The sequence below is a fragment of the Marinomonas vaga genome (assembly GCF_055388305.1).
In genome coordinates this window covers 2882228-2939898 of sequence record NZ_AP043903.1, presented here as the reverse complement: position 1 = coordinate 2939898, position 57671 = coordinate 2882228, and the positions used below count along the sequence as shown (strand labels likewise).

Sequence of the window (57671 nt, the reverse complement as noted above, 5' to 3'; positions counted from 1 at the left end):
GGTGGTTAGCTTCCCACCAAACACGTTCAATAAAGGCACACCTTGGGTTTCATCTAGATCAAACACATAATCACGCGTCACCGCTGAAGGGTTCCCCTGACCATCATCAAACAATGGACGCACCCCAGAGAAAGTGGTGATAACGTCCTGACGACGAAGGGTTTCTTTAAAGTATCGATTCACTGCGGCTAACAAGTACTCGATTTCACTCTCATCCGCTTTAACGTCTTCAACTTTACCGTCATAAGGAATGTCCGTCGTACCAATCAAGGCTTTGTCATCTTCATAAGGGTTAATGAAGATGACTCGTTTGTCATAGTTTTGAACCAAGTACGCCTGCTGGCCCTGCCAAAACTTAGGCACGATTATGTGAGAACCTTTCACCAACTGAATATTGCGAGAGCTTTTAGATGTGGCCACATCATCCACAATTCTACGCACCCAAGGTCCTGCAGCATTTACCAACAACTTAGCCTTAAAGGTACGAACTTCTTTAGTCAGCTCATTTTCAGTGGTCACATCCCAATAACCTTCAGGGTTACGTTTGGCCGATACACAACGGGTGCGAGTCAACACTTCTGCGCCCTTTTGGGACGCCGCTAAGGCGTTCAACACCACTAAACGAGAGTCATCTACCCAACAATCTGAGTATTCAAACCCTTTTGTGTATTGATCTTTAATGGGCGCACCCTCTGGATCACGATGCAGATCTAAAGCACGAGTACCGGGCAAACGCTTACGCCCTCCGAGGTGGTCGTAAAGAAACAAACCTAGACGAACCAACCAAGCAGGACGATCTGCCTTACTGTGGGGTAACACAAAACGCATGGGCCAAATAATGTGACTGGCGGAATTCAATAGCACTTCACGCTCAATCAACGCCTCTCGAACCAAGCGAAACTCGTAGTATTCTAAATAACGCAAACCACCGTGGACCAACTTGCCTGAGCGGGAAGATGTGCCCTGGGCAAGGTCATCTTTTTCACATAAGGCCACTGACAATCCGCGACCGGCCGCATCCCGTGCGATGCCCGCACCATTGATACCACCACCGATGACAAACAGATCTAACATTTGTTCATTACTCATACCGAACCTCTTACTTAATCGCCGCAGATCGTGCTGGCGATCTGTCTGTGTATTCTCTTGATTGCGCTCTATGCATTACATCGTCTTGATGTGTTCCATGGTTGCCCAGGTAGACGGGAAGGACTGGCGCTGTCTGTAAAACGCTTCAAACAAGCGTTCATATTTTTCAGCTAAAGCCAGATCCGGTGCTTCCGATGTGCCCAATAGGGGCGACACCCACTCTTTAATGCAATCATCCATAGTGGGATATAACCCAATGGCTACCGCAGCCATCATGGCTGCCCCTGCCGCGCCTGCTTCTTCCCTAGCGGACACACGTACTTTGGCATTCACTAAGGCCCCTAAAATTTGACGCAGGGTGGCAGAACGAACAGCGCCACCGCTTAACCGTAACTCTGCAGCCGTGCCGCCCATGGCCTCATAACAATCACGCATAGCCATCCCTAGGCCTTCTACAACAGCGCGAACCAAATCTGGAAAACGATGACGGTAGGTCAAACCCGTAAAACTTGCCCGAGCTTGACCGTTCACAAACGGCCCCCGCTCCCCCGCATCGGAAATGTATGGGTGATACAGCAGCTGACCGGCTTCTGCTTGCTTAAGCCAGCTTTCTACCCGGTCCACCAATCCATGGCTGGTGCATTCACAGTCAAAATCCTTTAATAAATCCGCTGCCACATTTAGCAACCAATCAAGGTTTAACGCAGATGCCATATTGGTTTGTACTTGCGTCACACGTCCCTCAACTGGCAAAGCAATGACGTATCCAGTGCCCGCCTCATTTAAATACACCTCTTGATCGGACACAGAACGCATGTGCACCCCCGTAGACCCAATGACAGAGCATGCGACATTGTCCTCACCGGTATGAACTCCCGCCCCAAGGGCTGTCATCACCATATCCACATAAGCCAGAGACACCGGAATGCCTGGAGCCAAACCCGTTAGCTCAGCCGCTTCAGAGGTCAAAGGAAAGGTTTGCTTGGATCCATCAATAATGGGAGGGAGCAACGACTTAAACTGGCTAAGTCCTAGACTTTCAATCACCAGATCACTGTATTCACGGGTACGAAAATCACCAAAAGTAAATGATGCTTCTGAAGGGTCAGTTGCACGCTGTCCAGTTAAATTGAAAAACAACCAGTCTTTACAATGAAACGCCGTACTGGCTTGCTGCAATAACTCTGGGCAGTGCTGGGCCATGTGAGCCATTTGCGCACCCTGTTGGCAGGTATTCAAACCTGTGCCTGTCTTTTCAAATCGCTGGCGCTCAGTCACTGACTTATTAAGGTGCTCAACAGTGGTAGCTGCTCGACCATCTAACCAAAGCCAAGCATCGCAGACGGGCTTGCCTTCCTCATCGATCAACCAGGTACCGTCCCCCTGCCCCGTGACAGATAAGGCGATTACTCGCTCTTTAAAGTGGGTAACTTTTTCGCTTAGCCCTTGTAGCGCACTGACGCAGTCTGCCCAAGTTTGAGATAAGGATTGTGTCGCGGAGCCATCAAGGCCCGTTTGATAGGAATTGCGTACTGAAGATGTGGCGACTTGCTCACCACTGGTAGTAAAAGCCACAGCTTTAACCACAGAGGTGCCTGCATCGATACCAATGATTAATTGTGAGTTCACTTATTATCCTCCCTATGGCGGAGGCAAGTGAAGCGGGGCAACTTTATTATTAGAAGCATGATTGATACCCGTTTCTTGTAACAACGAACCAGAGTTCGATGTGAAATATTTTTCTTGTTTTGATAATTATTTCTTCATTTTTATTATCTGTCAACTCAAACTCTGGCTTTCTTTTGAACAAAGCGTCTGCCTAAAGCAATCGTAAAGAATCTAATTAACCAACGATCTCAAATTACTAAAACTCTATTAAATTCATTAGAATCAATACATTAATATGTTCTTACGGTTCTCAAAACCGCTACTCATTACCCTTTTTTAGCGCTGTAATAATGCCACTCCCCTAAGAAGCAGAAATCAAAAGACAGATATTTTTTATAAAACATGTAATAAATTTCATTGACAGTGATTTATTTTTATCCCATTGTAAGTACAAAGATCACACAGACCTCTAAAAACAAATTGATGATCTTGGCTCGATCAAAGACTTATGTTCCCCACAGGACACAAGTTTTAGAGGCAAAACAGCCGGAGTAAAATAAAAATGATAAACACCACTGTGCAACCCAGCTATCGTCTAGCGCTATTGCGTTTGACGCAGGTTGAATCGACTCAAATGTTTACCCTAATTGGTGGAGGTTGCCATGCAAACTCAACTTTCTAACCAGTTAGCGGCCAAAAAACGTAAGCAGCTCCTTGTTGCAGGCATTTTTACTGCGGCAGTGATAGGTGCAATGGCCATCGATACGAAAGTCATCATCAATGGCTCCATTGAAGACCTGCGCCAACAAGCGTTTTCCCCTGACAACTATGCCAAAATTCATTACCCAGACATTAAGCAGTATGTAGAGAACAACGCAGTCGACGCAACTGTCCTCCTTGATGCTTTGCGGGAAGACAAAAAAGCAGCAGGCCAAAAATACGGCGTCGGTGGCGGCATTGGTCCCGTTATCCCTGTTTCCTTAGAAGGCACAGTGACCGAGGGCCGCTCAGGCATCTTCAAAATCAGCATTCCAAGCTTCCCTGACAATCAAACAGTACGAGTTCAAACTGGCCCAGCCCTTAATGGCACGGATCTGCGTGATGCTACTGGGGAAATAAAATTTGGTGAGTTCAAAAACCAAATTGAATATCAAGATGTGGGAGCGGCCATCAACCGAACCATGAAAGCAGAGATCCTTGAAGGTCTTGACCGTGACAACTTGGTGAACAAAACCGTGACGGTCACAGGCGTATTTCGCTTAATCAATGCCAAAAACTGGCTTATTACGCCAGTAGGGATGGATGTGAAATGAGCCTAGCCTACAACAACCTTCCAACAGTGGATGAAGTGGTTCTGGAAGCACGCAATATTGCCAAGTCTTTTGGGAACACCCACGCCCTCAAAGGGGTGAACTTCGATATTCACCGGGGGCAAGTGACAACCCTATTTGGTGAAAACGGTGCTGGTAAGTCTACCCTGATGAAAATTTTATCTGGAGTGATTACCCCCACATCCGGTGAAATCGTTTTAGATGGTCAATCCATCCTGTTTAACAATGCCAATGAAGCCCGCGCTAAAGGGATCTCCATTATTCACCAAGAGTTAAGTCTCGCCCCTAACATGAATGTGCGAGACAACATCTTTATGGGTCGGGAGATCATCAAGGGCGGCCAAGTGGACTTCGCAGAAGAAGAGCGCCAAGCCCGTGAGTTAATGGCTGAACTTGAAGAAGACATCGACCCATTAACACCCCTTGAAGAATTGCGCTTAGGTCAGCAACAGATCATTGAAATTGCCCGAGCCATTTCTCAGAAGTCGCGCATCCTCATCATGGATGAACCCACTTCTGCCCTCAGTGCAGCGGAAGTAGAAGTGCTGTTTAAAGTGATCCGCGACCTGACCGCGAAGGGTGTCTCGATTGTCTATATCTCTCACCATTTAGAGGAAGCGCTGACGATTACAGACCATGCCGTGGTTTTGCGAGACGGCACCATGACCGCCTATGCGCCACGTAAAGACATCGACCTTGAGTGGATCGTACGCAACATGGTGGGTGAAAACTTTGATTTGGGCTCCCCTCCAACTGGCTATGAGTTTGGCAGTACAGCTTTGCATGTCAAAAACTTGGTCATCAAGGACACAGGGGGCGGTGATTTTAACGTGGTCGATAACCTATCCATTGATGTGAAAGCCGGTGAAATCGTCTGTGTTTACGGTTTGATGGGAGCTGGCCGCTCAGAATTTATGGAATGTGCTGCGGGCCGCTTAAAAGCCCAAGAAGGACACATTTTATTAGGCGGTGAAGACATTAATAAACTCTCCATCGCAGAGCGTATCCAAGCTGGCTTGGCATTAGTCCCCGAAGATCGTCAAAAAGATGGCCTGGTTCAAACCATGAGCGTGGGACAGAACCTTTCTTTAGCAAGTATCGGCGAATTTACCCGCAAGCTACTGACCTCTAAAGCAGACGAAGACAGCTTAGTTGGCGAATCCATTAAAGCGGTCACAGTAAAAACTTCCGGCGCTGAAGCGGCCATTGGTTCCCTCTCTGGGGGCAACCAACAAAAAGTCGTGATCGGCAAAATGCTTGCAACCGACCCAAAAGTTTTACTTCTGGATGAGCCTAGCCGCGGCATCGACATCGGCGCCAAAGCGGAAGTTTTCAAGCTCTTAGCAGAACGCGCCAAACAAGGTCTTGCTGTGGTCTATTCCACCTCCGAAGTAGCGGAATGCTTGAGTATCGCCCACCGCATTATCGTAATGCACAAGGGCAAAATCTCTGCAGAGTTTGATCACACGGTTTCAAAAGAACAAATTATGGCCGCCTCTGGCGAATCGGTTACCCATTAAGACAATAAGAAAAACTGGAGTTACACCATGTCTGCAACGGCTCAAAAACAAACAGTGCAAGGCGTAAGCGCTGAACCGAAGAAACTTGATATCGGTCGCTTATTACTTGAAGGACGCGCATTCTTTGCTTTGATTGCGATCATTATCTTTTTCTCTTTTATGTCGCCGTACTATTTTACGGTTAACAACTTCCTGATCATGTCATCTCACGTGGCCATTTTTGGGCTGCTGGCTTTAGGCATGTTGCTGGTCATTCTCAATGGCGGCATCGACCTTTCCGTAGGCTCTACCCTGGGATTGTGTGGCGTCTTTGCTGGTTTTTTAATGCAAGGGGTCAACATTGAATTCCTGGGGATGACTTTTTACCCATCCCTTTGGGTGGTAGTGGTTTTGACCTGCTTATTGGGTGCTGCTGTCGGCACCGTTAACGGTGTGCTGGTGGCCCACTTCAAGGTTCCAGCATTCGTGGCAACCTTAGGCACCATGTATGTTGCCCGTGGTATCGCCCTACTCATGACCAATGGCCTCACGTACAACCAATTAGACGGCAAACCTGAGCTTGGCAACACAGGCTTTGAGTGGCTGGGCTTTAACCGTTTAGCAGGCATTCCTATCAGTGTCATCGTATTGGTTGTGGTTGCCGTATTGTGTGGTTTGATGATCAGCCGTACCGCTTTTGGTCGTTGGTTATATGCTTCTGGTGGTAACGAAACCGCTGCGGACCTTTCTGGTGTACCCATCAAACGTGTAAAAGTGACGGTTTACCTTCTGTCTGGCGTTTGCGCTGCCCTAGCTGGCTTGGTTTTGTCTTCACAATTGACCTCTGCTGGTCCAACTGCTGGTACCACCTACGAACTGACCGCCATCGCTGCGGTAGTGATTGGGGGAGCCGCTCTGACCGGTGGTCGTGGTACGGTCCGCGGCACCATCTTGGGCGCCTTGGTGATTGGCTACCTATCCGACGGTCTTGTCATTATTGGGGTTTCGGCTTACTGGCAGACAGTATTTACCGGCACCGTAATCGTTTTAGCAGTTTTGCTTAATAGCCTGCAATACGGCTCCTCTGGCAAGAGTCGCTAAATGAACCTTGCAGTGGTGATGGGTAAAACATCACCACTGCAAACAACTCGCCGACCTTCGGCAAACTCATAAAATAATAAATCGGAGTAATACAATGTTTAAAACTACTAAGCGTTTGTTAGTTGCCTCTACTGCAAGTTTGACTCTTATGGCAAGCAGTGCATGGGCTGATGGCTTGATTTCGATTATCGTAAACGATCCATCAAACCCTTACTGGTACACTGAAGGTCAGGTAGCGAAGCAAACTGCCGAGGACATGGGTTATGACGCTAATGTGGCTGCTCACAAAGGCGACACCAACACCGAAAGTAAATTAATCGACACAGCGATCACCAACCAAGCCAAAGCCATCATCCTTGACCCAGCTAACGCAGATGGCTCAATTGGTGCGGTGCGTAAGGCTATTGCTGCGGACATTCCAGTGATCATCATCAACGCAGAGCTAAACCAAAGCGGTTTAGCAAAAGCGCAGCTTGTTTCTAACAACGCTCAAGGTGCAGCACTGGGTGCAATGCAGTGGGTTGATGCGGTTGGCGATTCTGGTAACTACGTTGAATTGTTTGGCGCCCCAAGTGATAACAACGCTGCCACCCGTTCTAACGGTTTTGAAACAGTGCTAACTCAATACCCAGATCTAAACAAAGTGGCTCAAGAAGTGGCGAACTGGGACCGTACTCAAGGCTACAACAAAATGCAGTCTATCCTGCAAGCAAACCCAAACATCAAAGGCGTGATCTCTGGTAACGATGAGATGGCACTGGGTGCGATTGCAGCTCTTAAAGAGGCAGGCAAGCTTGATCAAGTTAAAGTAGGCGGCTTTGACGGTTCTCCAGATGCTGCAAACGCTATTCTAGACGGCGAAATGGAATACACAGTCCTTCAGCCAGTAGCAATCTTTGCTGCCGAAGCCATCCGTCAAGCGGATAACTTCATCAAAAATGGCACTACTGGTGTCGACACAGAGAAACAGTTGTTTGACTGCTACCTAATCACTAAAGACAACATTGCAAACTACACGTCTGCATTCACATTGTCTGAGTACTAAGCACTTAAACGCTCTTATCAAGGGCACTCTCCAAAGCACGATTTAGGGCTACTCTTGTAGCCCTTCTTTTTCGCCTTAGCGATCATTCTTTCTAATCACTGTGTCTCCCCTCAGACACAGGGCCGATCCGGCCATTCAATTTTTGACACAAACGTTCAGCACACAGTTTGCTGTAGGACACTATTGATGAGCACAATACAACGCAGAACCCTCGCTAACGCCGTACGCGCATTAAGTATGGACGCCGTACAACAAGCCAACTCTGGTCACCCAGGTGCCCCAATGGGCATGGCAGACATCGCCGAAGTCCTGTGGCGAGACTACCTACAACACAACCCTGCGAATCCCCATTGGCCTAATCGTGACCGTTTTATTCTGTCTAACGGTCATGGCTCTATGCTGCTGTACAGTCTGCTGCATTTATCTGGCTATCCACTGACCACGGACGATCTTAAACAATTCCGCCAACTCCATTCTAAAACCCCCGGCCACCCAGAATACGGTTACACCGAAGGAGTTGAAACGACTACGGGACCTTTGGGACAAGGTCTAGCCAACGCAGTGGGCATGGCATTAGCCGAGAAAACCCTAGCGGCACAATTCAACCGTCCAGGATTTGATGTGGTTAACCATTTCACCTATGCCTTTGTGGGGGATGGCTGTCTTATGGAAGGCATATCCCATGAAGTATGCTCTCTGGCAGGGACTCAAGAGTTAGGCAAACTTATCGTATTTTACGATGACAATGGGATCTCCATTGATGGTGAAATCGATGGCTGGTTCACCGACGATACCCCTACTCGATTCCGCTCTTATAACTGGCAAGTAATCAGTGATGTGGACGGCCATGATGCGAAAGCTATTATTGCTGCTATCGAAGAGGCCCGCCGAGACACCTCTCGACCGACCCTGATCTGCTGTAAAACCACCATTGGTTTTGGCTCGCCTAACAAGGCCGGCAGCCATGATTGCCACGGTGCTCCTTTAGGTCAGGATGAGATTCAAGCGACTAAACAAGCGCTAGGTTGGAGCCATGGTCCCTTTGACGTTCCTAACGATGTTTCCCATGCTTGGAATGCCATTGATAAAGGACAAACATTAGAAGCCCTTTGGAAACAATTGTTAGAAGGTTATCAGGCTAAATATCCAGAATTGGCAGAGCAATTCTTGCGTCGTATTGAAGGCTCATTGCCAGAAAACTGGGACCAGATAAAGAAAGACATCCTCGAACAACAAGCCAGTGTGACGGATGCAGTGGCGACCCGTAAATGCTCGCAAAACACCCTGCACTTGTTGGGGGAAAAAATCCCTGAACTGTTAGGAGGCTCTGCGGATTTAGCTCCTTCTAACCTGACCATGTGGAAAGGATCTGAGGCCATTTGCCCTGCCCATCCTAATGGTAACTACCTGCATTATGGCGTCCGAGAATTCGGCATGACTGCCATTATGAATGGTGTGGCCCTCTATGGTGGTTTTATTCCCTATGGGGGAACCTTCCTAATGTTTATGGAATACGCTCGCAATGCGGTGCGCATGTCCGCCCTAATGAATCAAAGAGTCATTCATGTTTACACCCATGACTCTATTGGCTTAGGGGAAGACGGTCCGACCCATCAACCGGTGGAACAAATCACAGCGCTACGTGTGACTCCAAACCTACAAACCTGGCGTCCCTGTGATCAATTTGAAACCACTGTCGCATGGTTAGCCGCCCTTGAACGCAACGAAGGTCCCAGTGCATTCATCTTGTCCCGTCAAAACTTACCCCAGCAGACCCGTGATAGCTTACAGCAACAAAATGCGGTCAAAGGTGGCTACATACTTAAGGCCTGTAGCGGTAAACCTGATGTCATTCTGATCGCTACCGGATCAGAGGTCGCCTTGGCCATGGACAGCGCTAAGACCTTAGAGCAGGAAGGTTATGCCGTTCAAGTCGTCTCCATGCCCTGTGCCGAGCGATTCGCTCAACAGCCAATCTCCTACCGTGACAAGGTATTACCCAAAGAGACCCGTGCACGAGTGGCGATAGAGTGTGGGCACAGTGATTACTGGTACAAATATGTGGGTATCGACGGTGCCGTCATAGGCATAGATCGCTTTGGTGAATCCGCACCAGCCAATGAATTGATGACCTTATTTGGTTTCACTCAGGAGAAGGTCGTTGAGACCGCTAAAAATGTGATCCAAGCACAGGCCTAATTTCTTGATATAGACTTCCAATTCTAGGTAACTACCACTAAAGCGCCTCTTACCAAGCGGTAAGAGGCGCTTTTTTTTTTGCGTAAACATCTCACTTAGCGGAAGTGTCACTAGGTCAATTGGAAGAATCGACATCTGTTATTCTGAAGCAAGTGTTTCCTTGAGTTTGCCATCATCAGACACACTTGTGCTCTTATTGCTTGAATATATGAAGTACAACGCAATACCAAGACAGAGAATTGCCATAAACCGATAGGTTGAAAATGGAATGGGAGTATTCCCCAACCAACCAAAACTATCGATTAACATGCTCATTGTTAACTGCCCAAAAATCACTGCAACCGTTGCGACTGCAGTACCAATACGTTGTACCGCCAGCACCATTATGACGATATAAGGCACACCACACATAGCCCCTAACAATTGCCATTTGGGTACATCCAGCAATGTAACAGGATGCTTTGGCTCAAAATAAAAGATCAATAATGCAGTGATTAATGCACCGACCGAGAATGTAAGAAATGCGGTTTTAAAAACCCCAACTTTATTGCCAAGCTGGCCATTAATGACAGCCTGAATACTTAGCATAGCGCCACCGAAAACCGCTAAAACAATCATTAAAAAAGTCATAATACACCTTAACCTTGAGCAACCATCGCGAGCGCGATAATGATAAAAATGAGTGCAATAATGCGGTTTTTGTCGATTTTTCTCTGGGCGCTACCAAATAGGCCGAAGTGGTCAATAATTAAACTTTTAGAGATTTGCCCAGCTAGAATGCCAATCATCGTCAATGTGACACCTATTACAGGAGCAACGATGGTCAGGATAACCACATAAACGACTCCGAGCACCCCACCGGTTAACTGCCAAGATGGCTGTGAGAAAAATGAAGGACTATTTCGTGGGCTAAAAAACAGCATCAACAAAAACGTTAATACCGAACCGACACCGAAAATACTGAATGTTGCCCATAAATCACCCACTTGCGTTCCTAAGGGACCGAGTAAACCTGCCTCTATGGAAAGCCCCATTCCGCCAGCGATTACGATCATAATTAACAATAATTGCATATAAAAACCGACTCCATTTTTTAAGATGGTGAAGGTTAACCTGTCCGATTATTGAGAAAAATGCCATTATTATACGAACACCTTTGCACTAATTGCATATATGAGTAATTTCGAATCTATAAACCTTAAAAGCTTACTGATATTCATCAGTGTGTATGAGCTAAAAAACTTTTCATTGGTGGCGAGACGGGAAGGCATTTCTGCTTCTCAAGTATCCCGCGTCATTCACAATCTCGAAGACGCATTGGGGCAACAGTTATTTTATCGTAACACCCGTGCAATCATTCCCACTGAAAGCGGGAACCTGTTCATTAAGCACGCCCGCGCAATGACCTCAAATTTCCATGATGCCCGTCAAGAGCTGAGTGAACGTCTACTGGAACCCTCTGGAATTGCCCGAATTAACGCACCGGTCTTTTTTGGACAAAAGCATATTGCTCCCGGCCTATCGAGCCTAAGTGAACGATATCCAGATTTAGAAATAGAACTCACCCTGACAGATGACTTCATTGATCCCATGAAAGATGCTTCCGATATCATATTTCGCATTGGTACGCTCACAGATTCTTCTTATCGGGCTCGTATTATAGGGGAACAGACCTATCACCTTGCCGCATCACCAAACTACATCGAAAACTATGGAATGCCCGAAACACCTGAAGACATAAGCCAGCATAAATGTCTTGTCTACAGTGGTTCATCAGGCCCTAATCGATGGCACTTTCGGCCGCCTGGAAGCGCATGGGTTCACTACCCTATATCGCCTGTTTTAAGCTCGAATAGTGCCGAGTCTCTTCTGACTGCAGCGTTAAATCACATGGGAATTGTATTATTTCCAGACTGGCTAATGGCTGATAGATTACTGAGTGGTGAATTAGTAAAACTGTTACCAAATATTGATTCATCCATTCACACGGAAACACAGACCATTGCAGCCATTTACCCGAATGCACGTCGCCCATCGCTGAATGCAAGAGCCATAATTGATCATTATATTGAAGTGTTTGGATCGCCCTTATACTGGCAACGGTGAGAGAGCTCAATTTCTAGAAATACTCACTCTCATTTTTCATCACTCTTAAATAAATAGTTGACTTATAGCTGTTCCATATATAGAACGTTCTATATATGGAACAACTTTTAGTGCTCATGATGGAAAACCCAAACCTAAACAGTCTTGGACAAAACCTGCAAACCTTACGTTTAGCGCAGGGCTTATCCCTATCCCAACTCGCCAGTAACGCTGGGATTGCAAAATCCAACCTATGCCGTATCGAGCAGGGAGAAGGCAACCCCACCATTGAAACGATTTGGCGTTTAGCGGTGCAGCTAAAAGTCCCGTTTGGGGATCTCATTGCTGGCAGCCATGAATTTTTAGGGGAAGACGGTATTCAAGTGAAATTGGTGGATCAAGGCGCCGATGACCCAAGAGTCGACGTGTATTGGATGTCTTGTGCCTCCAACACCACTAAAGACTCTGAAGCCCATACCCATGGCACGACAGAACGCCTCACCCTTATTAGTGGTGAATTATGGGTGGGACCTACCAACGCCATGACCCGTTTAACCGCTGGGGACACCTTCACCCTGCATGGGGATCAACCCCACTGCTACCAGACTAAAGACCAAGGGGCCACCTTAATGCTGGTGATCACTTATCCAAAACAACAGGACGCACCATGACTACCGCAACCCAATCATTTGTTGAGAATCCTTGGCGACAAGGTGCAAAGGATGCCCTCCCTTTACTCGGCGGCTATATTCCCGTGGCGATTTCCTTTGGTTTGTTTTCGGTTCAATCTGGCTTTGGCATTCTTGAAACCATATTGGTCTCTGTTTTGATCTATGCCGGAGCGTCTCAATTTTTATTTGTGGCTATGGTCGTGTCCGGTGCGCCATTTTGGCTAGTGATTGTCATGACTCTGCTCATCAACTCCCGCCATCTAGTGTATGGGCCCAATATTGCACCCTACCTGCAAAAAGACATCCGTTGGTTGCCCATGATGCATTTGCTGACCGATCAGATCTTTGCATTGGCCCTTACACGGCTACCCGCTATGACACCGAGTGCTCGATTAAGCTGGTATTTTAGTGCCGGTATGATTGCTTGGGTGAGCTGGATTTCTGGAACAGCTCTGGGGGCAATCGCCGGTGACGAGCTGATGCAACGTTGGCCGTTAATCGGTGAAGTGCTGCCTTTTGCGTTACCTGCGCTGTTTTTGGTGATGGTATTACCACGCTGCTCTGACCGCCGCTGGACTGTCACCATGGTGGTAGCAACAGCAAGCGCCATGCTGCTTAAACTGTTTGGCTTTCCCAATATTGCCATTCCGGCCGCTGCCGTGTGTGGTGCCTTGGCCTATTATGCAATCCAACAGTCCCCAGCCAAAAAAGGAGCGGCTTCATGAGTGGTGAAACTTGGCTGATTTTAATAAGCATTGCCTTGGGCACGTTTTTGATCCGCGCACTGCCTTATATGTGGATGGCAAAAAAACTCACCAAGCAAGAAGCTCAAGGAGGCGTGGCAGCCACACCTATCTGGCTCACTATTCTAGGGCCAACGATGATTGCTGCCATGTTTGGCACCTCCTTAATCCCCATCGAACCCTCCCCTTTATCTTGGCTCGCTACGCTGATCGGCTGTGGAGCAACCTACCTAATGTGGCGTCGCACCCGCTCCATGGGCTATCCCATCGTGGTGGGAGTGTTAGTGTTTGGTGGGCTTATTGTGACCTTTGGCTAGATCAGATCCGATCTAACAACTACAACCAGCCCCAATAAAAAAGCCAGAGCGGATTCGTCCACTCTGGCTTTTCTTATCGTCACAAGACTATTACAAAAGCGCCACGAGCTCACTTGGCTCTTGACGGTAAGTGTAATCCGCATCCACAAAGGCATACTCAATAGTACCATCTTGAGAAATGATAAAGGTTGCAGGAATAGGCAGCTCAAACTGACCTTTGCCATTGTGTTTTTCCACGTCTATGCCAAAGCTGGTATAGATCGGACGTAAGGACTCGTCCAACTCAAACACTAAACCTAATTGTTTCGCATATTCGCTGTTTAAATCAGAAAGAACCTCAAACCTCAGCTCATTTTTCTCGCTTGTAGAAAGGGACTGGTCAGGTAACTCAGGGGAAATAGCCACTAAGGTTGCACCACGCTTTTCGATCTTATCTAGCTCAGCTTGAAATGCTCTCAGTTCCATATTGCAGTATGGACACCAGCCGCCACGGTAAAATGTCAGCACCACTTTCCCATTTTGTAACAAGCTTTCTAGGGAACGTTTCTCACCGTTTTGATTAGGCAGTAAAAAAGGCTTCAATGTCTCGCCAACTTTAGGGGCTTGCTCTTCTATTTTGAGATCTTTCAAACGTTGAGTGGCAGACTTCATGGTTTGATGAATGTCACCTGGTAGATTTTTGGCAGCACCTTCCCGACGTTCCGTCAATTGCTCTGATAAAGACATCATCTGTCTCCTATATATTTTGAATGTTCATTCAAAATATAACTAAATCACTCCCCTATCAAGAGTTTTTGAATAATCATTCAAAATAATTTATGATCAATCCATCATTCATTAACAGGTAGTCGAGATGGCTAAAAAAGGGTTTGATCGAGAAACAGTGCTGGATAACGCCATCTTACTGTTTTGGCAGCAAGGCTTTACCGCATCAAGCATGCTCCAAATTGTGCAGGCCACCGGATTGAAACCGGGAAGCCTATACCATGAATTTGATAATAAAGAGGGGCTCTTCCTCGCCTCCTTAACACGTTACTCTGAACGAACAATGGGCTCTATTCGCGAAACCATTGAGCAAAGTGACTCGGTAACCAAAGGGATTCGCCAAATCTTAGCAAGGTTGATTGAAGACACCTTAGACAAACAGTACTGCGGATGTTTTTTAATCAAAACACAACTGGAACTTGCAGCCCAGAATAATGAACTATACCAACTTGCTTCAAAAAAATTAGCCGATACAGAAGACCTATATGGTCAGTATCTTGGCTCGCAGTTCGATCCTGTGATTGCCAAACAATACGCCAAGCAACTCATGATGGTGATCTTCGGCATCAGAGTATATGGTTACCAAGGCAGAGACAAAAACGAACTGACACTTTCCGTCCAACAGCTCTTACCTTGGTTATACCCAAATCACTGATTAGCCTTGTGCAGCATGGCCCCGTCGAAGCAAAAGAATAAACACTGGCACGCCAATCATTGCCGTCATCAGTCCAGCAGGTATTTGAATGGGATCCACCAGTGTGCGCCCCAATAAATCCGCCAAGGCCACGATAACCGCCCCAACGGACGCACAAATCAGTAATTGCAAGCCACTCCCAGAATGACAAAGGCGTCGAGTAATATGGGGAGCAATCAGGCCAATAAAACCAAGGGGGCCCACTACTGCTGTTGCCACAGCGGCAAGTCCTACGGCTAAGCAAATCAACCCCGTACGTAAGCGTATTAATGAAACTCCTAAGCCGACCGCCGTGGCTTCCCCCATTGCCAACGTGGGCATGGCGCGACTGACGGTCATAACGATGGGTAACATCACCGCAAACCAAACCGCTAACAAACCCACATCACTCCAATCTACACCATTGATACTGCCACTGAGCCAGGCCAAAGCCGACATAGCCTGATCAATTTTACCGTAGGTCATTAAGGCAGACGTAATGGCATTAATAAAAGCGGCCACGCCAATCCCCATGAGGATAAAACGGATTGAGCCTTTTCCCTGACGACTCCCACTCAACCATTGAATCACTCCTGCAATGACTAATGCCCCTAAAAGAGCCAGCCAAGCACGCCAAGCTTCAACGCCTTCAGGCCACAGAACAGTCGCCAAGACCACCGCAACCCCCGCCCCTTGAGATATTCCGACCAAAGATGGATCGGCCAAAGGATTGCGGGTGGCGCTTTGAAGTGCTGCACCAGAGAGGGCCAACATGGCTCCCACCAACATCGCCGCCAATACCCTAGGAAAACGGAATGACCAAACGATCGTATTTACGGATTCACTGGAAGCACCTCCGAAAAGCGCTTGCGACAGCTGCTCAAAGGACAAAGGGTAGCTTCCAAGGGACAAACTGAGCATGATCAGTAAAGCACATAACACCCAAAGTAATAGTAAAACCCCTAACGCCCGGATCCCTAAACGAATAGAAAGACGCTCATCTAATGCTCGAATAACCAACCTTTTCGGCTGAAAAGTATCAATAAACCACATTAACGCGCCCTTTTACGAACTAGATAAATAAACAATGGAGCCCCAATCATAGCGGTAATGATACCGGTCGAGATTTCCTCAGGACGGATCAAGACTCGCGCAACCATATCCACTCCCAGAAGATAAATAGCCCCCACAAAAGCGGAATACGGCACCACCCAGCGATAGTCTGACCCTACGAATAAGCGCACCACATGGGGCACTACCAAGCCAACAAATCCTAAAGGGCCCGCCAGAGACACAGAGCAAGCCGTCAGCACAACCACACAAATAAGCACCTGCCCTTTCAACCATGCGGTATTCGCCCCCACGCCTTTCGCCATGGCATCACCCATGGCCAGCACTGTCACTTTACGGGAGATTCCCAACGCAAAAAGCAACATCAACACAATGGCTGGCACCGTTATAGCAACATCTTCCAAACGACGCCCTGCAAGAGAGCCTGCCAACCAAACCCGCAGCTGTTCGAATGTGTCTTGGCTCAGCAAATGCACCATGGAAATCAAGGTCCCTAAAAAGGCCGTGATGGCCGCACCTGTCAGGGTTAACGCCAAAGGTGTGGCACCTCCAGGAACAGATTGAGCAATGATCCATACACCAGAGGCCGTTAAGAAAGCACCTAGGGCCGCAACCCCCGGTAGTAAATCCGCTGGCACAGCGGGATACAGGGCTACCACCATCACTACAGCGAAGGATGCTCCCGCCATGAGTCCTAAAATACCTGGCTCAGCTAACGGGTTTCGAGTGACGCCCTGCATCAGGGCCCCCGCGACACTCAGGCTGGCCCCGACTAAAATCGCCACAAATGCCCGAGGTAAACGAATATTCTGAATGATCAGGTGATTAAAGTTACCCGCGTCATAGTGAAACAAAGCACTGTACACCTCTCGTACAGGCAGTGAGGTGGCTCCCACTGCCACATGCCAGATCAATGCAAGACCTAACAGCCCCGCCATGATCAATAACCCAAGACTGTGACGCCCCCAAAACTTGTATTTAAAAAACTGTTTGGGTGGAGCCACTGGTTTTGATTCAGCACTCATTATGATCACCCACTGTATTCCCCGAGCAAACCGGCCTTACCCCATAATCTGGGACGCAAATTAACTGCTTGGATTCAGGCTCCTCAAATACGTTGGCATCTAAATCAAATACCTTCTTCAAATTTGACCGAGTAAAAACGTCCCTTGGCTTGCCCTGCTCACAAATAACGCCTTGGCGCATCATCACCAGATAATCCCCATAGGCAGCGGCCAGATTCAACTCATGCAACACAACCACCAAGGTACGCTGATGTTCATGGGCAAGCTGTACCAGCAGATTCATCAGATCAACCTGTACCTTTAAATCTAAGTAGGTTGTGGGTTCGTCTAACAATACAAGGTCTGTTTCTTGGGCCAACACCATGGCAATCCAGCATCGCTGACGCTGCCCACCTGACAAATCATCCACCAGGCGGTCTTCGAATTCCCTCACTTGCGTAATATCCATGGCTCGATTCACTGCGGTCTCATCGTCAGCCGACCATTGTCTGAACAAACTCTGATGGGAAAATCGACCTTGGGAAACCAGCTCCTTCACGGTCAAACCTTCCGGTGCAATAGGCCCCTGAGGCAGCACTGCGAGCTTTTTCGCCACGTCACGGGTTTGGTATTGGTGAATGTCTTTACCTTCTAGTAATACTTGCCCCCCCTGAGGCTGAAGAATGCGTGACAAGGTTTTTAACAAAGTGGATTTGCCACTGCCATTAGGTCCAATGAGCACAGTGACCTGATTGGGGGGCACCTTAAAATCCACGCCTTTTAATATTGGGGTTTCTCCGTAGCCGACGGTTAAATCAGCCCCAACCAGCCGAGAATTTTTGGGGTCTTGCTTATTCATTTACATCTACCAACACTATTTCTAAAAGTAGGAACCCCAGATCATGGCGTTGCCATAACAGGGGTATTTGGGTCGCCATCAATGGCTTGTTCAATCAGTGGCACCAAGGTGTCGATAGCAACAGGCAAACTCAGCAGACTGCCATATGAAATAGCGCCATTTAGGTTGGATGAGGTAGAGAGAAAGATCTCCCGGCCTTCTTTGTAAGCCCGTAAATGGGGGCGTAACACGAGGGATTCGATCTTTTCTTTCGCACCTTCTCCGGTGTACCAAAACAGCACATCTGCATCCAACAGAGGAAGTTGCTCTTCTGAGATGGTGGTATAAAAGCTTCCTTTCTCGCTAAGGGCTTGAATGCTTGGGTCCACTTGTAATCCCAGCTCTGTTTTCAACCGGACAGTTACGTCTTCATGGGAGTAAACTCCGACACTGCCATTCCAGTAAGTGGCCATGGCGAGAGTTTTATTGGGCCAATCTGGGTGCCCCTGCTTCACGTTCTGTATCTTTGTTTTAATTGAAGCAATCAGGTCCGCAGCTTCTTGCTCCTTATTCACGACCTTGGCAACAATCTGAGCACGCTCTTCCCAGGTCAACATATACATACCAACTCCTTTTGGAGCAGCCACCACGGGGGCTATCTTGCTCAATTGTTGGTAATCTTCTTTTGAGATCCCAGAGCGTATGGCGATGATCACATCAGGGTTGGTTTTAGCGATTTGTTCGTAATTTAGCTCTCCTCTGATCACCTCAGGAGTGCTATTGAGATAGGGCTGTGCCCAAGGCCAGACGCCCTTCTCATTGTCTCCAAACCAATAACGCACGGTTAAAGGCTGATAGCCAAGGGCGAGCAAGTTATCACCACCTCCCCAGTCCACAGTTGCCACCCGTGTTGGCTGTTCTGGAATCACGCTGGTACCGAATTTATGCTCTAGTGTCAGAGGGTACTCAGTTGCCATACTCCACATGGAGCACAGCAGCCCCAAAGCAGCCAAGAGATATCGAGGGATGTGTAAGGTCTTGATGGCTTTAAATGTCATTATCATGTTTCACTCTCAATCGTCCCAATCGCAACAAAGGCGAGCACACTCAAAAGGGGAAAATGAGTGTCTCGCCTACTATTACTCACACTTTATCTAAACAGGGTCGACAACCGGCCCACCCCATAGCCGCATTAATAGGTCCAAGTCACCGTCCCTAACACAGAACGGCCAGGGCCGTAGTAAGATTGTCCCCATTGTGGGCTTTCACGGTACTTCTCATCCCCAATGTTTTTAATGTTAAGAGCGACATTCCAGTTCGGATTGATATCGTATTGACCAAAGACATCCACCAGCGCATAACTGCCTTGTACTTCTTTTCCGTTGTAGTAGATTTCGTTTTGCCAGTTCACCCCTGTTCCTAGGCGCAAACCCTCCACTTGAGGCAATTGATAAGCCACAGCCAAACTAAACTGCTTCGTAGGGATATAAGTCCGGGCCTTTTCGCCGTCCTCGTCTTCGATACGTACCGTGGTGAAACCAGCACTCACATTTAAGCCATCTACTAGCTCACCAGATAACTCCACCTCATAGCCTTTACTCTTATAAGTAACGCCTTCGTAGATATTCAAACCACTGGTTGTATCGCGGGAAACGTATTCGCCAAAGTTGTCTTGTTGGGAGCCAAAATGGGCTAAGGTTAGTATCGCTCGGCCATCATACAACTCCTGCTTCACACCGAACTCATAGCTATCACCTTCTACCGGTCCTAGAGGATTTAGGTTTTCATCGACCCAAGTTTGCGCCTTGAATACCTTGCTGTAGCTACCGTATAACAAGGTTCCAACCATGGCCTCGTAGGTCACCCCAACGTAGGGGACTACTTCGCTAGCGGAGGCATCTTGGTTACTACCATAGCTGATCCCTGATTGGTCTATGTCGATTGCGCGAGCACCAAGCAATACGGCAAGGTCGTCATTCATTTTTAAGCGAGTGGACAGGTAGTAGGAATCTTGAGTCTGTTCGATGTCAGTAGATTGTGTGCTGGCGTCATAAGTATCAAAGTCAGGACGCGCTACACTGCCATCAGCCCAATCAGAACCAATCGGATCGTAACGCCAAGCAGAGGCGTAAACAGTTCGCCCAGTGAGCTCTATGTCGGCCATGTTTACACCCGCAACTAACTCATGATCTTGCCCCCAAGCAGAGAAAGTGCCCGATACAAATAAGTCGACTATCTGTTCTGTTTCCTTGGCTTCATAATAACTTGCATCGGCAGTCAGTCCTGTTCCCGTTTCACGATCAGGGCTCCCAGTCGTATAGAAGGATTCCCATTCTTTTTCACGCACATCACGGGTGTAGATCGCTTTTGCCATCCAGTTAGAATTGAGATCGTGCTCCAGCTCTAAGAAGGTTCGAGTTTGAGTCACATCTTGATAGGCCCAATCTGGCGCAGTACTGGTTGATCGGCTGTAACTGGTTAATGAACCATCACTGTAAAACAAGGGCAAGGCACCGGAGGTATTACCATCCGCATGACTGTCATTAATACTATGGCCAATGGCATAGCGGGTGGACTCTGTGATGTCGCCACTTAAAATCCCATAAAAGACTTCACGTTCTTCGGAATAGCGATCTAGGTAGGAGTCTCCTTCTTCTTTCGCGACAACAATACGGCCTTTCACCTTGTCACCCACAATAGAGCCAGACACATCCCCTTCAATACGATGCTGATTCCAGCTACCGGCAGAAGCTTTGACAGATGCCTGAGTCTCTTCAGTAGGACGCTTACGTACGTAGTTAATTGTGGCAGAAGGGTTAGCCAAGCTGGTAATCAAACCAGTAGCGCCTTTAACTACCTCGACTTGTTCATAGATGGCGGTGTCTTCTTGCCCTTGAGTCAAACCGTACGAGAAAGGCACCCCGACGCCATCGTATTGGAAGTTCACGATATCGAAACCGCGGGCCGTGTAATAAGTACGATTCGTTTCAACGTTTTCGACGGTCACCCCAGGAGCATATTGAAGCAAAGCCGCTACATCAGTTATTGCCAAATCATCCATCTGATCTTCACTGATCACAGACACAGTTTGCGGCGTTTCATACACTGACAAGTTTAATTTGGTGGCTGATTTGGTCTCTTCCGGCTCCCCATACACATACAGTGGACCCAAGGTTGTTAGTTCAACATTGTTGGTCTCTTCGGCATTTTCGGCTTCTTGTTCCGCTGCCTTAGCATTTACCGCGACACTCACTGTAATCGCAACAAGTGATGGCACCAACATCCCATTTTTGGGAAATCTCATATTCTGCTCCTAGCTCAATTAGACATTATTTTTAGAACTTGATCTCAATTTCACAGGGCAGTTTTTATTATAAATGATAATCATACTCAAATAATAATGTTTACTATTTCTTTATATTTGCATTTCTTACACATTGTTAAAAATTGACTCAGGCTCAACGAGTAGACATAAGCCAATGATAAAAAAGAAAATTATTTTTCATTCAGAAAAATAAAATGTAAGAAATCCGGGGAATTGAGCAAAAAAGAAGACAGTTTTCTATAAGTGTTTTTTATGATTGATACAAAACAAATACGAATGATAACGTTTATCATTATTGTTTGTCAGATTGCTAAACACGAGGGATCTAGCACCATGGAAACTATCAATCGCACTGCCCCACTCGACTACCTTTGCATCGGATTAGGACCTTTCAATCTAAGCTTTGCCTGCATGGCAGCCCCCATAGAAGGATTAAACGGGAGAGTCCTTGAGCAATCGTCTGAATTTAATTGGCATCCAAATATGCTGATTGATGGCACAACTCTGCAAAACCCCTTTTTAGCCGACTTAGTATCCATGGCGGATCCAACCAGTCCCTTTAGTTACTTAAATTACTGTAAGCAGCAAGGCCGGCTTTATCAGTTTTACATTCGTGAAAAATATTATCTTAGTAGAGCGGAATACAACCGTTATTGTCGCTGGGCAGTAGATCAACTAGACACCATCAAGTTTTGTCATACAGTGACCGATATTTCATACCTAAGTCACTATGAATGCTATGTGGTACGTGGCTGTCAAACACTCGCCGACGACAGCGTTCAGCCGTTTCAATACTTTACTAAAAAGCTCATTATTGGCGTCGGTAGTCTGCCTCAGTTCCCTGCTTCGGTAGCCCATCAAGTACAGCAGCTTAAAGCCAACACCCCTCAACGATTACTCCATACCAGCGACTATTTACGCCATAAAGAAGCCCTAAAAGAATGCCAAGAGATTACCGTAATAGGCAGTGGCCAAAGCGGGGCCGAGGTATTTTATGACCTGCTAAGTGATAGCGCAGAACACCAATATCGCCTCAATTGGGTGACTCGATCACCACGCTATTTCCAGATGGAAACCGCCAAACTTACCCTAGAGCTGATCACCCCTGACTACGCGGAATACTTTTATGACTTATCCCCTAGAGTGAAAAACCAAGTCCTAAAAGACCATAAAAGTCTGTACCAAGGGATCAATGCGTCTCTCATTGACCAAATCTACGATGCTTTAGATGATAACCATCATAGTCAAGCTTGTGAGGTTAGGTTACTGCCTAACTTGGAGTTATTAGACATTGCTATGGCGCCGTCTAATGAAACCTTCCGACTACGCTTTAAACATCATCAAGATCAGGCGGAATACTCTCATCAAACCCATGCCGTAGTATTTGCTTCGGGCTATGGCCCCAAACTGCCTAGTTTCATCCATGGCATAAAAGATCGAATTCAATGGGATGACAATGGTGATTATCAACCCAATCGCAATTGGTCTGTTGATCTATGTGGCAATGAAATCTTTGTCCAAAATGCAGGGTTACAAGGACATGGTATTACCAACCCTGATATCGGTATGGCCTGCTATCGAAATGGACGTATTCTCCATGCCATTACAGGAGTTGATTACTACCCAGCGGAAGCCAACACCAGCTTCCAAACCCACCAACCTAACAATGACAGTAGCTTCAAAAAGATCACCGTAAGCACCAACACAGATAGCACACTCCATACGACAGCCCACCTAACTGACACAATGGAGACCGCATGAGCTTGCGTAGCGCGATCTTAGTCATGTCCGCATTGGGTGTGATCAGTGATTCCATTTTAATTGCCTTCTACCCGCAATTTTTCGAGCTTAGATACGGCAGTACCAGTCCCATATTGGTAGGCAGTTACATTGCGTCCATCTCTATTGCCGTCATGTGTACCCTGCCCTTTTGGGCAAGACTGGCATTGAAAGTCGAAACCATGCATTTGTTGCTTTGGACGCAACTGGCTGCAGGGCTTTTAGGCGTTATCAGTGCCTTTGCACCGACTGTTGCTAGCTATTGGGCCATCACCATGGTGATGTTTATGACCAAAGCCAGCTATCTGCTGATGTTTCCGTATCTGATGCGACTAGAAAAGCACGAGGACCATGGTCATGTAATTGGTTTACTGTCTGTCATTATCCATATCGCCGGTATTATGGCGGCCACATTTGGCGGCTGGAGTTTACAACATTTTGGCTCAACCACGTCTATTCTGGTCATGGCCGCTGGGGACTTTTGTCAGATGGCCATCTGTTACTACCTGATTCAATCAAACAAGGTCATACACACAAATCAATCCGACATCCCCATCGAAAAAGACCTTCCCTCTAGGGATCAATCGAATGGAGAAACAGCGGCTACTTTATCTAGCCCTCAACAGGCAACCAGCCGTCGGATCATGGCATTAGCCAAACTCTGTCTGATCATGTTGGTGTTCGATTTCAGTGCTTACTTGATCCGTCCTTTCTTCTCTGTCTATTGGGAAGATGTGAGCGGCTTACCGGACCGAGCCATCACAGGGGCAGTATTCGCCATTCCCGCGTTGGCAGCCCTGTTAGGGCTTTGGGCTAACAAGCTTGCTGACCGAGGGAAGCTGCCCAAAATGAACCACACTTTGTTAAATCTAATGCTAGGTGTGGTTGGCCTAGCCATGCAATCCACCGACTCCATCGCCAGTATTCTGATAGGACGCTTCTTATTTGGTTGGGGGCTGTTCCAGATCATCGTCAAACTGGAAGTGACCTTATTCAAGATCAGCTCTCCAGAGTATTACGCCCGAGACTTTAGCGTGACTAACTTTTGCCAAAACCTGGGGGTTTTATTGTCCTCTTTCGGGGCGGGTTACGTGGTCAGCATTCTGGGCATTCAACAAACTTTTGTGATAGCAGCCATCGGCTTCGTTGTCACGGCCATCGCCTGCAAAGCCCTGTTAAACATGGATCAAGCCACACCACCAAAGGAGCCCGTATCTGATGCAATCTCTTAATTCACGGCCAAACTCCACCACTGTAGACCCGCAAGACCTTAAGTTTGTGCCCCTGGACTTGGATCGCCATATCGAACTGATACAACCATGGTTTCAGTTGCCTTATGCCAATTATTGGGGAATGCAAGGCATGTCCGTTGAGGAAACCCGGGCGACCTATAAAGCCCACATAGAAAGCGGCCACTTTCGGGTATTTATTGGTTTTTATAAAGACCAACCGAGTCTAGTACTAGAAACCTATGACCCGAATCTAGACGAAATCAAAGACTTATATTCCGTTATGCCTGGGGATATTGGAATGCACTTCTTTGTTGCTCCAGCCACTCAACCTATCCATGGATATACCCTGGCATGGATGCAACAAGCCATGCATTGGATTTTTGAAGAGCTTGGTGCCAGCCGTGTGGTGGTGGAGCCGAGCATCCACAACGAGAAAATCCACCGCCTCAACCTAGATGTTGGGTTCACCTATGCCAATGGTATTCAAATGGCGTCCAAAGTTGCCATGTTGGCATTCTGCTCCCCTCGGGATTTTTATCACTCACTAAAGGAGACCCCTAACCTTCCCCCTAAGAATGACAGATTTCACTCCCATCCTCGTTACGAAAACGCTCTGAAAATGATAAATGGACTGAAGGAAACAATCGCTATGTCACACCCACAATCACGCAATATGGACCTATCTTTAGGCGATGAAGCTCGCAACGTAGCAGGGCATCTAACCCCCATCATTTGGCAAAAGGTCAACCGACACCTCGTCTGCAAAGCCATTTCAGAATTTAGCCACGAACAACTCTTTGTACCCGCGCTCATTAAGGGATCAAACTCGGATAACTGGGCCACGTACCAACTCACCTCCGACTTGGGCCAGCGCCACTATGTGTTTAAGGCCAAAAAGATGGCATTGCGACATTGGCGAATTGATCCCCAAAGCATCACTTGTCTGGAGAAAGACAGTCACACTGATGTAGATGCCCTACGCTTTATCATTGATTTTAAGGCCACGTTAGCCATTCCAGAAGACAAGCTACCAATCTACCTTGATGAAATCAGTAGCACCTTATACGGTGCCGCCTATAAAGAAAGTAACAGCCATTTTGATAGTCGATCACTGGCAAATGCTGACTACCAAACCATTGAAGCTGCCATGACAGAGGGTCACCCTTGCTTTGTCGCCAACAACGGGCGCTTAGGGTTTGACGCTTTCGATTACCGCCAATATGCCCCTGAAACCGGTCAGGCATTTAACGTTACTTGGATTGCAGTCAATAAGAGCAAAGCCGTCTATAGCTGTATCCCTGGACTGGAATACGAGGACTTAATTAAACAGGAACTTAGTGCCGCAAAGTTAGAGCAGTTTGAATCCATTCTGACAGATCGAGGTTTGAGCACCGAAGACTATATTTTAATGCCGGTTCACCCTTGGCAGTGGTTTAATAAGATCAATATTGTCTTTGCGGCCGAAATTGCCAAACAAGACATCGTCCCCCTAGGCGAAAGCGACGACCTATATAAAGCACAACAATCCATCAGAACCTATTTTAATGTCACCGACAGCCACAAAAACTACGTTAAAACCTCCCTTTCCATATTGAACATGGGGTTCATGCGAGGTTTGTCCCCTTACTACATGGAAGGGACACCCAAGATAAATGCCTATCTCAATGAGATCATTAGTCAGGACCCTATTTTAAAACAATTCGGCTTTAGCATTCTTCAAGAAGTTGCCGCTGTGGGATACCGCAACCCTTACTTTGAAGCCGCCTGTAAGAAAGATAATCCTTGCAAAAAAATGCTCTCAGCCTTGTGGCGTGAAAGTCCAATCAAGCAACTAAAAGACGGTGAGAGCCTCATGAGCATGACCGCACTGCTCCATAAGGACACTGATAACCAATCCCTTTTAGTAGAATTAATTAAACGTTCTGGACTGACCCCGACAGCATGGCTGTCCCAATACCTTAAGGCGTTTTTTCAACCGCTACTGCATTGCTTTTACGCTTATGACTTGACCTTTATGCCCCATGGGGAAAACCTCATTTTGGTCCTTAAAGACCATGTTCCAAGTCGCGCTATTATGAAAGACATCGCAGAAGAAAGTGCCATCTTGAATACCGAGGTCTCACTGCCTGCTGACATCGCACGCTTAGCAGTAGAGGTCCCTGAGGAGTATAAAATTCTGGGGATCTTCATTGACGTATTTGACGGTTATTTCCGACATATGAGCCATATTCTAGAGGAATCCGGTACGTTAACTGGGGACGATTTCTGGGGGCTGGTGGCGGACTCTGCCATTGCCTATCAAGCGCAACATCCCGAATTACAGGACAAATTTGAATCCAGAAACCTGTTTGCCCCAGACTTCTTACACTCTTGTTTGAACCGCTTACAGCTTAAAAATAACCTTCAAATGGTCGACCTAGCTGATCCCGCATCGAGCTTAATCATGGCGGAGCCTTTACCCAACCCCATCGCACCATTCGCACCGGGTGCTAACCGTAAAACCCAGTCCAGCACAGTCACTGAGCAGGCACTGGCTTAACCAGCCTAAATAGGAACAAACCACGCACGCTAGAAGCGTTAGTGGGATATCAAGGAATAAGATTGTGTGCACAAGGATGTGCCCTACTCATTGAGTTGCCATAACTTCGGCATCTATATCGCCCCTTTGGGGGTGATAGGCTTTGTTGTGCGCGACATTCAGTTTGCTTCCTTTGCTACTTCGTTAATGAGAAGACAATTAAGGACTTGATCATGAATACTTTTGCTCTATTAGAAAGCCGTTTAGCGAATTTTGACGCCATAAAAACCCGAAGCAATCTACAGACGCCCAAAACACAACTGCCCATAAACGCCTACTGCAGTGAAGCGATTTTTAAAGAAGAGCAGAGACGCATCTTTGACCAAGCCTCCCTATACGTAGGTAATCAACGCTTAGTGCCTGAGCAGGGAGACTGGTTAGCTCTTCCCCAAGAGGACAACGGTCGAGTTCTGATCCATAACGCACATGGGGTACAACTACTCTCTAATGTTTGTCGCCACCGACAGGCCATCATGCTCGGAGATGCAGACCAGCTCGTACGCCCATCCATCCCAAACCGCGGCAACTTAGGAGGAGCCAACGCAAGGATTCGCTGTCCTTTACACGCTTGGACCTACAATGATACAGGCAAGTTGATCGCTGCCCATAAAATGACACCCACACCTTGTAAACATTTAGATGCCTTCCCTTTGCAATCCTTATCCGGGTTTTTATTTGAGGGCAAACGAGATGTGAAAGGAGATATTGGTCACTGGTTTGACCTGCCGGAATTTGACTTTTCTGACTACCAACTTGGCCATGTGGAGCTTCATTCCTGCCACTGTAATTGGAAGACCTTTATTGAAATATACAATGAGGAATACCACATCGCGCCCTTCCATCCAGGCCTAAGGAAGTATGTGGAGTGCAACCAAATTGATTGGGAATTCTCTGACTGGGGCAACTTGCAACGGGTAGGCATTAACCCAAACCTTCGGACCGGAGGCACAGAGCTGTACGAAAAATGGCACCAAGCGCTGCTACAACACACAGGAGGAACCCCGCCTAATTTTGGTGCCATGTGGGCAGCGTATTACCCTACCCATATGATAGAGGTCTACCCCTACGCATTGGCCATTTCCACCCTCTATCCACAAGGGGTTCACGAAACCCTTAATCTGGTTGAGTTTTACTACCCCAAACAACTATTGGAAGACTTTCCTGAATTAGTAGAGTCCCATCACAAAGCCTACATGGAAACCGCTGCGGAAGACGATGAAATCGCCGAGCGAATTGATGCAGGCCGTCGTGCACTTTATCAAAGATCACGCAACGAAGACGGCCCTTATCAAACCCCATTAGAAGACGGAATGCCCCACTTTCACCAGTGGTACCGAGACATGATGGGCGATGCCCTTGCGTAGCCTTCATTTCCCGCTACCACCAGATACGCTTTTAACTATGGAAATGCCCTTGGACAAACTCGGCGCCTTTAGTGTTCGCCCCGTCCTTCGGCTAATTTAAGGAGCCAACATGTTCCCGCTACTGCCTATTAGCATTCTTTGCCTGACACCCGATTCTGACGTCAGTGTGCCCATCGAGCTGACAAGCCTAACCCAAGCGATTCAAGATCTGGGGGGCGAAAGCCAGCTTTATCAATACCCTAGTCAACAAGCGACTTTAATTAATCAAATTCACAAATCCGCCTTGCTGCTCATAACCATGGTTCATTATCCCCCCATTGAAACCACTTCTGACCCCACATGGGTAGCCTTACGCCATTTGATCGAAAACCTTCGCCAAGAATCTACTAACATTCCGATTGTACTAATGCATGACCAATCCAACCCCCTTCCAACTGTATTATTAGAGGAATTTACAGGTGTCATAGGAAAGCATTACGAGTCCCCTGAGGAGCTGGCCACTCAGCTAATGGGGGAGGCAAGACACGCCATGTTGCAGTGGGCGCCACCTTTTTTTAAGGCTTTAATGCAATACAGCGATGCCAATCCCGCCTCATGGCATTGCCCTGGACATTCCGGCGGTGCGGCGTTTGCTCGACACCCTATTGGACAAGCGTTCCATGATTTCTTTGGTGAAAATATGTTTCGCGCTGACGTGTGCAATGCGGTAGAAGATCTGGGTCAGCTACTCGACCATAGTGGCCCCATAGCAGAGAGTGAACGTAAAGCAGCTGAAGTTTTCCAAGCGGATCATCTTTATTTTGTGACGAATGGCACATCCTCATCCAACAAGATTGTGTGGCACAGTCATATCTCTGTGGGGGACATTGTCGTGATTGATCGCAATTGCCATAAATCCATCCTACACGCAGTCATCATGACCGGGGCAATTCCTATCTTTTTAAACCCTGTCCGAAACGGATTAGGCATGATTGGCCCCGTTCCCAAAGAAGCCTTCTCTTGGAACAACATCATGATGATGTTGCGAGACAATCCCCTTGTGACAGATAAAAACCAAACACCAAAGCTTATTTCTATTACTCAATGTACCTATGATGGGGTGTTGTACAACGCAGATTCAATTAAGCAAACCTTGGATGGCTATGTAGAGGTTATGCATTTTGATGAGGCTTGGTCACCTCATACCTCCTTTCACCCTTTTTATGAGGGATATCATGCTGTCAACAAAGACACTCGTTGTGATCATTCATTAGTCTTCTCAACTCAATCGACCCATAAGCTGCTGGCTGGATTATCCCAAGCGTCACAAATCTTAGTGCAACATGGCAAAACCCGCCCATTGGATCACCATAGATTTAATGAAGCCTATCTCATGCACACTTCCACTAGCCCCCACTATCCAATCATTGCCTCTTGCGACATCACCTCCGCCATGATGACTCAACCCAGTGGTGCCAAGCATATGGAGGACGTCCTTGCAGAAGCCATAGGATTTCGAAAAAAAATGCAGGCGCTTAAGGATGACTATAAAGAAGATTGGTGGTTTACCCTATGGGGGCCAGACGTCTCAGATGATAACTCAGCCCCCCAATGGCAATTAACCAAGCACGCGAACTGGCATGGGTTTGATATTTCGGATGAGGCATTTAACTTATTAGACCCATTGAAAGTTACCGTTGTCACCCCTGGGTTATCCCTTGATGGCAGCTTTGATGAGATGGGCGTGCCAGCCGCCGTTGCGGCCAAGTTTCTCGCGGAAAACGGTGTTATCGTTGAAAAGGTTGGTATGTACTCTTTCCTCCTTCTATTCACCTTGGGAGCCACCCATCACCGCTGGCAAACACTGATTAGCGTAATACAGAGACTAAAACAGGCCATCGATGAGAATGCGCCGTTAATTGACGTCATGCCTAATTTTGTCGCTCAATACCCTCAATATAAAGATTGGGGCCTTAACACCCTGTGCCAAAAGGTTCATAACACCTATCGCGAAAGAGATTTCGCCCGAGTAACGCAAGACATCTACAGCACTTCTATTACCCCGGCCATGACGCCCAGCGAAGCCTATGCTCAACTTACTCGCGGCAACATCGAGCGCGTTCCCCTAGAGTCAATCAATGGCCGTATCACCACCATGCTCGTGACGCCTTATCCACCGGGAATCCCATTACTCGTACCAGGTGAACGCTTTAATGAAGCGGTTGTGGCTTATCTGCAAATGACCTGCTATTTCAACGACCGACTAACGGGCTTTGAGACTCATACACATGGCTTAGTGCAAATATCAGAAAACGGCACAAGCCAGTACTACGTTGATTGTGTTGTAGAAACCAGTCTGGCTGATGACTCTTTTTAAACCCTATGATACCTCCTAGGCTTCCGTAACGCCCCTTCCACGCCATAAAAAACGCCGCAACCTAAGGGTTGCGGCGTTTTTTAGTGTTTTAAAAGGCTAAGAAGACTTAATGGATATGTCCACACCAAACCACTTTTTCATTAATTCGGCATTGGTTCCATCTTGATTGATTTCCACAATGGCACTGTTAAAAGCCTCTTTAAGATCATTTTTCCCCTTTCTGACCACCACGTGAGCGGTACCTGAGCCAGCAACACCTCCCTTGAAGACAGGTCCTGACATTTTCAAGTTGGCCCCATCTTTAGATTCGAAGACGTCTTTAAAGGTTGTAACACTGGCAACCGCCACATCAATACGACCAGCATTTAATTCAAGGCTGAGCTGCTCAAAGGTTGGATAAAGTCGTACATCTAGGTTTTTAAAGTACTGATCAATAAAGCTGGAAGCGGTTGACCCTGTTTGGGCACCCAGCGTCTTTCCTTGAAAATCCTGCTCTAATTTGGAAATAGCCTGATTCGCTCCATCGAGATCAGAAGCAGACAGATCAAACGATAGATCCTCAAATCCTAAATCGGACAGATCATCATTTTTACGTACTAAAAAGCCATTTGGAGAGGCGGAATATGGGACAGAGAAATCAACGACCCGAGCACGTTGTTCGGTTAGTCCCACCGATGCAATGATGGCGTCATATTTACCCACTCTGAGACCGGGGATAATCCCATTCCATTCTTGGGAAATGATCTTGCACTTAACCCCTATACGTTGGCAAAGCACTTCCGCTAACTCAATTTCATAGCCACCCAAAGTGCCATCAGGTAAGACAAAATTCCACGGAGGATAAGCCCCTTCCGTCGCGATGGTGATTTCTTTAGGTAACGCAAAAGCACTCGTATTTGCCGCAAGCGTCAACGCAGACACGGCCATCAAAGCATTCCATTTCATTACTACACTCCCTGTGTAAGTTGCTGTATTGCATCAAAATTAAAGCAAAAAATAAGCCAAAACAGCGCTATCGGCAATTATTTAAGAGTGGTAAGAGAGATAAAAGGAAAATTAGAATGTTGATTGAAGCATAATGTGACAAATTGGCTAACGAAGAATCAATGAGTTACACAGATTTTTGAACAATAAAATGACAAAATATTGAACCATAAGCTGACAAATTTTCGTGATTTCAAATTTCTATAGCTTTTTCATGTAGTAATTTAATTACGAGTAGTTGTATCACTACTCATTCAGTAGATCACTTAAATCTCAGTATTTTGCCCTTCAGGAATGCAGATCGCCTAATGCAAAGCAACAAACGTTGAGAGATAGGCTGTTAATGCAAGCACTGTTGACATAAATAACATTTCAATTAAAAGGGATCGACGCATGCTGGGTAAAGAGTCTAATTGTGACAAGCGAGGGACTAGGTACCACTTATGAAACAAGGCCAATGCCAGCAGCAGGCTGACGAGTACTATTTTAGAAATAAGCAGCTGTCCATATTTTAAAGACCACCAGCTCTCCAGACCCAAATAGCTCAGCCCCATTACAACACCGCAGATGAGCAATAAAACCACAGGAACAGCGGCTAACTGGCCAAAGTATTCCAGAGTTTTCTTGATCGCTATTAAATCATTAGAACAAGTCACCCACCACAAAGGAACAACACTTCCAATCCACCAAGCAGCCGCTGCCACATGACACCAGAGGGTAAGGCTTATGTACCAAGACTGAGCCACTGAATGCCCAACTTGGCTATAACTGAGGATTAATAAAATAATGCCAAGCACACTAAATATGGATCGAACATTTAATAGATAGAACCAATATGATTCAGTATTACTGATTCGAGGAAAACTCTGCCCAATGAGTATTAACAAGTAACCAGATACGCTGTACTTTAGGTAGGATCCTATGGGTGTTTCGAGAAGAAATACCGCCATATCGCTATCGAAAGAGCGCCACCAACTGGCTTCTAATATGCCCCCCATTTGGGACCAGAAATATACAAAACTTAGGATGACTCCGAGCACTGCGCTAATGCAAATGTACCATTTCAGTTTGGCACTCAAAGCAGGCACATATTGACGAATGAGAAACAAAGATCCAGTACCGCCCACGACACCTGACAAGGCTAAATAGAGCCCCCAACGTGCCATAAATTGAATCGTTTCCCATTGCGACAACATGTGCCCTTCCTTAAATTAATGCTGCATAAAGCCGTAAGAGCCATCCATCATATGGCCATCATCACCCATTGCTTTCCAGTGGACGGTGTAAGTGTTTGGGGCAAGCTTGGGCAGTTTCACCATAATGTGTTCCGTAGCTGGCGCTGAACGATCTATGGATAAAGGAAGCGGTGCGCCGCCATCAGGAACAACCTTTAAGCTGACCAATTTCACAGGCGCTTTAAAATGCATTTCCACTCGCTCAGCTTGACTCATCATCATGGCACCGTCTTCTGGGTACATCATGCTCATCATGCCGTGTGAAAAGGCATTAGCAGACGCAACAAGCGCCAAGGAACTCACCAAATACGTTAGTTTTTTCATATGTCACCTCATTGATTAAATGAAAGGTGCCCTTCATGTAAAATGACGAGCACCTAGGTTCAGCTTATTCAGCTAAATCTGTGTTACTCGCCTGTTTTGTTAAGGTTGCCCTCTTCCAAATGTAGTAAACAACCGGCAAAACCAATAATGTTAGAACAACGGCGCTGATCATGCCGCCAACCATTGGCGCAGCGATACGGCTCATGACCTCAGATCCTGCCCCTGTGCCATATAAGATAGGAAGCAAGCCTACGATCACCGCCGCGGCGGTCATCATCACTGGTCGCACACGCATTCCCGCACCATGTAGCACCGCATGTCGAAGTGTTTCTTCCCGAGGCTCAACCCCTTTCTCGGCACAGGTTTTCTGAGTATCCCGCCAAGATTGGTTTAAATACACCAACATGATGACGCCAATTTCCACTGCAACCCCAGCGAGGGCTATAAATCCCACTCCTACGGCCACGGAGAAGTTAAAGCCATGGAGATACATTAACCAAACACTACCAACCATCGCTAATGGCAAAGTGCCCATGATAATGGCGACTTCAGCGATGTTCTTGAAGTTCAGGTACAGCAACACAATGATGATTAGCAGAGTTAAAGGCACCACATAAGTCAGCTTTTCCTTAGCTCGCTCCATGTACTCATACTGACCTGACCAGTTAATGGAGTACCCAGGGGGTATATCCACCTCTTGTGCAACGACTGCCTTGGCATGCTCAACATAACGGCCGATGTCCATGCCTTCAATATCAACAAACGTCCAGCCATTAAGACGAGCATTCTCACTCTTTAACCCCGGTGGTCCATCTTCCACGTAAACATTGGCAATATCTCCTAAAGCAATACTCTGACCTGTCGGTGTTACAATGGGCAAAAGAGACAGCTGCTCAGGGGAATCACGATAGTCTTGCGGGTATCGAATATTGATCGGATAGCGCTCCAACCCCTCCACGGACGTGGAGACATTAACACCACCTACCACTGACGCAATCAGCTCTTGAATATCGCGAATATTTAAACCATACCGAGCAGCTTTTTGACGTTGTATGTCGACCTTAATGTATCGGCCACCTGCAACCCTCTCAGAGTAAACGGATGCTGTCCCAGGTACAGGCCCCAGCACTTTTTCCAAACGCTGCCCAATGCTCTGGATGACATTCAAATCCGCTCCAGCAATCTTGATCCCTACAGGAGTTTTAATACCCGTTGCCAGCATATCAATGCGGGTTTTGATGGGCATGACCCAAGCATTAGTAATCCCGGGGATCTGCACTAATCCATCCAACTCTTGCTTTAGCTTGTCCGTGGTCATACCAGGGCGCCACTCTGAATGATCTTTAAGCTGAATGAAGGTTTCAATCATGGTCAATGGTGCGGGGTCTGTAGCGGTTTCCGCTCGCCCTACCTTGCCAAACACTGATTCCACTTCTGGCACTGTCGCAATTAACTTATTAGTTTGTTGGAGAACTCGGCGTGCTTCACCAATAGAAATACCTGGATACGCAGTTGGCATGTACATGAGATCCCCTTCATCGAGATTAGGGATGAACTCACTGCCCAATTTATCCAGCGGCCACATACCAATGGCCAGAACCGCCAAGGCAAGCATCAAGGTGGTTTTAGGAAATTTTAGAACCCCTTTTAACAGGGGCATATAGCCAGCAATCAGGAGTCGGTTTACTGGATTTTTATGTTCTGGTAATACCTTACCTCTTACAAAGTATCCCATTAGCACAGGAACTAATGTAATGGCCAAGGCGGCAGACGCTGCCATAGCATAGGTTTTGGTGTAGGCCAACGGGCCAAACATTCGACCTTCTTGGGACTCTAAGGTGAACACTGGCACAAAGCTCACAGTGATAATTAGCAAGCTAAAAAATAAGGCCGGCCCTACTTCAGACGCTGAACGTGCTACCACTTGCCATCTGTTGTCACGAGTGAGTGGCTCCCGCTCCATATGTTTGTGGAGGTTTTCGATCATCACGATGGCCCCATCAATCATGGCACCAATGGCAATCGCGATCCCTCCAAGGGACATGATGTTCGCGTTAATCCCCTGCCAATGCATCACGATGAAGGCTGTGAGAATTCCCACTGGTAAACTCACAATCGCCACCAGAGACGAGCGCACATGGAAAAGAAAGACAATACAGACTAGAGCCACGACCACAAACTCTTCTAAAAGTTTGGTCCATAGATTGTTAACGGCACGGTCGATGAGACCTGAGCGATCATAGACGGTGACGACTTCAACGCCCTCAGGAAGTCCTTTCTTAAGCTCTTCCAACTTGGCTTTTACACCATCAATGGTTCGTTGTGCATTTTCCCCAAAGCGCATCACAACCACACCACCAACAGCCTCTCCTTCGCCATTAAGCTCAGCGACGCCACGACGCATTTGAGGTCCAATCCCAATATCAGCCACATCCTTTAATGTGATGGGAATGCCTTTGTCATTAATACCAAGAGGAATGCTTTCTATGTCTTCGATACTCTGAATATAGCCAGTGGTGCGAACCATGTATTCCGCTTCAGCCATTTCAATTACAGACGCACCGACTTCTTGGTTACCTCGGCGAATAGCGTTCTGAATATGAGTTAAAGGCATATTGAGTGCCCGAAGCTTATCTGGGTTCACCCGCACTTGATATTGCTTCACCATACCGCCAATAGGCGCCACTTCTGACACGCCGGGTACCGTTTGTAATTCGTACTTCAGGAACCAGTCTTGTAATGAACGTAATTGACTTAAGTCCTGTTGCCCTGTGCGATCCACTAACGCATACAAATACACCCAGCCCACTCCTGTGGCATCAGGACCAAGCTGCGCTTTAGCATTATCTGGTAGCGACGGCGCAACCTGACTCAAGTACTCCAGCACTCGACTGCGAGCCCAATACATATCGGTATCTTCATTGAAAATAACGTACACATAGGAGTCACCGAAAAATGAATAGCCCCTTACTGTTTCAGCCCCTGGCACAGACAACATCGCCGTTGTAAGAGGATAAGTCACTTGATCTTCCACGACTTGAGGTGCCTGCCCTGGATAGCTTGTCTTGATAATCACCTGAACATCGGACAAATCAGGAATGGCGTCTACCGGTGTTTCTTTTAACGAAAAAAGCCCAACCGCCACTAACATAGCGCTGGCCAACAGCACCATAAATCGGTTGTGTATGGACCATCGAATAATTGCTTCAATCATAATGGCTCCTCACTGGGCATCTGCGTCATAGAAATCAGTCAAAGAGAAGCGTGTAGAGCTTTCTTTGGTAATTTCTAGCTGAATGTTTTTGCCCACAGGAAGCTCTGACAGTTCCACCCACTCGGCCACTTTGAAGTCCATGGTCATCTCAGGCCACTTCCAATCAGGAATCGCACTATGATCCACATTTACCTTTCGAGCGGCCTTATCAATGCTGTTGATTTTGCCTGCCACCCACACATTTTTAGGGGGCTCTGTTGAGCTGGTGTCTGACATATTAGCCATCGAATCATGAGCGGAATGGTCCATGTCAGAAGAGCTGTCTTCCACTGGTGACATACGCATAAAATCAGACGACTTGCTGGACTCAGAATCCAATAAGAACTGTGCCGAGGTGACTATCTGATCCCCTTGTTGAAGGCCAGACAAGATTTCCACGTCATCATCCCCATAGCGGCCAGCCGTCACAGCAATAGATTTGAACCTACCTTCGCCCAAGGCCAGAACCACACGATCCTGCTTGGCTCCGCGAATCAATGCTTCTTTAGGGATTAACAAAGTCGATTTAGATTCCTTGGCATCGATACTTAAGTGCGCATACATATTGGGCTTAAGTCGTAAATCCTTGTTATCTAGTCGAACACGAACCCGCACTGTGCGTGTCTTTTCATCGATATTTGGGTAGATAAAGCTAATTTGGCTTTGGAGCGTCTCCCCAGGTAAAAAGTCTGTCTGCGCTTCTATACTTTGCCCAACCTTGAGCAAATGTGCTTGACGCTCAAATACCTCAGCTTCTAACCAAAGCTCATCGAGGTCGGCGATAGACATAAGAGTCAAACCAGGAGTGATGTAAAAACCATCACGTATCCCTAAATTATCGATAACACCATTTTGGGGAGCAAAGAATCGAATCGTTTGTGAGACTTTTCGCTGACGCTTCAACTGAGCAACAAACGAGCTAGGCACTTGAAGTGAGCTTAATCGTTCTTCTGCTGCTTTAATCAAACGCTGATCATTCCTATTCAGAGCAAAAAGTAATTCTTCTTGAGCATTGACCAGTTCTGGAGAGTACAAATCATAAAGAGGGTCGCCTTTTTTGACAGGGTCCCCATTGGCAGTAACATAGAGTTTCTCAACCCAACCGTTTACTCTGGCATGCATGTGCACTAATCGGTCAGCGTTATAAACCAAATACCCCACCGTATTAACGGTCTGCTCTAATACGCCATTTTTAACACTCCCAGTGCGCACACCTAAGTTATTGACGACCTCAGGTGAAATAGCGACTGTTCCGGGCGAATTTTGCGCTGCATCGTCACCATAGAATGGGATCAAATCCATTCCCATTGGTGATTTCCCAGGCTTGTCCCGGCGATAATTCGAGTCCATTGGCGCAACCCAATACAGAGGCTCAGGCTCACTGTTAGCTGTTACATCCATGTCTGAAGCCCCTACTATGGAATTCATATTGGTAATGGGCAGAAAGTTCAAAGCACCATACGTCGCGGCACCGCCTACCACCATGGCAACTAGGTATCGACTAATACTCATTGTTGAGCTCCTTCTGCACTTTGTGTCGTTAGATATTCAAACTCTGCTCGTCGCTTTGCTTGCTCTGATTGCAGTTGAATCAACTCAATCTGGGCGTTCATCTGAGCAATCTGCGCCATAATGACATCTCGATATCCACTTTCATTTGAGCGATAGGCATTCAGCGCCACGTCAGTACTTTGTTGAAATCCAGGAATTAAGGTATGGGTGTACAGGGCGATACGCTGCCCCAAAAGAGCGAGATCTGCCTGTAGTGAAAGGACTTGAGATTTCAGCTCATTGAGCTTCAACTCACGGTCGTACAAAATTGCGGAGCTTTTTGAACTGGCAGCTTTGACGTTAGCATCTAACCTCTGACTAGAAAAAATAGGTAACGAGACACTCACACCGACAGAAGCCAGATCTGCACGCTCCCGGCCATTTGCGTCTTCTGCACGATAGCCGTAAGAAACGTTAACGCCCCACTGAGGTTTGTATTGTTGCTGAGCGATCTTACGATCAAAATCAGACACTTGATGCTGCAAGTCCAAAATCCGCACCATCGGATGATTTGTCAGAAGATTGAGATCATAATTCGAATCATCAAAAGCTCCGCCACTCTGATCTAGTTCCACAAACTCGTAGTGCTTGATCGATGCCATTTGCGGCAAATATTGTGTTAACCGTGCTTTGGTTTGGTTTAACGCTTGCTGTATTTGGAAACTGCGTTCGCCAATCTTTGCGATCTCAAGTTCGCTGTTGACCAAGGCCTGTTGGCCCACTTTGTTGTAAGCAGAGCTGTAATTCCCAGCAATGGACTCATTCAGGTTCAGTAATAACCCTTCATTAATTTTAAGCACTTGAAGGGTGGCATCATAACGATACATATCAGCCCAGACATTAGAGATCACCTGTCGGATTTGGGCTTTTCGGTTAATCCTTGCAAAAGCTGACTGGTCCGCCTTCACATTAAATTGCGAGCCACTTAAGGACAAAGTGCTGCCCGCTGGGAACTGCTGTGAAAGACCCACAACCACTTGAGTCATGGCCTCTTGATTTATATCGAAACTGTCAACAGGCAAATTTGCCATGCCTAAGGACAGCTTGGGATCAGGCAACGATTGTGCGGACTGCGAACGTGCTCGCATGGATTGTTCTTGATCTACACTGGATTGCAACCAAGGATCTTGCTGGATCGCAATGTCTATTGCTTGATGTAGAGTAAGGGTATCTGCTTGCGCAAATGCTGCGCCTAAACCCAATACACATGAAATGGCAAGGTTCTTTGGTTTACCAAACCAAAGACTTGCTGTACCACGCTCTTTGCGCAGTACAAAAATACGGTAAGTCATAAATTGGAGCTCTTTTAAATACGCGTTATCAACGACCTTGCATCACAAGCAAGGCAGTAAATCGATATTTACAGAGCACCTATCGGAGGCATGTAAGGGGAAGGCAGAAGCGCCGAAGTATAAAATTGAGAGTCCACTTTAACGGGCTCTGACGTATCTATTAAGGACTGATAGACACTTTCGGACACTGGAAAAGAAAAACCACCGCAGTGTAAATCACTGCATTTTGAGTGGTCGTGGTCTGGAGCATCCATATCCGCACCACAATGATCACTGCTCATGGATTCTTGGCACATAGCCCCGTGGCTAGAATGATCATGCTGAAGCATTTGCTCTGGGGCAGACATATCCCAATACATTGCGGCAGCACTAACAGAATTGAAAGAAGACAAAAGCACAGCAAATAGCACAAAGGCTATTGTAGCGATTTCTTTAGTCTTAAGTTTCAATTCAATCATCGTGATCCACTTAGCAGGTATCAGGTTGGCACCAATATAAACGAAGCAACATGAAATATGCAATTGATTAACGCATATTTAGTCCAACCTAAAGTTAAAAGCTACCGACAATCCATTATCCGGTCAGACACTATCAGAAAGTAATCATCTTATTAGATGGGTACCATCAGATCATATCTGACCGAACTGACAATTTACTTATTGAAGCTAACGTCTGAAGGATCACCATTTGGCTCTAAAGTCACAACAAGAACTTCACCTGTTTCTGGATTGGTCACTTCAAAAATGAAGCTTTTACTCGTCTTTAAAACAAGTTGTAAATCTTGCCCTTTCAGTTCTTTCCAGCTTTTATCTAGCTTACCTGCTTCAAACCCCATATCCTGAAATGTCATGCGTTGGACAGTTCGCGCAGCTGATGCTTTCGCGGCATCATCACCGACCATTCCGTGACTACCGTGAGCCCATACTCCAGTTGAACTCATACCCAATGTAATTAATGACGCAACTAAGATTTTTTTCATTTTAAGGATTCCTATTAATTGTATGTTTAAAGTAGATGTGGGTTTTGATACTCACCGCTGAAGAACAGCATGATATCTATTGCTTGGTCTGTATCATTTCTAAAATACCAACCATGACTACCTTCGAAAGGCGCGATAAAGCTACCTTTCATCTCATTTACTGTAGTAATGGTATAACTCTTAAAATAGCCTGTTGTGTCGCCTTTGGGCTCACCGTGCATATCAACATAGACCGCTCCCCCATTTGTGAACCACTCAAAGTCCACTTGATTACCTTCAATCATGACCATTTTGTATTCCAAGCCAGCTTTTGGAGGGATCGTTAGCTCTACAGCCTCTCCTGCTGAGTCAGAATTAGAACCTGCCTTTGCGTCATCTGCTGCCGCTTTTTTCTCGGCCAAGGACTCCGGTGACAACTCAGTAAGGCCTAAAGCTTTACCTACGCCCGTTGGATCTAAGTTGTATTCGGCTGGCAAAATCGCCGTAACTAAAAGCACTAAACCAACAATAATTGCGCCAGTAGTCGCTTTCCATAAAGTCGAAGATGAGATCTGTTCAGTAGTCATATATTTTTAACCTGCAAAATAACCCGTTAATTGAAAACCTGTCAGCATCACACCACACGCCATTAGCCCTGCGTTGGTCATGGTTGCAAAACGTTTAAATGAAGAAGAGTGTCTCCATGCTGCTATCAAGATCAGTACGATAGCTAGCGCGGCAAATTGGCCCATCTCAACGCCGATATTAAAGGCGATAAGATTCGTTAGAAGGCCTTCTTCTGGAATATGAAATTCCTGAAGTTTGGTCGCCAAGCCAAAACCATGGAACAAACCAAAAATCAGAACCATTGCTTTTGTATTAGGCTGGAAACCTAAGACTCTCTTAAACCCACCAAGGTTATCAAAGCCTTTGTATAACACCGAAAGACCAATAATGGCGTCAATTAAGTAAGCATTGACCTGAATGTTAGCCAGCACTCCAGTCATTAGAGTAATACTGTGGCCAAGCGTGAATAGGCTGACATATAGGAGTACGTCTTTGCTCTTAAACAAGAAGAAAATAACACCGATCAAAAACAGGATATGGTCATAGCCCGTGATCATATGTTTTGCACCTATGTATAAGAAAGGTACGAATTGCACGCCAGTATTCAGTTGTAGAAAACTGCGCGTATTGTCATCGACTCCGTGAGCGAATGCTGTACCACTGGCTAGAATGGCCATCAGTAGCAAGCAAAGCGATAAAGCTTCTCTTCGATAGCGTTGCGCCCCAAGAAAAAACCGATTATCAATCGGTTTTTTAATTGGCATGAAAGGTTGGTTCAATAGCATTGGTCACCTATAAATTAATATTAAATAAAAGAGTCAAAGAAATGATGGAGTACGTCTACCAAGCCAGTCGAGATTACCGCTCCAATGAGCAAAGTGGTCAGGGTTGGCAAACTTCTCAAGGCTGAAAAAGCAGTCGGTGCTAATAACTGTTGCACTCGTTCACTAAGTTCCTGCTGATCCCAAAAGTAAGACATGGCCGCATTGTCATTGTGCATTTTCAGCTTAGCGACTTTGATCAAGGTGCTGGCAACATCGGTTTGTCTAGATTGTGTCGCCGCATACTGATCAGCTAGTTTTTCGGTGGCTAAGACAAAGTGTAACTTTATGGCCTTTGCCAGTGGATAAGGAAGATAGCAGCAAGCAAAAGAGACTATCGCCCGAGTAAAATTATCTCGTTTTTGCACATGAGATTGCTCGTGGGCAAGGATAATCTCTTCTTCCTGTTTTGAGGTGTTCTCAAGTAACCCCGTTGAGACATAAATCTTGGGGTTCAGCATGCCCACTGTGATAGCAAGCAACTCAGAGGTTTCAAGTAAACTCACGTTATCAGCTAATTTGCTGCTGACCGATAAACTCTGTATTCGTTTAGCGTAAATGACTTGTTCGAAATAGGCCTTGATCCACAATCCACTTGAGATCATTAACCATGTTCCTAACATAAGTAGCGAAAGGCCTTGCCATGATTGCCATTGAAACCAATCTAAATGATGCCAGTGTATAAGAGGTTCTAGAGCAAGCATTAAATGTAAATCAAACCAATGATCACTTAAACCAGACAACATCACTAGTAAGCCTGCAAGCCAAGGTGAGCACGCGCTTAAAAGAACAAGCCACTTTTGCTCTAGCGCAGATGACCGACGATACAGATAAAGAAGTACTGGCGAGAGCAATACCAAAGCGAAGCTGACAATGGCTCCGACCAGTAAGCTCATGCTCAACACATTGAAAAGTATCGCCAAGTTTCCAAACATCACTTCGATAACCCATTATCCTGTAGACGGCGCTGCTCAATAATATGTTCCAGCTGATTCAGGTCTTCCATACTCAACTCTGATGACAACGACACAAACGCTGCCATAAGACCCGTTTCATCACGACTGGTTTTAAAGTCGCTGGCGACATCCTTAATCAACTGAGCAATCAATTCCTCGCGCTCAACACGCGCTCGATATTGATAAGCATGACCTTGCTTAGACCGGCTCAGTAATTTTTTTTTGTACAATCGCTCTAAGGTGCTTTGAATAGTATTGAGCGAACTTTGACGCTCTTGGCTAAGAATAGCGTGTATTTGTTTTACATCCGCTTCCCCTTCTTGCCATAAGTAATTCAATACCAGTTTTTCAAGTTCACCTAAAACCATTGATACACTCCATTTGATAATTATTTATGCTCCCACAGAAAAAACCGATTGGCAATCGGTTTTTTGTAAGAGTAAGATCTAATGATCACCCCAAATGAGCCTATGACCATGTTTAGCCTATTAAAGAACGCAACCTATAGGAATCTGTTTTTGGCTCAAGTCATTGCGCTACTGGGCACAGGGTTCGCCACTATAGCCCTTGGATTACTTGCCTTTGAACTAGCGGAGGAAAATGCTGGATTGATATTAGGTACAGCGCTGTCGATTAAAATGATTGCCTATGTCTTTCTTAGTCCCATTGGCACCAGTCTGATTCGCCATTTACCTAGAAAAAAAGCACTTATTGCGCTGGATGTGATCCGCGCAGGCGTGGCCTTGATACTGCCGTTTGTTTCTGAGGTTTGGCATATCTTTGTACTAATTTTTTTACTACAGGCCACCTCTGCCTGCTTCACGCCCTTGTTTCAGGCGACTTTGCCAGACGTTCTACCCGACGAAGAGCAATACACCAAAGCCCTCTCTCTATCTCGCTTAGCCTATGATCTAGAAAATATACTCAGTCCAAGCCTCGCCGCACTGATTCTGCTATTCACCAGCTGGCACAGCCTGTTTTTAGGCACTACGGTAGGCTTTATCTTCTCAGCGTTATTGGTGCTGCAAGCGTCTTTACCTGTGGCTGAGAGCAATGCTGGAGCTCCTCAGCGTCGTTTTCTGGATAAAGTCACAAGAGGGATTCGCTTCTACTTGGCAACGCCACGATTAAAAGGGCTGCTGGCCATGAATATCGCTGTTACCGCAGCAGGCGCTATGGTGTTTATCAATACCGTCGTGATCGTTCAAGGGGAACTCGGCTTAAGCGAGCAAACAACGGCCACCACGATGATTTCCTTTGGTTGCGGCTCCATGTTTGCAGCCTTTGCCACACCTTGGCTGCTCAAACGACTATCAGAGCGAACTATTATGCTGATGGCCGCTACAATGTTAGTGGCCGGACTGATCATCACCTCAACGATAGAGACACTGAAGGGTATTATGATTATTTGGTGTGTGTTAGGCGCAGGTTATTCGTTTATTCAAACCCCATCGGGAAGATTGCTGAACCGATCCGCCCACAAAGAAGACAAGCCTGATTTGTTTGCCGCTCAGTTTTCCCTGTCCCATGGTTGCTGGCTAATTGCCTACCCCTTAGCGGGCTACCTCGGAGCAACGTATGGCATCGCTGTCACTTTCCAAATCTTTGCTGGGATTGCCTTGGCATCCATCCTATTGGCACTGCTTGTGTGGCCAAAAGAAAGCACCGCTGAGATGGAGCATTCACACGATGATCTGCCGCCTGAGCATCCGCATTTGAAGGATAAGCACAAAACGCATACACACACCTACGTAATTGATGATCTACATCATCATTGGCCGAAGTAGTGTCCAAGTCTTTTCGGCCATAGGCAATGAATCGAACGAGCTTTTCGGACATTAAGATTAACTTGTACCCTAGAACTGGACTTCCCAGACTTTACTAGACACCTATTAACGATCTTAAAATCAGGCGTTTAACGTCGAGTTTTATCGTCAGTTTGATACTCAATACCGGTTGGCTGTGATTCAAAAGAAACAATTGAGGGAGAAAATTCTAAATGAAAGCAGGCATCAAACTCTAAACCACTCTCGCACATTACTGTTGAAGAGTTCTTTCTACTCGCGAATTTGTAGATATTTTTGCTTGGACTTGGCTTACGCAAGTTGCGAGTGTACATACACCACACCTGTAAGTTGTAACTAAATAACAACTTAAACGTAGACTATGTCAGTCTTATGCTGCAAAGTTTGTCATCTTATGGTGGTTTTTTGTCACTTTATGGAGGAATTTACATTAGAAGAGTTAAGGTGGCATCTCCACCAGCCGCACCTCGGCACACGAGTCCACCGCTGTGGCTGCTTCCTTCCGGACCTGACCAGATTAACGGTTTATCGTTGCGAGGGGACCAGCGGAGACACCATAGAGGAGGCCCGTTGACCTTGGGACGCCATTATACGCACCCGACTTTAAAGCGCAACCCACTCTTTATATTTTTCAGTTGCTTAGGGCGATTTTCATATCTTCCCCTCTCCCTATTCAACATTAACCACTCTAGTTTCACGATTCATCGAAGTATCAAGATTGGTATCCGCGCTCGCTTCGAGTACCATACGCGCCATTATTGTTATGAGGACTTGTCATTGAAGCTGTTCGTTAAAAATCTCACCCATGTCGACTTATCTTACTTTTGCCCAGAGCGCGGCCTCTTGGGTGAAAGCTGGCACACGGATGTTGTATTAACCGGCAAACTCAATGATGAGAGTATGATTTGTGATTTCAGCATTGTTAAAAAGAAGATTAAGCAATGGTTGGATGCCCATATCGATCATACCTTAGCCATTCCTGCGCTAAACTCTGGTGCTGACATCACGACTCTGAGTGATGATCGTGTATCGTTTAATTTTCAACATGATGATGGACGTCAATTTCAGTGCATCGCACCAGCACAAGCGTTCTGCCAAATGCCTGTAGAACACATCACCCCTGAGAATGCAGCCGCATGGGTTGAGGCGCAAATCCTAGACCTTTTACCCGCAGAATTGGCCGCTGTTTCGATTCGCTTTTCTAAAGAACAAACCGATGCGCCCCAATACCAGTACAGCCACGGGCTAAAAAAACACGCAGGCAATTGTCAGCGTATCGCCCATGGTCATCGCTCTGTGATTGAGATTTATCGAAATGGCCAGCGGGATGAGGCGCTTGAAAAAGACTGGAGCCAACGTTGGGAAGACATCTATTTAGGTACGGAAGAAGATCTCATTGGGGTTATTGTAGAGGATGATTTACATTATCATCATTTCAGCTACGCCAGCGCTCAGGGCTTATTCGAGCTAAAAACCGATAGCCGTCGTTGTTATATGTTGGAAGTGGATACCACTGTGGAGTCATTATCCGATCATATTGCCCATACGCTGGCCAATGAAAATCCAGGCGATACCATTGAAGTACATGCCTTTGAAGGCATTGGTAAAGGCGCCATCTCAGAATGTAAGGTAGAAAAATGAGCTTAAAACCCTTTGAAATGTCGGCCAAAGGTACGGCTATTTCTCTAGACGAAATCTTTGCCAATATTAAAACCGACAAAGATGGCCTCATTGCCGCTATTGCCCAGCAGCACGACACAAAAGAAGTTTTGATGCTTGCTTATATGAACGAAGCCTCCATCCGTGAAACCCTCGAAACGGGTCACGTATGTTACTGGTCACGTTCTCGTCAAACCTACTGGCGTAAAGGGGAAAGCTCCGGCAACCGCCAAACACTGGTTTCCATGGCTTTTGATTGCGATGGTGATGCCATCTTGCTGCAAGTGGATCAAAAAGGGCCAGCCTGTCACACCAACCGCCGGGACTGTTTTTTCTTCCAAGTGAAAGATGGCCAAGTAATCGTCGAATCCGACCCAAAGTAGCCCAATAGCACGCACCAAAATGGACCGCCGCCTTTAAATCCTGCCCTAGCGGTCCACATTTCCCTAAAAAGTCTGACTTAACCTTGAATAAAGCATGACATAAATCATGCTTTATTTTGTCCAACTGGTTACTTTTAGCGCTATTAAAGCAACACATAGCAACAAATAGCACCAAGAAAATAACCACAACTATTTGAAAAATATAGAAAAAATGGACTTAAATTTGCAACTATGAGTATATAGAGGCAACACAGAAGGACATGTGGAGCATTTCAAAGCAAGAATTACATAATTACTAGGTGTCTATATGAGAAGTTTGTCAGTCAGAACGAAAATCCTCTCCCTCGTATTGCTGTTTACATTAGTCATACTCGCCACCACAGCGAACTCTGCACTAACCAGCAAATCCGTATCAAAAGATCTCCAAGCAGTGTCCACACAAAGCTTAGAATTGGTTAAAAACTTAGAGAAAGCACGTCAACTCTTACTTAAGCAAAGCGTAGAATTTGAACGCGGTTTTTTCCAGGTATCTATTGCCAAATCCATGGGTGGCTATGGGGTTGAGCTGATCGAAGAATCTGCCAACAACTTTCAAACCTACTCATCAGAGTTAAAGAATAGCTTAGAAGCCGTAAAAAACACGTTAACCGCCCTACCAGCCAATGAGCTGCTTGATACACTGGTGTCGCAAATCAGCGAACTGGAAACCGTGCAGTCTGACTTCCTATCTGCCAGCACAGAGACCTACGACTGGTGGATCAAACTCAAAACCATGCAAGCCAACAAAGCTCGCAAAGCTGCAGATGAAAACCTAGTTGTAATCAACAACAAAATGGAAGAGATCATTACCACCATCGATGCCTACAGCGAGCAGGTCTCTGCAGCACAAGGCGCTAAGCTAGATCAAGCACTGTACGCGAACTTTGGTTTAGCGGCAGTTCTTGTGGCGGTAGGAATTGTCTTCAGTATCATGATCATCAATGGCATCGCAGGCCCGCTTCGCAACGTTGTAAAACGTGCGGAAGAAATCGCAGCAGGCACCCTGACACGCAAAGACAAACCCACTACTCGTAAGGATGAAATCGGTTCTTTAGAGATGGCCTTTGACCGACTCGTGGATCAGCTTTCTGGCATTTTAGAAGACGTGTCTAAGTCCAGCCATGCTCTGACAGATGCAGCACACGATCTAAACCGAATCACTAATGACTCAGCCACAATGGTAGGTCAGCAACGTGCGGAAACCGCTCAAATTTCCAGTGCCATCCATGAAATCCAAGGTACTGCTGTACATGTCTCTGAGTCCACAACGGAAGCTAGTCAGGCAGCCCACTCTGCAGAGTCAGCGGCAGAAGACAGCACCCGTATTGTGGAATCAACCATCCGTACTATTGAGTCTTTAGCCACGGAAATTAGTGGCTCCTCTAACACCATATTAGAGTTAAAACAAAGCACCGATGAGATCAATAATATCTTGAATGTCATTCTAGGGATTGCAGAACAAACCAATCTATTGGCCTTAAACGCGGCCATTGAGGCTGCCCGCGCCGGTGAACAAGGTCGAGGTTTTGCCGTGGTGGCAGACGAAGTACGACACTTGGCACAAAACACCCAGAATGCCACACAACAGATTGAAACCATGATCCAGCAACTTCAATCTGGCACTACGGAAGCAGTACGTGCCATGAAAGCTAGCCACGAACGCTCTACCGAAGCGGTGAATCAAGTTCGTGAGGAAGGTGCGACCCTGTCTAATATCACCATTGCTATTTCACAGATTCGTGAAATGAACGATCTGATTTCGACCACAGCAGAAGAACAAGCTGCTGTCACGACGGAAGTCCGCCGCAACGTTGACACCATCACGGATATTGCTGAACGTACTAACGAGTCCATCAACGCTATCAGTGGTCGTGCGGATCAATTGGCGTCTCTTGCCACCTCCCTATCTAGCAAAATCAGCTACTTTAAGGTGTAATCGATATTCAGCCCGCAGACTCCTGCGGGCTTCTACTTCTGCTCAATCTTAGGAGTTCCTATGTGCCGTTGGATGGCCTATAAAGGCAAGCCAGTCTATTTAGAAGAATTACTGTTTCAACCGGACCACTCACTGATTCACCAAAGCCTGAGTGCTCGTAAATCAGAAGTCACCGTCAATGCGGATGGCTTTGGTTTGGGTTGGTACGATGAGCGAGAAGAACCAGGCCTGTATCATGAAATCCTCCCAGCTTGGAGCGACTGCAATCTAAAAAGTCTGGCTCGTCATATTAAGAGTGGACTCTTCTTTGCCCATGTACGCGCCTCCACGGGAGCCTCCACTGCACGGTCAAATTGCCATCCATTTAGTTATAACGAGTGGTTGTTTATGCACAATGGCCAAGTAGGTCAATACGATGAGCTACGTTGGCAAATTGAACGCTGCATCCCTGAAGAGCTCTATGGTCACCGCCGCGGCGGCACGGATTCAGAAGCCATCTTTTTGATGATGGTTGCGAACGGTTTAGAGCGTGATCCTAAAGTGGCCATTGAAACCACTTTGAACCAAATTTTAGACATGATGCACACCAAAGGCATCACAGACCCCCTACGTTTTACCAGCATACTCTCCCATGGCAGCAAAATGTGGGCAGTGCGCTTTTCCAGTGATGAACACGCTCCCTCTTTGTACTACAAACGTTTCGCAGAACATGTTGTGGTCGGCTCGGAGCCACTGGACTTGTCTGGGGATGGCTGGGAACAAGTTCAACCAGGCCATATTATGACCATTGAAGACCTGACCTTTCGTAGCGAGGCCATGTTTTAACAAGCGCCATACTCACCCGCAAAAAATCGCCCTATAAAAAAATGCGCCTCATTGGGCGCATTTTTATTGTGACTTTGCCAGTGTTACTTTACCCGTGATAGGAGATTAAGTGTCCACTTTTTCCGCGTCACGGTAAGCGTAGGTCGCATCGAAACGGGACTGGATCCAATCACCACTCAAAATAGGTGCGTATTTAGCGGGTGACGTAGAACTTTGGCATGTAGGCACACAGGCCACATTGGTTTCGTAATCTGGTTCAACAAAGAATGGGAAGGAGTAACGGTGTACACCTGTTTCAGAGGCACGAACTCGGTGTGCCGTGGACACATACTCATCATTAGTCCAGCGTTGCATAAGATCACCAATGTTAACCACTAGAGCACCTTCCATCGGTGTTGCTTGCACCCACTCCCCATTACGGTGTTTCACTTCCAGACCACCAATGTCATCTTGTAATAGCAAAGTCACACAGCCATAGTCGGTATGGGCGCCAGCGCCATTATCATGTTCAATACTTGGACGTGGTGGGTAATGGATCATGCGCAGTACGGTCACATGATCCGTAAAGCAACGGCTAAAGAAATCGGCTTCCAACTGCAGAGCTTCCGCCATGGCTTTCAGTAGATCCTGAGAGACACCAAAGGCCGTCACATAGTAATCATGCAGGGTTTCCATCACCACAGGATCTGTTGGATTCTGATTCGGCCCATACATTTTTGGGTATTTTTGTGCCAATGGATGATCTGCTGGTAAATCCAAAGCCATATCAAACGTTTCTTTCCAATCGGCCTTATGGACTTCGTCTAACTGCTCTTCACCGACACCGCCGTATCCACGGTGGTTAACGCTGTTTTTAATGTCAATTTTAACCTTATCTGCCGTAGGCTGAGCAAAAAAACGCTTCGCCGCGGACATCATGCGCTTAACCAAGGCTTGATCAATATCAGTATTAATAAGGTAAAAAAAGCCGATTTCTCGACAAGCTTTATCAAGCAGTTGTATTTGCTCAGCACGAATACCAGTGTCCGAACTCGTTAGCTTAGAGAAATCAATTAATGGAATGCCCATTGTTGCTCCGATCAGTCTTCATTTTGTCGTGATGCTAGATGTACTAGCTTGGTATGTTTGGGATTAAAGCGCTTTAGACCTGCTTCCGCGAAATCCACATAAATCATCTGTTTGCCATCCATCTCTTGGCGAACCACCACACCTTGTCCATATTGATCGTGGCGCACTTTATCTCCAGGCTTCAACCCACCCCGTAGGGCCTTAGGCGCATTAAAGGTTACCTCAGGAACACCTTCCGCCTGCCGCTGATAACGCTCTAAATGGCTGGCTAACTGGGCATTTAAAGGCTCTGCACCTCGGCTCCGGTCAAATACCTTTTGCACAACAGTGGGCTGAGCCTCAAACACAAAGCGAGACAAGCTTCCTTGTCGCGCCAGTTGGGAGCGTATGTTACCCGCCTGCAGTAGTTTGATGTCTTCGCCGCTCGGGCTTTCCAAAAACACCAAACGCTTACGCGCACGGGTCATGGCCACATAAAACAAACGGCGTTCCGCTTGCATTTGCGCCGCCGCTTGACGGTCAATGCCACTTAAATCCTCGTCATAATAAGGAAACCGCCCTTCCTGTAAGCCAGACATCATCACCAGATCAAACTCTAGGCCCTTGGCCTTGTGAATGGTCATAAGGTGCACCCCATGGGTGTGTTGGGAGTCCTGCTCATTAAGTTTGACCAATTGTGCAATAATCGTACCTGCATCGCTAGCCACGCCTCGAACATAACTCAAAAAAGCTTCGCAAGTGGCGATCTTTTCTTGGGTTTGAATATCCTTGCTACTGGTATTTTCAAAGTAACGATAGATCCCCAGTTTATCGATGGTGGCCAACAAACCTTGCTCTGGGGTTTTGTTATACAGAGTTAGACTTCGCAACCAGTCGGCACGTTCGGCGATTTTCTTGCCTTTCCAGCCTTCTTTTTGCTCTGAAAGGGCCACCAGCAAATCAGGAATCAGATGTGGGGCTTGACGAGCTTGGGTTAAAAGCCGACTGCGCTCTGCTGCCACATTGGTCACATTAGGGATAGTGACCAAATATTCGATGTCCGCCGGATCATAAAAGATAGAAGGATTTTGCAGACCACCCGCCATTACAGCCAAGTAGGCCATTAGCATGCGAATTTGCCGATTATCCAGTAAAGGAGAGTCCCCATGCAGTTGATAAGGCACTCCTTTATGCATCAGAGCGAGCTGCACTGGCACCATATCACTGTACAAACGCACCAAGACTGCGCTGCTTTCTAGGCTTTCACCGGCTTCATGCCAACGTTTTAACTCACGCATCAGGGCTTGGCCAGGTAAACTAGATTGGGCGAAATCAATCTCTGTGGCCGCCCCTTGGCCTATCACCATTTGTTCCGTCTGATTCTGGGACACCACACAGGTGGCCATCATGCCAACGCTATGACCAAATCTAAAGCTACAGGCTAACGGGTAAGACGCTACGTTTGGAAAGTCATCATCATACTGCTGGGCCATGATTTGCGGTGACGCCCCACGCCACTCATAAATACACTGTTGCACATCTCCCACGATCATCCATCGTGCAGCAGAACCATATAGAGCCTTCAGCAGTTCGTACTGACATGGATTGATGTCTTGAAATTCATCAATCAAAAGAAAGTCATATTCAGGTACCAGAGTGCGGATGTAATGACGCTGTGCTTCATCAGAGTTATCGATCAAGGCATAAGGGTCAGACAATAAATCAGAGAAAAAGCGCATCTTAGATTGACGGCGCAAATTCTCAAGTTGGTCATATAGATTAGGGAAGTAACGACATTCACGGGACCAACCACCCTCTTCATACACTTCTGTCGGGCTGATACTGGCGGCTTTCACTTGGTCTACAAACAGCAAGAAGTCTTCTAACCAGTCCCGTTCATCTTGGATTACCAAGTCGACATCTTTACGCTGTAATCGCTGGCGAGCCTCTCTAATGAGCTTGATCAACGAGAATTCATCTGTGATCAAGCGGGCTTCAGGCAAAATATTACGCTGCTCTAAGCGCTTGCATAAGCGCATACCAAAAGCATGAAAGGTCATTACTTGTGGTAAGCGGGCGCTGCCGCGCCCTTGTTGGGACAGCTTTAAGCGCTCCGTAAATTCTTCTTGGGCGCTTTTATTGAACATAAATACGCCAATCTTCTCCGGCGATACGCCTTGGTCAATCAGGTATTGGATACGCCCTATGAGAGTGGTGCTTTTGCCCGCCCCAGCGACCGCGATCACCTTTGCGTGCTGGTCGAGAGGATGTTCTATCACCGCCTGTTGTTCAGTGGTGTAAGAGTAGTTAAACAGGTTGGACATCAAACGGTATCAATCTAAGTAATTAGTCTTCAAACAGGTGGCCGATTTCCCGGAAAGCAAGATGTTCGCGGCCGGCGATTTTAGCCAGTGACTCACCGCAGACCACGAGACGACGTTGAAAGCGCGCAAAGAACACGCCATTTGCACGGGCCACAAGGGGATGGGCACTGTTTTCAACATCGTCACACATGAGGTCAACCACTTCACCGATCACCTCACCGGCTTCCACTTGTTCCCCTAGGGCTTTATGGAAGCATGCAATGCCTGCGACAGGGGCTTTCACCAAATCCATCGCATCGAGTGGATAATAGGTCACTTTAGAATCATCGATTTTAGGCGTTTTACCCTCAATCACACCCCGATAAATCAAATACTGATACAGCGCCTCGGCGTCTTTTTCTGCCAGCTCATGGGAGATATCATTTTCGCCACGAAGCTCAAGGGTTAAGGAGCGACAGCCCCAAGGCATCAAGTGGGCATAATGGGACTTTAATTGTCGCCAGACAGACACATTGGTCTCATCGAAAGACTGCACTCCGGTGTCCAATTCTGACAGGGCCACGTCTGCCTCGAGTAAACCCAGTAACGGACGAAAGTAGTCCTCAAACTCTTGGGCCACATAAGCGTGCATGCAGGCCTCACCAGAACAATGAAGATCAAGCACTTCATCGGCATCCATTGACAGTGCTAGCAAGGTTTTGCGTAACCCTTGTAACTCAGTCAACTCAGGCAAGTTAGCCAGCTCATGACGAATAGCCTGACGCACGAGGGTCACATTGGCTTCTATGTCCCCCGAGATCTGATCATTTACCACGCGAGCTACCTTGTCTCCGAGCTTCGGCCAATTGCGATTGAAGTTGCCGCCCCCATCAGAGAAAGCAAAGCGGCCGGGGATGTAACCATGGAAGTTTTGTCCTAGACCAATGGGATTAGCCACAGGCACCACGATCACCTCACCCTCGATGAGATCCTTCTCTTGCGCGATCTTGAGTTTTTTAATCAAGGTATTGAGTACCAAAAACCCCGGCCACTCATCCGCATGTAAGCCCGCCTGCAGGTAAATCTTTGGCCGAGCCCCTGGCGTGCCAAAATGATGAGCCTTAACTATGCGCTGAGTGCCAGGGGTGGCACTCGGAAGAGTATGGGAATATATCTGGTAACTCATGATCTAAACTTTCCCTTAATGCGTAATTCCGAACAGTCGTTTTTACGAAGTAATTATTGGAACGACATGGTACGCTAAAAGCGCTTTCGAATAAAAAATAAATCCTTGTAAGAAAAAGAATTTCTGCCCGTCTAACCCTGAGACGTCGACCATAGGAGCTAGGATGAAAACCTTTAATACCCTCAACTCAATCTGCCTAATAACACTAGGTATGAGTCTCCCCTTATACACCCAAGCCGCTAACCAAGACTGGACTGACACGGTCAATGCAGCCAATGGCCAAACCGTTTACTGGAATGCATGGGGGGGAGCAGACAATATTAATGGCTATATTCAGTGGGTCGCGGATCAAGTAGAAGCTAAATACAATATTGACCTTGAGCACGTAAAATTAACCGACACAGCCGATGCCGTTAACCGCGTTCTAGCGGAGAAAACCGCCGGTAAATCCTCTGATGGTTCCATTGACCTCATCTGGATTAACGGTGAGAACTTCCGTGCCATGAAAGACAACGGCCTTCTTTACGGCCCGTTCGCAAACGACTTACCTAATTACAAAGCCTATGTGAACCCTGAAGCGCGACAAAGCTTGACCCAAGATTTCGGTACTGCGGTGGATGGCATGGAATCTCCTTGGGGCATGGCCCAAGTGATCTTTATGTATGACACGGCGCAACTTAGTCAACCCCCTAAATCCATGGGGCAGCTACTGGCCTACGCTAAGGCACACCCCGGTCGCATCAGTTACCCTGAACCTCCTCAGTTCCTAGGTTCCACCTTTTTAAAACAAGCGCTTCACGAGCTAACACCCCACAAAGCTGCTTTGTTACAGCCAGTGAATACCATTGATTTCGATAAGGTCACACAACCCTTGTGGGACTACTTAGATCAATTACATGACGTCGCATGGCGCAGTGGTGAAGTATTCCCTTCCTCAGCAGAGGAAATGATGCGCTTGCTTGATGACGGGGAAATTGACGTGGCGTTGAGCTTTGATGTCTCTGCCGCTACGGTGCAGATTGATCAAGGTAATTTGCCAGAGACTGTGCGCTCCTATGTATTCACCCATGGCACCATCGGCAACACTCACTTTGTTGCCATTCCTTACAACTCAGGCGCCACGGAAGGAGCTCAGGTAGTGGCTAACTTCCTACTGTCCCCTGAAGCGCAAGCCTATAAACAAAATCCCACCGTTTGGGGGGACTTGAGTGTGTTGGACTACAACAAACTAAGTAATGATCAGCAACAATTGTTTGACCAGTTACCAAGCGGTATTGCGACACTCTCAATCGAAGAACTCGGTACCACCTTACCAGAGCCTCACAGCTCTTGGATGGAAGCCTTAGAGAAAGAATGGCGTAGCCGCTACGCTAACTAATGGCGCGTCTTCCTTCTATTGTAAAAAGGTTATCTTGGATCTTACTGGGAGTGCTCTGCACTCCCATATTGGTCGGTGTCACAGGTGTCTTGTTGCCCAGCTTTGGCGTAGAACCTGCTTTTGGACGCTATGCACTTAACCTCTCCCACTGGCATGCATTAGGGCTAGAACCAGAGTTTTGGTCTGGGTTATGGCTCAGCATTAGCTCAGGATTCTTGGCGACCCTATTGGCCTATTGGTTCGCCTCCAGCCTGCTGGTGTCCTGCTATCACAGGCCATGGTTTCAACGTCTACAGTCGTTTATTACGCCGATCTTATCCATCCCCCATGCTGCCATGACCATTGGGCTGTTGTTCCTTCTTGCCCCCTCAGGCTGGTTAGCACGTTGGTTCAGCCCATGGTTGACAGGATGGGACCGACCACCAAATTTACTGACCACCCAAGACCCTTTTGGCATTTCTCTGATCCTCGCGCTCGTCATCAAAGAAATGCCTTATCTATTATTTGCTCTATTAGCGGCGGTCACACAATTGCAACCTAATCAGCACATTGATACCGCTCGTTTACTGGGGTACCAACGTACCACTGCTTGGCATTTTATTGTCTTACCACGGCTCTATCCCTTAATTCGCTTACCGATTTTTATTGTGCTGGCATTCAATTTAACCGTGGTGGATGTGGCTATGATTATTGGCCCCAATACCCCTTCAACCTTGGCTGTGACGCTACTACGCTGGTTTAATGACCCTTCTCTAGCAATGGGAGGTATCGCCAGTGCTGCAGCCATTGTTTTAGCTCTGGCAGTCGTGATCACTATGCTGGTTTGGCATGGCTTAGCAAAATCAATGATTGCCCTGCGCCATCGTCAATCTCTAGTGGGCAAACGCCGCAGCGAGACACAGTTGATCACTCATGTGGGTACGGCAGGAGCCTATATTACCCTCGCCCTTTCCCTGCTCACTCTGTTGATACTGCCCCTCTGGGCCTTTACGCGTCGCTGGCGCTTTCCTGATAGCTTGCCCAACACTTGGACCAGTGACAATGTCACCAGAGCCAGCCGTTCATTGATTGAACTCGGTGGGCAATCTTTGTCCTTAGCGCTCGTCTCAACCACACTGGCCCTTGCCATCACTCTGGTATTTTTAGAGCGATCTCACGCTAAAAAGGCCTTTGGGCACCTGGTCGACAAACTCATGTATGTGCCGATAATTTTGCCGCAAATCACGCTTCTATTTGGGGTACAAGTAGGTTTATTGTGGCTAAACCTCCATGGCACTTGGTGGAGCGTGGTAGCGCTTCATACTTTGTATGTAGCGCCCTATGTGTACTTAACTTTAAAAGGCCCTTATCTGGCTTATGATCAACGCTACGTTGAACAAGCCAATCGCTTACGTCAAACACCTTTGCGTAATTATGTGGACATCAAGTTAGCCATGTTAAAAGCCCCTCTGTGGGCCACTTTTGCCATCGGTTTTTCGGTCAGTATCGCCCAGTACTTACCCACATTGATGGCAGGAGAAGGCCGTATTACCACCCTTACCACGGAAGCCGTGTCTCGCGCTGCCAGTGGCGATCGCAAGCTGGTGAGCGTGTTAGCCTTAGTACAATCCCTATTACCGTTAATGGTCTTTTTAATGGCCATGGTGATCCCAAAATACTGGACACCTGTACGACTCTCTTTAAGGAAACGCTTGTGTTAACTCTGTCGAATGTGTCTCTGACATTGAATAACGAATATCTGATTAAAGACTTTAGTGCCGAAATCAGTGCAGGAAAGGTATTAGCCGTAATGGGGCCAAGTGGCGTGGGTAAATCCAGCCTATTAGCCTATGTGTCTGGCACCCTAGCACCCGAAATACAGGGCAGCGGATCAGTCACACTGGACCACACTGAACTCACACAAGTCGCCACTGAACAGCGACGACTTGGACTTTTACAACAAGCCCCCCTGCTGTTCCCTCACCTTAGTGTGATGGAAAATGTTTTGTTCGCCATACCGAGAGAAGTCAGTAAATCTTTACGACGGGAACAAGCCAAGGCGGCGTTAGCAAGCGTAGGGTTAGAGCAGCATGAAAATAAACTTCCGGAGCAACTCTCAGGAGGGCAACAAGCGCGCTTGGCATTAATCAGAACCTTGAGCGCCAAGCCACAGGCTTTGTTGTTAGATGAGCCCTTTAGCAAATTGGACAAGGCTCTGCGACAAGACATGCGTGAGTTGGTTATGAAGGCCGTCTGCACACACCAGATCCCAGCGATTCTTGTGACCCATGACGAGGATGATGCCCGCGCCATGGCCTTTCAAACCTGCTATTTGTCTGGTGCATCCAACACATAAATAGCCGTACCGCTCAGGTCGGCAGAATGAATGGTGAAGCTAGTACCAAGGCCGCTGGAAAAGCCCCTTGAGCCTCCAGAGATCCCTGTTGAAACCCCAGTGCTAACACCCCCGGTCCCATTCGCACCTTTGATAATGACGCCATTTGCACCCAGTTTTGC

At 46.9% G+C, this 57671-nt stretch carries 49 protein-coding genes and 1 other RNA gene (2 of these 50 running past the window's edge); 23 read left to right on the top strand and 27 right to left on the bottom strand.

What is annotated here, in order from left to right:
• Both ACZ5DR_RS13770 and ACZ5DR_RS13765 read right to left on the bottom strand, forming a co-directional pair.
• A protein-coding gene (locus ACZ5DR_RS13770; RefSeq protein WP_377367161.1) for a glycerol-3-phosphate dehydrogenase crosses the window boundary here: on the bottom strand, positions 1–1089 show its 5' portion. Its footprint begins 444 nt before the window's first position; the window shows 1089 of its 1533 coding nt (coding positions 1–1089); its start codon is at positions 1087–1089; the stop codon falls past the left edge of the window.
• A gap of 75 nt (positions 1090–1164) precedes the next feature.
• A complete protein-coding gene (locus ACZ5DR_RS13765) occupies positions 1165–2718 on the bottom strand; it encodes an FGGY-family carbohydrate kinase (RefSeq protein WP_377367159.1) in 1554 nt (517 codons plus the stop codon).
• A gap of 641 nt (positions 2719–3359) precedes the next feature.
• On the opposite strand from ACZ5DR_RS13765, the gene ACZ5DR_RS13760 reads away from it, so the two are divergent.
• The 5 genes from ACZ5DR_RS13760 (at position 3360) to tkt (ending at position 9872) form a co-directional block, all read left to right on the top strand.
• Entirely contained in the window at positions 3360–4010 is a 651-nt protein-coding gene (locus ACZ5DR_RS13760; RefSeq protein WP_377367157.1) for a DUF2291 family protein, read from the top strand.
• On the top strand, positions 4007–5548 hold the full coding sequence (locus ACZ5DR_RS13755) for a sugar ABC transporter ATP-binding protein (RefSeq protein ID WP_377367155.1): 1542 nt from the start codon (positions 4007–4009) through the stop codon (positions 5546–5548). The genes ACZ5DR_RS13760 and ACZ5DR_RS13755 overlap by 4 nt, the downstream gene beginning before the upstream one ends.
• Before the next feature lie 27 nt (positions 5549–5575).
• The gene (locus ACZ5DR_RS13750; RefSeq protein WP_377367153.1) at positions 5576–6628 is read left to right on the top strand and encodes an ABC transporter permease; all 1053 of its coding nucleotides are present in this window, start codon (positions 5576–5578) and stop codon (positions 6626–6628) included.
• 94 nt (positions 6629–6722) lie between these two features.
• Positions 6723–7673: a D-ribose ABC transporter substrate-binding protein gene (locus ACZ5DR_RS13745; protein WP_377367151.1), complete on the top strand. Its 951-nt coding sequence runs from the start codon at positions 6723–6725 to the stop codon at positions 7671–7673.
• Between the two features lie 186 nt (positions 7674–7859).
• A complete protein-coding gene (gene tkt, locus ACZ5DR_RS13740; protein WP_377367149.1) occupies positions 7860–9872 on the top strand; it encodes a transketolase in 2013 nt (670 codons plus the stop codon).
• A gap of 138 nt (positions 9873–10010) precedes the next feature.
• Here tkt and ACZ5DR_RS13735 read toward each other — a convergent pair whose 3' ends face one another.
• Complete coding sequence (locus ACZ5DR_RS13735; protein ID WP_377367147.1) at positions 10011–10502, bottom strand: DMT family transporter; 492 nt, start codon at positions 10500–10502, stop codon at positions 10011–10013.
• A gap of 8 nt (positions 10503–10510) precedes the next feature.
• Positions 10511–10945 (bottom strand): DMT family transporter, encoded by a 435-nt coding sequence (locus ACZ5DR_RS13730; protein ID WP_377367145.1) that lies wholly within the window; start codon positions 10943–10945, stop codon positions 10511–10513.
• 100 nt (positions 10946–11045) lie between these two features.
• Between ACZ5DR_RS13730 and ACZ5DR_RS13725 the strand changes: the two genes are divergently transcribed.
• From ACZ5DR_RS13725 to ACZ5DR_RS13710, 4 genes are all read left to right on the top strand, one after another.
• Positions 11046–11978 (top strand): LysR family transcriptional regulator, encoded by a 933-nt coding sequence (locus ACZ5DR_RS13725; protein WP_377367143.1) that lies wholly within the window; start codon positions 11046–11048, stop codon positions 11976–11978.
• Positions 11979–12073: 95 nt separating this feature from the next.
• On the top strand, positions 12074–12628 hold the full coding sequence (locus tag ACZ5DR_RS13720; protein WP_377367141.1) for a helix-turn-helix domain-containing protein: 555 nt from the start codon (positions 12074–12076) through the stop codon (positions 12626–12628).
• Positions 12625–13353: an AzlC family ABC transporter permease gene (locus ACZ5DR_RS13715; RefSeq protein WP_377367139.1), complete on the top strand. Its 729-nt coding sequence runs from the start codon at positions 12625–12627 to the stop codon at positions 13351–13353. The genes ACZ5DR_RS13720 and ACZ5DR_RS13715 overlap by 4 nt, the downstream gene beginning before the upstream one ends.
• Positions 13350–13688 carry an AzlD domain-containing protein gene (locus ACZ5DR_RS13710; protein WP_377367137.1) on the top strand — a complete coding sequence of 113 codons (339 nt, stop codon included), beginning with the start codon at positions 13350–13352 and terminating at the stop codon, positions 13686–13688. The genes ACZ5DR_RS13715 and ACZ5DR_RS13710 overlap by 4 nt, the downstream gene beginning before the upstream one ends.
• Positions 13689–13778: 90 nt before the next feature.
• Here the strand turns inward: ACZ5DR_RS13710 and ACZ5DR_RS13705 are convergent, their stop codons facing one another.
• A complete protein-coding gene (locus tag ACZ5DR_RS13705) occupies positions 13779–14417 on the bottom strand; it encodes a peroxiredoxin-like family protein (protein WP_377367135.1) in 639 nt (212 codons plus the stop codon).
• A 124-nt stretch (positions 14418–14541) separates the two neighbouring features.
• On the opposite strand from ACZ5DR_RS13705, the gene ACZ5DR_RS13700 reads away from it, so the two are divergent.
• Positions 14542–15108: a TetR/AcrR family transcriptional regulator gene (locus ACZ5DR_RS13700; RefSeq protein WP_377367133.1), complete on the top strand. Its 567-nt coding sequence runs from the start codon at positions 14542–14544 to the stop codon at positions 15106–15108.
• Here the strand turns inward: ACZ5DR_RS13700 and ACZ5DR_RS13695 are convergent, their stop codons facing one another.
• The 5 genes from ACZ5DR_RS13695 to ACZ5DR_RS13675 all read right to left on the bottom strand — a co-directional run bounded on the left by ACZ5DR_RS13695 (position 15109) and on the right by ACZ5DR_RS13675 (position 21343).
• A complete protein-coding gene (locus ACZ5DR_RS13695) occupies positions 15109–16179 on the bottom strand; it encodes a FecCD family ABC transporter permease (RefSeq protein ID WP_377367130.1) in 1071 nt (356 codons plus the stop codon).
• The gene (locus ACZ5DR_RS13690; RefSeq protein ID WP_377367128.1) at positions 16179–17222 is read right to left on the bottom strand and encodes a FecCD family ABC transporter permease; all 1044 of its coding nucleotides are present in this window, start codon (positions 17220–17222) and stop codon (positions 16179–16181) included. The genes ACZ5DR_RS13695 and ACZ5DR_RS13690 overlap by 1 nt, the downstream gene beginning before the upstream one ends.
• Positions 17212–18060 (bottom strand): ABC transporter ATP-binding protein, encoded by an 849-nt coding sequence (locus ACZ5DR_RS13685; protein ID WP_377367126.1) that lies wholly within the window; start codon positions 18058–18060, stop codon positions 17212–17214. The genes ACZ5DR_RS13690 and ACZ5DR_RS13685 overlap by 11 nt, the downstream gene beginning before the upstream one ends.
• Positions 18061–18101: 41 nt before the next feature.
• Positions 18102–19103 (bottom strand): iron-siderophore ABC transporter substrate-binding protein, encoded by a 1002-nt coding sequence (locus ACZ5DR_RS13680; RefSeq protein ID WP_377367124.1) that lies wholly within the window; start codon positions 19101–19103, stop codon positions 18102–18104.
• A 128-nt stretch (positions 19104–19231) separates the two neighbouring features.
• Positions 19232–21343, bottom strand: coding sequence for a TonB-dependent siderophore receptor (locus ACZ5DR_RS13675; RefSeq protein WP_377367122.1), 2112 nt, complete (start codon positions 21341–21343; stop codon positions 19232–19234).
• A gap of 354 nt (positions 21344–21697) precedes the next feature.
• Here ACZ5DR_RS13675 and ACZ5DR_RS13670 point away from each other — a divergent pair, with 354 nt between their 5' ends.
• The 5 genes from ACZ5DR_RS13670 (at position 21698) to ACZ5DR_RS13650 (ending at position 30673) form a co-directional block, all read left to right on the top strand.
• Entirely contained in the window at positions 21698–23125 is a 1428-nt protein-coding gene (locus ACZ5DR_RS13670) for a lysine N(6)-hydroxylase/L-ornithine N(5)-oxygenase family protein (protein WP_377367120.1), read from the top strand.
• Positions 23122–24375 (top strand): MFS transporter, encoded by a 1254-nt coding sequence (locus tag ACZ5DR_RS13665; protein WP_377367118.1) that lies wholly within the window; start codon positions 23122–23124, stop codon positions 24373–24375. The genes ACZ5DR_RS13670 and ACZ5DR_RS13665 overlap by 4 nt, the downstream gene beginning before the upstream one ends.
• Positions 24362–26914: a GNAT family N-acetyltransferase gene (locus ACZ5DR_RS13660; RefSeq protein WP_377367116.1), complete on the top strand. Its 2553-nt coding sequence runs from the start codon at positions 24362–24364 to the stop codon at positions 26912–26914. Before ACZ5DR_RS13665 ends, ACZ5DR_RS13660 begins: the two co-directional genes overlap by 14 nt.
• A gap of 212 nt (positions 26915–27126) precedes the next feature.
• Complete coding sequence (locus ACZ5DR_RS13655) at positions 27127–28317, top strand: aromatic ring-hydroxylating oxygenase subunit alpha (protein ID WP_377367114.1); 1191 nt, start codon at positions 27127–27129, stop codon at positions 28315–28317.
• A gap of 109 nt (positions 28318–28426) precedes the next feature.
• Complete coding sequence (locus tag ACZ5DR_RS13650) at positions 28427–30673, top strand: Orn/Lys/Arg family decarboxylase (protein ID WP_377367112.1); 2247 nt, start codon at positions 28427–28429, stop codon at positions 30671–30673.
• 96 nt (positions 30674–30769) lie between these two features.
• On the opposite strand, the gene ACZ5DR_RS13645 is transcribed toward ACZ5DR_RS13650, so the two are convergent.
• The 12 genes from ACZ5DR_RS13645 to ACZ5DR_RS13590 form a co-directional block, all read right to left on the bottom strand.
• Positions 30770–31618 carry a transporter substrate-binding domain-containing protein gene (locus ACZ5DR_RS13645; protein ID WP_377367110.1) on the bottom strand — a complete coding sequence of 283 codons (849 nt, stop codon included), beginning with the start codon at positions 31616–31618 and terminating at the stop codon, positions 30770–30772.
• 344 nt (positions 31619–31962) lie between these two features.
• Positions 31963–32853 (bottom strand): copper resistance D family protein, encoded by an 891-nt coding sequence (locus tag ACZ5DR_RS13640; protein WP_377367108.1) that lies wholly within the window; start codon positions 32851–32853, stop codon positions 31963–31965.
• Between the two features lie 15 nt (positions 32854–32868).
• Positions 32869–33216, bottom strand: coding sequence for a copper resistance CopC family protein (locus ACZ5DR_RS13635; RefSeq protein WP_377367106.1), 348 nt, complete (start codon positions 33214–33216; stop codon positions 32869–32871).
• A 64-nt stretch (positions 33217–33280) separates the two neighbouring features.
• Complete coding sequence (locus ACZ5DR_RS13630; RefSeq protein ID WP_377367104.1) at positions 33281–36430, bottom strand: efflux RND transporter permease subunit; 3150 nt, start codon at positions 36428–36430, stop codon at positions 33281–33283.
• Positions 36431–36439: 9 nt separating this feature from the next.
• Entirely contained in the window at positions 36440–37981 is a 1542-nt protein-coding gene (locus ACZ5DR_RS13625) for an efflux RND transporter periplasmic adaptor subunit (protein ID WP_377367102.1), read from the bottom strand.
• On the bottom strand, positions 37978–39312 hold the full coding sequence (locus tag ACZ5DR_RS13620) for a TolC family protein (RefSeq protein WP_377367100.1): 1335 nt from the start codon (positions 39310–39312) through the stop codon (positions 37978–37980). The genes ACZ5DR_RS13625 and ACZ5DR_RS13620 overlap by 4 nt, the downstream gene beginning before the upstream one ends.
• A 68-nt stretch (positions 39313–39380) precedes the next feature.
• The gene (locus tag ACZ5DR_RS13615; protein ID WP_377367098.1) at positions 39381–39770 is read right to left on the bottom strand and encodes a hypothetical protein; all 390 of its coding nucleotides are present in this window, start codon (positions 39768–39770) and stop codon (positions 39381–39383) included.
• Positions 39771–39964: 194 nt separating this feature from the next.
• Complete coding sequence (locus tag ACZ5DR_RS13610) at positions 39965–40291, bottom strand: DUF6488 family protein (protein WP_377367096.1); 327 nt, start codon at positions 40289–40291, stop codon at positions 39965–39967.
• Between the two features lie 26 nt (positions 40292–40317).
• The gene (locus ACZ5DR_RS13605) at positions 40318–40857 is read right to left on the bottom strand and encodes a hypothetical protein (protein ID WP_377367094.1); all 540 of its coding nucleotides are present in this window, start codon (positions 40855–40857) and stop codon (positions 40318–40320) included.
• A 6-nt stretch (positions 40858–40863) separates the two neighbouring features.
• Positions 40864–41622 (bottom strand): HupE/UreJ family protein, encoded by a 759-nt coding sequence (locus ACZ5DR_RS13600; protein ID WP_452600455.1) that lies wholly within the window; start codon positions 41620–41622, stop codon positions 40864–40866.
• A 20-nt stretch (positions 41623–41642) separates the two neighbouring features.
• A complete protein-coding gene (locus ACZ5DR_RS13595) occupies positions 41643–42554 on the bottom strand; it encodes a M56 family metallopeptidase (protein ID WP_377367092.1) in 912 nt (303 codons plus the stop codon).
• A gap of 38 nt (positions 42555–42592) precedes the next feature.
• On the bottom strand, positions 42593–42982 hold the full coding sequence (locus tag ACZ5DR_RS13590) for a BlaI/MecI/CopY family transcriptional regulator (protein ID WP_377367090.1): 390 nt from the start codon (positions 42980–42982) through the stop codon (positions 42593–42595).
• A gap of 81 nt (positions 42983–43063) precedes the next feature.
• On the opposite strand from ACZ5DR_RS13590, the gene ACZ5DR_RS13585 reads away from it, so the two are divergent.
• On the top strand, positions 43064–44401 hold the full coding sequence (locus tag ACZ5DR_RS13585) for an MFS transporter (protein WP_452600454.1): 1338 nt from the start codon (positions 43064–43066) through the stop codon (positions 44399–44401).
• A gap of 469 nt (positions 44402–44870) precedes the next feature.
• Here ACZ5DR_RS13585 and ffs read toward each other — a convergent pair.
• An RNA gene (gene ffs, locus ACZ5DR_RS13580) (signal recognition particle sRNA small type) lies at positions 44871–44967 on the bottom strand.
• Positions 44968–45196: 229 nt separating this feature from the next.
• On the opposite strand from ffs, the gene ACZ5DR_RS13575 reads away from it, so the two are divergent.
• From ACZ5DR_RS13575 to ACZ5DR_RS13560, 4 genes are all read left to right on the top strand, one after another.
• Positions 45197–46060: a 6-carboxytetrahydropterin synthase gene (locus ACZ5DR_RS13575; protein WP_377367088.1), complete on the top strand. Its 864-nt coding sequence runs from the start codon at positions 45197–45199 to the stop codon at positions 46058–46060.
• Positions 46057–46461 (top strand): phosphoribosyl-AMP cyclohydrolase, encoded by a 405-nt coding sequence (gene hisI / locus ACZ5DR_RS13570; protein ID WP_377367087.1) that lies wholly within the window; start codon positions 46057–46059, stop codon positions 46459–46461. Before ACZ5DR_RS13575 ends, hisI begins: the two co-directional genes overlap by 4 nt.
• 307 nt (positions 46462–46768) lie before the next feature.
• On the top strand, positions 46769–48436 hold the full coding sequence (locus ACZ5DR_RS13565) for a methyl-accepting chemotaxis protein (protein ID WP_377367085.1): 1668 nt from the start codon (positions 46769–46771) through the stop codon (positions 48434–48436).
• A 60-nt stretch (positions 48437–48496) separates the two neighbouring features.
• Positions 48497–49261: a class II glutamine amidotransferase gene (locus ACZ5DR_RS13560; RefSeq protein ID WP_377367083.1), complete on the top strand. Its 765-nt coding sequence runs from the start codon at positions 48497–48499 to the stop codon at positions 49259–49261.
• A gap of 105 nt (positions 49262–49366) precedes the next feature.
• Here the strand turns inward: ACZ5DR_RS13560 and ACZ5DR_RS13555 are convergent, their stop codons facing one another.
• Genes ACZ5DR_RS13555 through ACZ5DR_RS13545 form a run of 3 tightly spaced genes read right to left on the bottom strand, consistent with a single transcriptional unit; the run spans position 49367 to position 53797 of the window.
• Positions 49367–50329, bottom strand: a complete 963-nt coding sequence (locus ACZ5DR_RS13555) for an isopenicillin N synthase family dioxygenase (protein ID WP_377367081.1) — start codon at positions 50327–50329, stop codon at positions 49367–49369.
• An 11-nt stretch (positions 50330–50340) separates the two neighbouring features.
• The gene (locus ACZ5DR_RS13550) at positions 50341–52632 is read right to left on the bottom strand and encodes an ATP-dependent helicase (protein ID WP_377367079.1); all 2292 of its coding nucleotides are present in this window, start codon (positions 52630–52632) and stop codon (positions 50341–50343) included.
• Positions 52633–52654: 22 nt separating this feature from the next.
• Positions 52655–53797, bottom strand: coding sequence for a succinylglutamate desuccinylase/aspartoacylase family protein (locus ACZ5DR_RS13545; RefSeq protein WP_377367077.1), 1143 nt, complete (start codon positions 53795–53797; stop codon positions 52655–52657).
• Positions 53798–54008: 211 nt separating this feature from the next.
• Here ACZ5DR_RS13545 and ACZ5DR_RS13540 point away from each other — a divergent pair, with 211 nt between their 5' ends.
• Genes ACZ5DR_RS13540 through ACZ5DR_RS13530 form a run of 3 tightly spaced genes read left to right on the top strand, consistent with a single transcriptional unit; the run spans position 54009 to position 57510 of the window.
• Positions 54009–55175: an ABC transporter substrate-binding protein gene (locus ACZ5DR_RS13540; protein ID WP_464543924.1), complete on the top strand. Its 1167-nt coding sequence runs from the start codon at positions 54009–54011 to the stop codon at positions 55173–55175.
• Positions 55176–55225: 50 nt separating this feature from the next.
• Positions 55226–56875, top strand: coding sequence for an ABC transporter permease (locus tag ACZ5DR_RS13535; RefSeq protein WP_377367073.1), 1650 nt, complete (start codon positions 55226–55228; stop codon positions 56873–56875).
• The gene (locus ACZ5DR_RS13530; protein WP_377367071.1) at positions 56869–57510 is read left to right on the top strand and encodes an ATP-binding cassette domain-containing protein; all 642 of its coding nucleotides are present in this window, start codon (positions 56869–56871) and stop codon (positions 57508–57510) included. The genes ACZ5DR_RS13535 and ACZ5DR_RS13530 overlap by 7 nt, the downstream gene beginning before the upstream one ends.
• On the opposite strand, the gene ACZ5DR_RS13525 is transcribed toward ACZ5DR_RS13530, so the two are convergent.
• Positions 57483–57671, bottom strand: partial view of a YajG family lipoprotein gene (locus ACZ5DR_RS13525; RefSeq protein WP_377367069.1) — the 3' end only. 243 nt of this gene lie beyond the right edge of the window; only the last 189 of its 432 coding nucleotides appear in the window; its start codon lies beyond the right edge, outside the window; it ends in the stop codon at positions 57483–57485. The two genes, ACZ5DR_RS13530 and ACZ5DR_RS13525, sit on opposite strands and share 28 nt — an antisense overlap.

Coding starts and splice junctions, on each gene's coding strand:
- ACZ5DR_RS13760 (WP_377367157.1), top strand. CDS start 3,360: ATGCAAACTCAACTTTCTAACCAGTTAGCGGCCAAAAAACGTAAGCAG.
- ACZ5DR_RS13755 (WP_377367155.1), top strand. CDS start 4,007: ATGAGCCTAGCCTACAACAACCTTCCAACAGTGGATGAAGTGGTTCTG.
- ACZ5DR_RS13750 (WP_377367153.1), top strand. CDS start 5,576: ATGTCTGCAACGGCTCAAAAACAAACAGTGCAAGGCGTAAGCGCTGAA.
- ACZ5DR_RS13745 (WP_377367151.1), top strand. CDS start 6,723: ATGTTTAAAACTACTAAGCGTTTGTTAGTTGCCTCTACTGCAAGTTTG.
- tkt (WP_377367149.1), top strand. CDS start 7,860: ATGAGCACAATACAACGCAGAACCCTCGCTAACGCCGTACGCGCATTA.
- ACZ5DR_RS13735 (WP_377367147.1), bottom strand. CDS start 10,502: ATGACTTTTTTAATGATTGTTTTAGCGGTTTTCGGTGGCGCTATGCTA.
- ACZ5DR_RS13730 (WP_377367145.1), bottom strand. CDS start 10,945: ATGCAATTATTGTTAATTATGATCGTAATCGCTGGCGGAATGGGGCTT.
- ACZ5DR_RS13725 (WP_377367143.1), top strand. CDS start 11,046: ATGAGTAATTTCGAATCTATAAACCTTAAAAGCTTACTGATATTCATC.
- ACZ5DR_RS13720 (WP_377367141.1), top strand. CDS start 12,074: ATGGAACAACTTTTAGTGCTCATGATGGAAAACCCAAACCTAAACAGT.
- ACZ5DR_RS13715 (WP_377367139.1), top strand. CDS start 12,625: ATGACTACCGCAACCCAATCATTTGTTGAGAATCCTTGGCGACAAGGT.
- ACZ5DR_RS13710 (WP_377367137.1), top strand. CDS start 13,350: ATGAGTGGTGAAACTTGGCTGATTTTAATAAGCATTGCCTTGGGCACG.
- ACZ5DR_RS13705 (WP_377367135.1), bottom strand. CDS start 14,417: ATGATGTCTTTATCAGAGCAATTGACGGAACGTCGGGAAGGTGCTGCC.
- ACZ5DR_RS13700 (WP_377367133.1), top strand. CDS start 14,542: ATGGCTAAAAAAGGGTTTGATCGAGAAACAGTGCTGGATAACGCCATC.
- ACZ5DR_RS13695 (WP_377367130.1), bottom strand. CDS start 16,179: ATGTGGTTTATTGATACTTTTCAGCCGAAAAGGTTGGTTATTCGAGCA.
- ACZ5DR_RS13690 (WP_377367128.1), bottom strand. CDS start 17,222: ATGAGTGCTGAATCAAAACCAGTGGCTCCACCCAAACAGTTTTTTAAA.
- ACZ5DR_RS13685 (WP_377367126.1), bottom strand. CDS start 18,060: ATGAATAAGCAAGACCCCAAAAATTCTCGGCTGGTTGGGGCTGATTTA.
- ACZ5DR_RS13680 (WP_377367124.1), bottom strand. CDS start 19,103: ATGATAATGACATTTAAAGCCATCAAGACCTTACACATCCCTCGATAT.
- ACZ5DR_RS13675 (WP_377367122.1), bottom strand. CDS start 21,343: ATGAGATTTCCCAAAAATGGGATGTTGGTGCCATCACTTGTTGCGATT.
- ACZ5DR_RS13670 (WP_377367120.1), top strand. CDS start 21,698: ATGGAAACTATCAATCGCACTGCCCCACTCGACTACCTTTGCATCGGA.
- ACZ5DR_RS13665 (WP_377367118.1), top strand. CDS start 23,122: ATGAGCTTGCGTAGCGCGATCTTAGTCATGTCCGCATTGGGTGTGATC.
- ACZ5DR_RS13660 (WP_377367116.1), top strand. CDS start 24,362: ATGCAATCTCTTAATTCACGGCCAAACTCCACCACTGTAGACCCGCAA.
- ACZ5DR_RS13655 (WP_377367114.1), top strand. CDS start 27,127: ATGAATACTTTTGCTCTATTAGAAAGCCGTTTAGCGAATTTTGACGCC.
- ACZ5DR_RS13650 (WP_377367112.1), top strand. CDS start 28,427: ATGTTCCCGCTACTGCCTATTAGCATTCTTTGCCTGACACCCGATTCT.
- ACZ5DR_RS13645 (WP_377367110.1), bottom strand. CDS start 31,618: ATGAAATGGAATGCTTTGATGGCCGTGTCTGCGTTGACGCTTGCGGCA.
- ACZ5DR_RS13640 (WP_377367108.1), bottom strand. CDS start 32,853: ATGTTGTCGCAATGGGAAACGATTCAATTTATGGCACGTTGGGGGCTC.
- ACZ5DR_RS13635 (WP_377367106.1), bottom strand. CDS start 33,216: ATGAAAAAACTAACGTATTTGGTGAGTTCCTTGGCGCTTGTTGCGTCT.
- ACZ5DR_RS13630 (WP_377367104.1), bottom strand. CDS start 36,430: ATGATTGAAGCAATTATTCGATGGTCCATACACAACCGATTTATGGTG.
- ACZ5DR_RS13625 (WP_377367102.1), bottom strand. CDS start 37,981: ATGAGTATTAGTCGATACCTAGTTGCCATGGTGGTAGGCGGTGCCGCG.
- ACZ5DR_RS13620 (WP_377367100.1), bottom strand. CDS start 39,312: ATGACTTACCGTATTTTTGTACTGCGCAAAGAGCGTGGTACAGCAAGT.
- ACZ5DR_RS13615 (WP_377367098.1), bottom strand. CDS start 39,770: ATGATTGAATTGAAACTTAAGACTAAAGAAATCGCTACAATAGCCTTT.
- ACZ5DR_RS13610 (WP_377367096.1), bottom strand. CDS start 40,291: ATGAAAAAAATCTTAGTTGCGTCATTAATTACATTGGGTATGAGTTCA.
- ACZ5DR_RS13605 (WP_377367094.1), bottom strand. CDS start 40,857: ATGACTACTGAACAGATCTCATCTTCGACTTTATGGAAAGCGACTACT.
- ACZ5DR_RS13600 (WP_452600455.1), bottom strand. CDS start 41,622: ATGCTATTGAACCAACCTTTCATGCCAATTAAAAAACCGATTGATAAT.
- ACZ5DR_RS13595 (WP_377367092.1), bottom strand. CDS start 42,554: ATGAGCTTACTGGTCGGAGCCATTGTCAGCTTCGCTTTGGTATTGCTC.
- ACZ5DR_RS13590 (WP_377367090.1), bottom strand. CDS start 42,982: ATGGTTTTAGGTGAACTTGAAAAACTGGTATTGAATTACTTATGGCAA.
- ACZ5DR_RS13585 (WP_452600454.1), top strand. CDS start 43,064: ATGATCACCCCAAATGAGCCTATGACCATGTTTAGCCTATTAAAGAAC.
- hisI (WP_377367087.1), top strand. CDS start 46,057: ATGAGCTTAAAACCCTTTGAAATGTCGGCCAAAGGTACGGCTATTTCT.
- ACZ5DR_RS13565 (WP_377367085.1), top strand. CDS start 46,769: ATGAGAAGTTTGTCAGTCAGAACGAAAATCCTCTCCCTCGTATTGCTG.
- ACZ5DR_RS13560 (WP_377367083.1), top strand. CDS start 48,497: ATGTGCCGTTGGATGGCCTATAAAGGCAAGCCAGTCTATTTAGAAGAA.
- ACZ5DR_RS13555 (WP_377367081.1), bottom strand. CDS start 50,329: ATGGGCATTCCATTAATTGATTTCTCTAAGCTAACGAGTTCGGACACT.
- ACZ5DR_RS13550 (WP_377367079.1), bottom strand. CDS start 52,632: ATGTCCAACCTGTTTAACTACTCTTACACCACTGAACAACAGGCGGTG.
- ACZ5DR_RS13545 (WP_377367077.1), bottom strand. CDS start 53,797: ATGAGTTACCAGATATATTCCCATACTCTTCCGAGTGCCACCCCTGGC.
- ACZ5DR_RS13540 (WP_464543924.1), top strand. CDS start 54,009: ATGAGTCTCCCCTTATACACCCAAGCCGCTAACCAAGACTGGACTGAC.